Source organism: Deinococcus sp. NW-56, assembly GCF_002953415.1.
Lineage (GTDB): Bacteria > Deinococcota > Deinococci > Deinococcales > Deinococcaceae > Deinococcus.
In genome coordinates, this window is the sequence record NZ_CP026516.1 from 2420001 (window position 1) to 2474214 (window position 54214).

The following is a 54214-nucleotide window of genomic DNA, read 5'->3' on the forward strand; positions in this document are numbered from 1 at the left end:
TTCAACGGCCGTGTCCGGGACGAGTGTCTGAATCTGCACTGGTTCCAAAGCTTGGATCAGGCACGCCTGATCCTCTCTGCCTGGCGCCAGGACTACAACGCCGTCAGGCCGCATACCTCGCTCGGTGGACGGACCCCGAACGAATTCGCCCGCCTCGAACAGGCGGGCTGAGGTACGCTGACTTTTGCAAATCGGCTGGTACCGCAATTGGGGCACCCTCACCAGAATCTCCAGCAAAATCCTTCGACCTTCCGCTGTGGGCACATCCAGCCCCCAGTCATCCAGAATCAGGACGTTCACCCTGGCGATGCTCGCCAGGAGCTTCAGATACCGTCCATCCCCTTTCGCCAGGGTCAGTTCCTGCAACAGTCGCCCGGTTTGCGCATACAACGCCGTGAAGCCCTGACGGCAAGCCTGGTGCGCCAGGGCACACCCGATGAACGTCTTCCCGACGCCCGTGGGGCCGGTGATGATGACCCCCCTTTTTTCGGCGAGCCACTGACCCTGGGCCAGTGAACGCAGCAACCGGGCATCCAGCCCCCTCGGGTGTTTCACATCCACCTCTTCCAGGCTCGCATTGACCTTCAAACGCGCCGCCGTCAGGCGGCGCTGCAAGCCCCGGGTATCCCGGCAGGCCCGCTCACGGTCGACCAGCAAGGTGAGTCGTTCCTCGAAGCTCAGCTCGCGGAGACCAGGTTGTTCCTGTTGTTCTTGCAAAGCGAGCGCCATGCCATCGAGCTTCAGGGCGCGCAACTGTTGAATCACCGGATGGGGCAACATGTCAACCTCAATTCAGGGTGCGCTCGGCACCCGGTTCGTCGATCTCTGCGAAGTACCCAGGACCACGCAGATTGCTGTGGTCGGCTACAGGGAGTGCGGTGGGGGCATCGGGGAGTGGCGCTTCGTCCAGACGGTGCTTCAGGATGGATTTCACGCTCTGCAAGCTGTGCGCTTGCAGAGCCAACGCCCGCCGACAGGCCGCTTCCAGCCGCTCCCCGTACTCGCGGTGCAGGCGAAGCAGACCCGTCACGACGCGCTTTCTCTGTTCAGGATGTTGATCTCCGTCGAAGATGGCGCGCACCAGGGTCGTCGTGGCCTCCCCAATCTGCTGAGCCTGACCCAGGAGTTGGTCCGGACCCACCTCTCGGTAGTACCGGTGGTGGGCGGGCATGTGGTCCGGCACCGTGGTCTGTTGCCGGGCCGACGTCAGCGCGTCGGGGACCCGGTGATGAACCGCGATCCGTACGCCTGAACGGTAGATCTCGATCAACCGCGCGGTGAGTCGCAGATCCACCCGGGTCTTGACGTGGTGATGGGGCACGCTGTACGCGTGCCCCTGGACGACGACGTGGTAGTCCAGACCGACCGTGGCGTGCTTCCACTCGGCCACCTCGAAGGGCTGGGCGGGCAAGGGGCGCAGCAGGGGTTGATCCAGGGTTTCGAACTCACTGCGGCGACTGCCTGGCCTCTTCTGAAAGGGTTGCCCATTGAGGGTGTTCAGCAGTTCCCAGACCGCTTCGTTCGCCTCGGACAGGCTGAAGAACACCCGGTCGCGCAGCGGGGCGAGAATGCGGCGTTCCACGATCTGCACGTGCACTTCCACCAGGGCCTTGTCTTTGGGTTTGCGGACCCGGGCAGGGATGACGGCGACGTCGTAGTGCTGTGCGAATTCCTGATAGGTGCGGTTCAGCTCGGGTTCGTAGCGGCTGGCGTGGGTCACGCCAGCCTTGAGGTTGTCCGGGACGATGATCTCGGGCACTCCACCGAAGAAGTCCAGCGCCCGGACATGCGACGCGATCCAATCGTGAATGCCCTGGGTTCGGGTCACTTCGGCGTAGGTGTAGTCGCTGGCACCCAGGGTGGCCACGAACACCTGGCCAGCCTGGACGACCCCATTCCTCGGGTCGGTCAAGGGCAACGTCAGTCCGGCGTAGTCGACGAAGAGCTTCTCACCTGCCCGGTGGGTCTGGCGCATGGTCAGGCCCGTTGTGGCCTTCCACTTCCGGTAATTCTCGTTGAAGGTTGCGTATTGCCAGCCGTCCGGATGGTGCCGACGGTACTCTTCCCACAGCAGTTGACGAGTGACGCCTTTGCGCCGCAGTTCCCGGTCAATGGCGGCCCAGTCGGGCTGGTGGGTGACACTGACGGCAGCCTGCTCACGGGTACGAAAGAGCAGCACTTCGAGCTGGACATCGTCCAGCTCTGGGGGGAGAGGCCAGCTCAGCCCCGCTTGCTGAGCGCGTGCGACGTAATCCTGCACGGTGCTGCGGGCGAGTTGGACGCTTTGTCCAATGAGGCGGTCACTGAGCTTCAGTTCCAGTTTCAACCGCAAGACTTCCCTGATTTTTCGCATGGACGCTCGCTTTCTGGTCATCCTGCAAGGATGACCAGGGGAGTCTCGTCCGCGACCGGAGGGTGCCGGAATCAACCAGCGCAGGGTGCCGGATTAGACCAGCGGAAGGTGCCGGATAACTCCAGCGACCCCCGCCGGATTACGCCAGCGTACGCAAAGCCTCAGAAAAGAGCGTGCTAGCCTCGGTTCATGCGGGTACATGTGGTGTTTCTGGCACGCCTGAAGCGGGAGGCTGGACTGGAGACCGCCAGCTTGGAGGTGCCCGACGGGTCGACCGTGCGTGACCTCGCGGCGTTGGTCGAGCAGAGCCACGGCCTGAGCCTGCGCGGCTGCATGGTGGCCGTCAATGAGACCTATGCCCGGCCCGAGCAGTCCCTGTCCGCTGGAGACGAGGTGGCCTTCTTGCCTCCCGTGGCCGGAGGCGCGGCACCTGAAGCCGAGACGCGCTGCGAGGTTCGGGACGCGCCCCTGCTGCTGGCGGAGGCCGAGCCGTTCCTGATCCGGCCCCAGTACGGAGCGCAGGCCTACTTCGTGGGGACGGTCCGCTCGCCCAACCGGGGTAAGGCTGTCGACTTCATCGACTACGAGGCGTATGCCCCAATGGCTGTGCGGGTCATGGAGGAAGCGGCACACCGGGCACGCGAGCAGCATGGAGAGTTGCGTGTGCTGATTCAGCACCGGACGGGGCGTCTGCGGCCGGGCGAGGCCAGCATCCTGATCGGGGTCGCCAGCGCTCACCGCCGCGCGGCGCTCGAAGCCTGCGATTTCCTGATCGAGTTCCTCAAGGCCCACCTGCCCGTCTGGAAGCACGAGGCGGACGAGCAGGGTGCCCACTGGGTCGACGGCCAGAGCGAGCATCCCACCCTGTAGGGGTCAAGGAACCTGGGGATTGTCGCGGGCATGGGCCTCGAAGTGCCGGTAGTAGCGGCCCGCGAGCAGAGCCATCAGGCACAGGGCGGCGGCCAGGGCCAGCAACTGCGGCCAGCCCGCCGCGCCGGTCAGCAGACCGTTGAACACGAAGTGCAGCGCGACGCTCAGGAGCAACCCCCGCGAACGCCACCAGCGTCCCCCCCGCAGGTGCCGTCCCCCCAGCGCGTAGCCCTGCGGCGCACTGAAGAGGGCATGCACCAGGGTGGTCAGTGGCGCGTGCCAGGCGAGGGCGGAGGTTCCGAAGCCCAGGGAATAGGTCACGTTCTCCACGAAAGCGAAGCCCAGGGCAGCGGTGACCGCATAGACCAGACCGTCCATCGGTTCGTCGAACTCGTGTTCGGTGGTGGCCGTGATGGCGGCCAGGAACTTGCTGCCTTCCTCGACCGTGGCGGTGAGAAGCAGAGCGAGCAACGGCGTCAGAATGCCCAGGCCCGTGGGCAGATGCTCGAAGGTGCCACCGAACGCCGCCGAGACCCCCCAGGCCACCATGCCCCAGCCGAAGGTCCGGGCCAGCAGCCACGCGGGTTCCGGATGACGGTCGCGCCGCACGAAAAACCACAACCAGCCCGCCGACAGAACCAGCGAGATCAGGAGGGGCCAGAACAGGGGCATGGGGCACTCGGCCGGGAGCCAGGCCTGACCCTAGGCCCGCGCCAGCCGCTGGGCCGCCGCCTGCAGGGGTTGATGGGCCAGGTGGGTCAGGGCGAGGGCCAGGGCGTCCGCCGCGTGGTTGTTGAACAGCTCGCGCACCCCCAGGGTCGCCTTGACCATGTAGATGACCTGGTCCTTGTCGGCGCGGCCCGTACCCACGACCGAGCGCTTGACCTGCATGGGGCCATAGGCGTGGATGGGCACTCCCGCCTGGGCGCAGGCGAGTTGCACCACCCCGAAGGCCTGCCCCACCTTGAAGGCCACGTCCGCCTGACGGCGCAGAATCTGGTCTTCGATGGCGACGGCGTCGGGCTGGTATTCGGCCAGCAGGCGAGACACCTCGCCGTGCAGGTACTGCAACCGGCGGGGCATCAGCCAGGCGCTCTCGGTGGTCAAGCAGACATGGTAGAGGTGACGGGCCTTACGCACGTCCCCCTCCACCAGCCCCAGCCCCAGATTCGCCAGTCCAGGGTCCACCCCAAGCACGATCATGGCCGCAGGATAGGACAAAAGGAAACCGCAGCGCGTCCGGACTCGCCCCACAACGGCGCAGGCCACCCAGGGAGGTCCGGGTGGCCCGCTGAGAGAACCTGCGTTACCGGGTGCCGCAGCCCCCGCTGCCCTCGCCGTCGGGCGACTGGGCGCCGTCGGTGCGGAAGGAATGGCCGCAGCCGCAGTTGCTGGTGGCATTGGGGTTATGCACGGTGAAGCCGCCGCCCATCATGTTCTCGACGAAGTCCACCTCGCTGCCCCGCAGCAACGGAAGGCTCATGCGGTCCACGAGCAGCTTGACGCCCCGGTCGACCACGATGGTGTCGCCATCAAGCTCACGGTCGTCAATCGCCATGCCGTACTGATAACCGCTGCACCCACCGCTCTTGATAAAGACCCGGACGCCCGCGTTGTCCTTGCCGCTCTGGGCCAGGATGGCCAGGGCCTTTTGGGCACCGAACTCGCTGATGCGAATGTCCTGGGTCGGCAGGAGGCTGCCGGATTCGGGAAAAGAGGTCGCCGTCATGGGTGAAGCGTAACACCATTGGAACAAGAAAAAGGTGTCGCGTCGGCAAATTAGCCGGGCCTCCCCACGCCCGTGCGCCCCCATCAGCGCTTACATTCCTTGAGCGCCCTTCTGTTAAGCTGATTCCATGACGAACCCTTACGCCGAGTGGTTCGAGCAACTGCGGGCGGAGTACGGCGACCAGCTTCAGGCCATGCCGCTGCCCGACGGGTTGCCCGAGCATCTGCACACCCTGATCCAGAGCGGGGACGAGGAAGCCATCCAGTTCATGATCAAGCTGGCCTGGCAGTTCGGCGCTCAGGTGGGCTACGCGGCGGGCGCCCGCCAGCAGGGCGGCGAGACGCCCCCCACCCGGCCTCCCCGCGTTCAGGCCTGAACATCTCCTGCATACCCCGAGACGCCGAAGGCCCGGCGTCTTTTTTTATAGCCTCGCTGGCGACAAATCAGTTTGCTCGCGAGCGCGGACGGCTCCAGCACCCGATCTCCGGCTCAGCGGGAATCAGGCCACGGGCCGCGAGTTCCTCCAACACGACTAAAGCGAAGGACTGAAGTGCCTCGGCATCGGCCCGCTCTAGGCTGGCTCTTTCTAGCCCGAGCTGCCGGGCTTGCCGGGCCAGCCAGCGGTCCAGGGGGTCGTCGACGGGGGGCATCCTGGCGCACGATAAAGCAAACCGCCCCGGCGCGGGGCCAGGGCGGGGGCGAGAAGAGTCAGACTCAGTCGTCGGCGTGGGCCGCGTGGACGGTGCGGTCGCGCTCGTCGGCCTCGCGCAGGGCACGGATACCGCGCACAACGGCCTGCACGAAGAAGTACGAGAGCGCCGGAACGAGGAAGGTGGCGATCCACAGCACCGTGTTGGCGTTCTCGGTGGTCAGGATGCCGGAGCTGATCAGCTCGGGCTTGTACCCCGCCACCGACCACACGGCCAGCAGCATCATGAAGGCCACGCCGATCCCCAGCCGCACCGGATGGTTGGTGGGGTTTTCCGCGTAGTAGAGGTTTTCCTTGCTGCGGTCGAGCATGGGCACCGCGAACATCGCGCCCAGGGTCAGGGTCGGCAGCAGGATCGCGCCCACGAACTCGGAGTTGATGTTGCCGCCCAGGAGATTGAACTCGAAGCCGGGGATGATCGCCAGCACGCCGAAGACCCACAGCAGGTACCAGTCAGGCTTGATGTTGTCGATCGGCGTGGTGCTGGGCGGGCCGAAGTGCTCGACCGGGTGCACCGGGATAAAGGCGCTGAACAGCACGATGATGCCCGCGAACAGCAGCGTCAGCATCAGCATGATGGGGGTCTGCTGGGTCATCAGCGGCACGCCCACGATCTTCTTGTAGGCGATGCGCTTGGCGTACTGCGGCTGCGTGTGCTTCTGCTTGATCATGATCAGCATGTGCGCGGCGGTCAGCGCCAGCAGGATGCCGGGCAGCAGCATGATGTGGTAGCCGTACACACGCGGAATCACGCCGTCGCCGGGGAACTTGCCCGCGAACGCCGCCTGCGCGACCCACTCGCCCACCCAGGGGATAGAGGCGGCGATGGAGTAGATCACCTTGAGGGTGTTGTAGGCGTAGTTGTCGTAGGGCAGCACGTAGCCGGTCACGGCGGTGAGCGCCGCGAAGATCAGCAGCAGCATGCCGATCCACCAGTTGATCTCGCGGGGCTTCTTGAAGGCCCCCGTGAAGTAGATGCGCATCATGTGGATGACCGACGCCGCCACCATGATGTTCGCCGTCCAGTGGTGGATGCGCCGCAGCATGTCCCCGAAGGGCGCGGCGTTGATCTTGAGGGCCGAGTGATAGGCCGCCGGAACGAGGTTGGGCGCGTCGACGGTGCCGGGGTCAAAGGAGTTGACCACCATACTGTTGCTGGGCTCGTAGGAGAGCGCCAGCAGGATGCCGGTCAGGATCAGGATGATCAGGCTGAAGAGCGTGATCTCGCCCAGAAAAAAGGAGTGATGGACGGGAAAGGCCTTGCGCAGGAACTTGTCGTTCAGGCGCGAGATATGCAGGCGGTCGTCGAGCCACTGGTTCATGTCAGCGCCTCCTCCACTTCCTCTTTGACGTTGTTCCACTCGGCCTCGTTGTTGTGGTAGGGGTAGGGCGGCGACAGGAAGAAGCCAGCCACCACCAGCCGCTCACCGTCCTGCCGGATGGGGAGTTGCGCGAGCGGCTTGGGGGGCGGCCCGCCGGTCACGATGGCCCCGCGCTTGGGATCGTACTCGCCCGAATGGCAGGGGCAACGCATCTGCCCGGCGTTGATGTCGCTGTCACTGACCGAGCAGCCCGCGTGGGTGCAGATGTCGCTGTACACGACGATCTGCCCGTCCACCGTCGCGTCCAGGTTGGTGGGGGCCACGAGCTGCCCCTGCGGAAAGCGGTACACCGCGAGGATGTTGTTGGGATCCCCCTTGCGGATCACCGGCTGACCGTTCTCGTCCTGGCCCTGTGCCCAGGCCCGCACGAGCTGCGTGCTCAGGTCCGCGACGGTGATGGGGCGGCCTTCCTTGCTCTCCTCGGCGTGCACGAGGATGTCGCCTTCGAGGGGCGGCATCTTGTCGGCGGTGAGGCGGAAGACGGGGTTGGCGGCGCCCAGCGTGCTGAGCAGGCTCACGCCGCCCACAGCGGCCGTGGTGCCCATCGCCACGTTGATGAACTTGCGGCGGGTGATCTCGGGGTCTTGTCTCTTGTAACGGGTCATGGGGTCACTCCTGCGGGTCAGAGGTGGGGCGGTCGAGGGTCAGGAACCTACCAGGGGAATTCGCCGCTGGCGTCCTCGACGAGCACCTCGCCGTCCATGAAGAACTTCTTGTACAGGCCGGTCGCCAGCGCCAGGGTCAGCAGGATCATCGCGGCGTAGAAGCCTTCCATCGCCACGTTGGGCATCACCCGGTCGGCCCAGGCCGCGTAGTCAGCGGCCATCTGGCGCACGAACAGCACGCTGAACAGCAGGGTCAGGCCCAGGGTCACCACCATCGCCAGCGTAGCGACGGGCGTGGCGCGAACCTTATGGACGCCGGGATGCAGTTCCTGGCCCTCGGTCCACACGCTGTACAGGCCGATCAGCCCGTAGGTCAGCAGGACCATCACGAAGGTCGCCAGGAAGATTTCGGGCAACTTGATGTCCTCGGGGACAAAGCGGCTGCGGTTTTTCAGGACGGCGGGGTCAATCTTGGTCTGACCCTCGGCCACCTGGGCGGGCGTCAGCGGCTCCTCGATGCGGTTGCCCCACGAGTTCAGCACGTAGTTGGCGACCGCGTAGACTTCCTCGTCCTTGAGCTGGTTAAAGGCAGGCATCTGCCCCTTGCCCTCGACAATGACGGTATGCACGTACACCGGGTCCTGCGTGATGCGCTCGTTGCCCGCGAGCACCGGTCCCGCGCCGCCCTGGCCCTTGTCGCCGTGGCAACCCACGCACCCGGCCGAGGTGTACACCTGCGCCCCCAGGGTGGGCCACGTCTGGTTGATGGTGGCGACCACCTCGGGGTCCACCACGACCGGCTCGGGCGCTGTCTCCTTGTTAAAGAGGAACAGCAGGATGATCCACATGATGGCCGCACTGACGATGGCGACCCAGGGCATGACAGCGTCGTTTCTCTCCACGTTCCTTCTCCTCGCGCTCCCCAGGGGTGTCCCCCCCAGGGTGCCTCCCCGGACTCGCCTTCATTTCTAAAGGCAATCGGCTGGCGGCCAGCATAGCACGCACGATTGGCGCCTCCCGCCGTGCCATACGGCGAAAAACGCCCCTTCCTGGAGCCATCAGGGTACTGCCTGACCGAGCGGTTAAATGTCCCCCGCGTGAGGCCCGTGAACCCCGCCCAGGGCGGCCAGCAGGGGCCACAGTGCCCCGGCGAGTACGCCCACATCCCGGTTGTCGGGATGCTCGCGGGGGTCCGTGCCGCCCTGGGAGAGCAGGGCCACCACCAGCGGGCGCGGGGTGAAGAGCACCCCCACGTCGTGGTGAACGCCGCGCAACTCGCCGCTCTTGCTCGCCACCCGGTAGAGGGGTTCACTCTCGGCATCCCGTGGCACGTACCGCCCCAGCAGGTCCCGGAACTGCTGCCGGGCCAGGATGGACAGGGCCAGCTCGGTGTGCGGGGGGTCAAGCAGCTCCGCACGGGCCAACTGACCCAGCAGGGCAACCTGATCGCGGGCGGCTGTGCGGTTGCGCTCGCCCCGGCGCTGGGCCTCGGTCTGGCGCTCGGGGGGCAGTTGCAGGGGACCGACCAGCCGGGTCGAGGTCAGCCCCCGCTTGTCCAGCCACGCGTTCACCCGCTCCACCCCCAGCTGCCCGATCAGCAGGTTGGTGGCGGTGTTGTCGCTCACCACGGTCATCAGGGTGAGCACGTCGCGCCAGGTCAGGCGCAGGCCCTCGTCCAACTCGTGCAGCACCCCCGAGCCGGGCACCCGGTCCTGGGCGGTCATCGCCACACGCGCCGAGAGGTCGAGTCGGCCCGCCTGCGCTTCTTCCAGGGCCTGAACGAGCAGCGGCACCTTGATCGTGCTCGCGGCTGGGAAGGCCCGGTCGGCATTCAGGGAGAACAGTTCACGCCCGGCGAGGTCATGGATCAGCAGCCCCACCTCGCCCCCGTAGCCACGCGAGCGCAGGTCGGCCAGCCAGAGGTCAGGTGGGGTCATTCGGGCAGTTGTAACCCGGCGAGGGCCGCGAAGGGGTGGGCCGCCCCGACCGGACGCAGGGTACAGAAGGGCAGCGTGCCCTCCGGCTCCACCCGGTGCGGGCAGGTCGGGCACTCGGGAAAGGCCTGCTCGGTGTAGGCGAGGTCGGCCTCGGCGGAGGGCAGGGTCCACTCGCGCGAGCACCCCGCCCGGAACGTCACGGGAGGGGCAGGAGCACCTCGGGCGGGTCGGACCGCCGACTTGGGCCGGGCCACGTCTCCCCTAGTCCAGGTTGGCGATGCCCTCGCGAATCGCGTAGAGGGCCGCCTGGGTGCGGTTGTTGAGCTGCAGCTTGGTGAAGATCTCGGAGAGGCGGTTGCGCACGGTCTTTTCCGAGATGTCGAGCCGCAGGGCGATGTCCTGATTGGAAAAGCCCTGGGCCAGCAGCTTGAGGATCATCGTCTCGCGCTCGTTGAGGTCGGCGTGCTTCTCCGAGGGCAGCTCCTCGCGCTTGTCGCGGAAGTCGTCGAGGACGTTCTGGGCCATGTCGGCGTCGAGCAGCGCCTCCCCGGCGGCCACCCGGCGAATCGCGTCGATCAGGGTGGCCGCGTCGGCGTCCTTGAGGACATAGCCGCGTGCCCCGGCCTTGACCGCCTCGAAGACGTAGCGGTCCTGACGGTACATGGTGATCATGATGACCCTGGACTTGGGGTCAATCTCGAGGATGCTCTGGGTGGCCTTGACCCCGTCGAGTTCGGGCATCTGGATGTCCATCAGGATGACGTCGGGGTGGGTCTCGGCGGCGTAGCGGATCGCCTCGCGGCCGTTGGCGGCTTCCCCGATCACCCGCATCCCCTCGCTTTCGAGCAGGCTGCGCAGCCCCTGGCGGAACAGCGCGTGGTCGTCGACGAGCAGGACACGGATCATGCTCCCCAGTGTAGACGCCCCCCCGGTACAGACGGCAGCCGACCCCACCATCCCCCGGCCGGCCCGCTAAACTGGCACGCGTGATCACCTGGTTTGACGCCCTGCTCGTGACCGTCTGGGCCGTGCTGACCGCGCTGGGCGCCCGGCGCGGGCTGGCGGGGCTGGCCTGGGGCGCAGGCGGCGTGCTGGCCTGCTGGCTCGCCAACCGGGCCGGGCAGACGGGGGGCGGGTGGGCGCTTGCCCTGGGCGCCGCGCTGGGGCTGGGGCTGGTCCTGAGCCTGGGACTGCGGCGCCTCGTGCTGACGCAGGCGGGACCGGCGCCGCGCTGGCAGGCGGGGGCCGGGGCACTGGGCGGGTGGCTGCTGGGGGGCGTGCTGGTGGCGGCCCTCACGCTGGGCTTTCCGCTGGGAGTGCGGGTGGGTGCCCAGGGGCGCAGCGCGGTCTACCCGTCGGCCGACCTGCCCACCCCGCTCCAGACCGCCGTGCGCCGGTCGGTTTTCCGCGAGGGGCTGATGGGCGTGTGGAGCGCGTCCCCGGCGCTGCGGACCCTGCTGATCCCGGATCGGCGCTGAGGCTTCAGGACGCCTCGGCCTGCGGGGTGGGCGTCTCGGGATGGGCCTCCCCCGCCCGCTGGCCCAGCAGGGTGGCGACCACGACGAGCAGCCCGCCGAGTGCCCCGCGCAGGCCGATGCGCTCCCCGATCAGCAGGAAGCTGAAGAGGGCGGCGGCCACGGGTTCGAGCGCGTAAATCAGGCTGGCCTCGGCGGCGCTGACCCGGCGCTGGCCCACCGTCTGGAGGAGGGTGGTCACGGCAGTCGCTGCCACCCCCAGGTACACCAGCGGCCCCCAGGCGGCGGCGGGCGGCCAGAGCTTTTCCGGCTCGGCGAGCAGTGCCCACACCCACGCGAGGGCGGTCACGGCCAGCAGTTGCGCGAAGGTGAAGCGCAGCGCCCCGTGCCGACTCGCGGTGCGTTCCAGCGCGATGATGAATCCCGCGTACGTGACGGCGCAAGCGAGCGCCCAAGCGTCCCCCACAACGAGGGCACCCCCCTCCCATGACAGCAGGGCCAGCCCGCCGACCGCCAGCGGCAGCGCCAGCCACAGCCCCCAGGGCAGCGGGCGGCGCTGCGCCACCGTGAGCCACAGCGGGACGAGCACCACGCTGAGCGCCGTGAAAAAGGCGGCCCGGTTCGCCCCAGTGGTCTGAAGGGCGATGGTCTGGGTGCCGTACCCGGCGATCAGCCACGCCCCCAGGATCAGCCCGTCGCGCCAGAGGGGGCGGGCGGGGCCAGTCGGGACAGCGGCCCCCCGCTCCCGCGAGAGCAGCAGCGCAGGCAGCAGCGCCAGTGACGCGATCAGGAAGCGCCACGCGATCAGGACGGCGGGCGGCAGCAGCTCCCCGAGTTCCTTGACCACCGCGAAGGTGCTGCCCCACAGCAGGGTGACGAGCACGAGCAGCAGCAGACCGAGCGAGCGGGAGGACACGGGAAGGATTGTAGGGGAGGCTCGGGCGGGAAACGCAGCGGACAGGCTGCCTCCACGCAGCCTGTCCAGAGGAGGGCGTCAGGCGATCAGCGAATGATCGCGCGGAAGCAGAGGGTGGTCTGGGCACCCGGCGCGAGCGTCAGCGCACTCGTCTGAAGCCGCTCGGTGTTGCCTGTCGGCGCACTGGTCACCGTCACGCCCGTGACCGATGCGCCCGGCGCGTTCATGCCGCCCTGACGCAGGCTGGCTGTCCCGGCCACAAGCCGGGTGTTGGCGGGCACCACGTCACTGATCTGGTAATTGGCCAGGGCGACGCTGCCCAGGTTGGTCACGTCGATGCAGTACTCCAGCACGTCACCGGGAAGGCCATTGGCGGTGCTCGCCCAGGCTGGGGTCAGGGTCCCCTGGGGACCGAGGTTGCGCACCTGCTTGAACAGGCGGGTGTACAGCGTGTTCACCGCAACCGACCCGGAAGCGGCGGGGGCATTGGTCGCCTGCACGCTGGCCGTGTTCACGATGGTGGTCTGGGCCTGCCCCGCCGCCGCCTCCAGGCTGCTCGCGGTGGGCACGTCGACAAACACCACCACCGAGCTGCTGGCGTTCGGGGCCAGGGTGCCCAGATTCCAGGTCAGGGTCTGGCCGTTGCGGGTGGTGGGCGGCGTGTTGCCACTCTCGCTGGCCGCGTAGGGAAGGCTGGCGGGCAGGGTGTCGGTAAGCTGCACGCCGGTCGCCGTCAGCCCGCTGGTGTTCGTCACCGTGATGGTGTAACGCACCCTGCCCGCGCCGGAGGTGAGTGGGTAGCGGATCAGGGCCTGATCGGCCACCTTGCTCACGCTCAGGGCCGCGCCGGGGGTAAGGCTGGAGGCGACGGTGTTAGAGGTCGCGGTGAGGCTGCCGGTGTACAGCGAGGCCGTGGCCGTCGCCTGATTGTTCACCGTCTGGGCCGTGGTGGCCGTGTTTTTCAGTTTGACGTTGGCGGTGAAGCCCACGTCGAAGCGCCCACCGGGATCCACCCGCCCGTCGGTATTCGCCAGCAGCAGGTCACGGTTCGCCGCCGTGCCCGTAAAGGCTGGGGCGAGGTCAGTCGCGTCGAGGTTGACGGTATTCGTCGCCCCGGAGAGGGTCGGCGTGCCGCGCAGGGTCGCCGCCGCGACATTGGTATTGGCCTGGATCTGGTCGAGGACGGCGTCGGTGAGCTGGGGCCGTTGCCGCGCCCAGGGATCGGCCCCGGTCGGCGTGGGAATGGACGGCGAGAAGGTCGCGTCCCGCACCGTCGCGTCGGGATGGTAGCCGACGTTCGGGGAAGTGTTGCGGTAGGTCAGGATGTAGGGGATGTCGTAGGAATAGTCGGCCTGCCGAACGGGGCTTCCCGCCGCCTTGTCCACGGCCACGCTGGGGGGGCAGAAGTCGATGTTGCTGAAGGCGATGCCCTGTCCTGCTCCGCCCTTGAGGGACCCGGTGGTGATGGTGAGGCTGGTCAGCGGCCCCTTGAAGTAGGCGACGCCCTGTCCCTGGCGGTTGACCGCCGTGCCGCCGCCCTGAGGGGTCACCTGGGTTCCGTAAGCCGCGTCCACACCCATCAGAGTGTTGTAGGCAGAGGACGCGCTCGCGGCCTTCATCTGTGAGTTGCCCAGGCCCGGCACTGTGACGGTCATGGCCGCGCCCGCTCCACTGGGAGCGCCTGTATAAGCTTGGACAGCCAGCGCGTGCCCACCACCGACGAGCACATCTGGATTGAAGGTCTGCCCACCGTAGCCCGCCTGCACCCCGGCCCAGTCGCCGCTCCCGGCCACGCCGCCCACCGCGTCGAGGTCGGTCAGGCCCAGCCGCACGTTGACCACGGGCGTGGGGAAGGTGATCACGATGATGTTGTTGCTGTTCCCGGTTCCACCCGCCCGCGTCAGGAAGGATTGGCCGATGTTGGGCTGGATGCTCTCGCTGACTGCCCGCACCTCGTACCAGGAGCCGTAGTTGGTAAAGGAGCTGGAGTACCCCATGATGCCGTTGCCCGTACCGGAAGCCGAGGTCAGACGCACGTCGATGCTCCGGCTCCCCCTGGAATTGAAGGTCCGGGTGGCATTGCTCAGGGAGGTCTGGTTGCTCCCGCTGCTCACGCCCGAGGTGGACCAGTCGATCACGTCGCAGGTCGGGGGATAGGCGGTGGGGTTGGAAGCGGGCGGCGGAGCCACAGTCACAGTGGTACTCGCCGCCGCGCTGTCGTTGGCCGCGTTGGGGTCGAAGCTGCCGCTGCTCACGCTGACGGTGTTCTGGTAGGTCGCCGCCGTGTTGGGCACGGTCACGGTTACGGTGTAGGTCTGGGAGGTGTTCGCCAGGAACTTCCTGGTATTCCAGGTGACCCGGCGGGTGGCCGCGTCGTAGCTGCCGCCCCCACTCGCGCTCACGAAGGTCACTCCGGCGGGTAGCGGGTCGCTCACGACGACGTTGTAGGCCTCGTCTGGGCCGGCGTTGCTCGCGGTGATGGTGTAGGTCAGGGTCCCCGCGCCCTGCTGGGTAGCCGGGGCCGTCTTCGTGACGCCGAGGTCGGCGGTGGTCGTCGTCGCCATCAGCACCGCGTTGTAAAGCATCAGCAGCTCACCGGAGGCCGAGTCCACCGTCGCGGTAAGCGAGGTGGTCCCACTCGAAACCCGGCTGGACAGATCGAAGGTGTCGAAGTCCAGCCCACCCACCACACCGGGGCTGTCGGTCGCCGTGAAGCCGGTCGCCGCGCTGCCGTCGGTCGGTCCCTCCGTGAGACTGCCGTTGAAGATGTCGTTGGCTGGGTTCAGCGAGTTGCTGACTGCGAACGCCGCGTCAAGGTTGGTGCTCAGGGAGAGCGAATCGTTGGACGCCCCCGTACTTGCGTCGCCGTCCGAGACGAGCAGCGTGGTCTTGGCGATCTTCTCGGTGCCGGGCGCGGCGTTGGGGACGCGCAGACCCGAGAGGGTCACGCTGGTGTTGGTCGCTGAAGTGGGGTATGTACCCGTTCCACCGACATACTGGAGACCGTCAAAGAAGGCCAGCGTCTTGTTGCTCTCGGTCGGGAGGCTATAGACGATGTACAGCCCCCAGTTGCCATACATCGTGGACGTGTTACAGGTTCGTGAACCGCTCGCATTGAAAACCGTTAGGTCGTCCATGCGGAACTGGGCGTTGGGACTGCTCCGCACGATGCTGGTGACATCAGCAAATGCTCCCATGCCGTAGATCGTGACGTTGTTTCCTGTCAAGCTTCCTGTCCAGGTGCGGCTTGCTGTCACATTGTTAGTCGTTGGTGCCGTCGTCCCGTTGACGTAGAACTTCACTGCATTATCTACTAGGGCGCCGCCATTGTTGAAGCCCGTTTCCCCCGCTGCCGCAGTCCAGTAGAGGTAGGCCTTGGTAACGGTCGCCCCGGTCGGCACGGTCTGGGCAGCGGTACGTGCCGGCGAGACGGCCCCGTTCGCCACCCTGAATCCCGTGACGCTCGCTGCCGTGCTGGATGTGAGCAGGCAGGAGGCCCCATTCGTACTGCTGTTGGCATTGTTCGCGCGAAACGACGCCCCGGTCGTGACGTAGTTGATGGTGCCCGTCTCGGTGACCCGCTGGGCCAATGAGACGCTCTGAGCGCCCGCCCCTCCGGTTCCCAACAGGGCGAGCGTGGGCAGGAACTTCCGAATAAACCGCTTCACTTCTTGCCTCCCAACGTTTCATCCACCGTCAAGTCCAGCCGCAGGTACAGCCCCTGCTTCGTGTATGTCCCGGCCGAGGGCAGCCCCTCGAAGCCCTTGAAGTTGTATCCGGCCGTCAGCCAAGTGCCCGGCAGGGCGCGGACACTGCCCTCCAGCCCGTAGCCGAGCTGGGTGGTGTTCGTCGCGGGCTGGGTCAGCATCCGGCCCCAGGCGCCGACGCCGAAGCGGTCATTCAGGTAGTAGGTGCCCCCCAGGTAGCCCTGCGCGGTGAAGCTGCCCGCGTCGTTCAGCAGGGCGCGGGTATCCACGCCGCCGCGCACGGCCCACGTTGGCTGGCGGTACTCGGCGCTCACGCCCGTGTTCAATTGGGGATTGCCGCCCGCCAGGGTGCCCTGCACGTACCGGACATACCCCAGGCTGTTCAGCGTGCGGTTCCGGTAGGCGTACCCCAGCGAGAAGCGCTGGCCGTTCTTCCCGAGGCCAAATTCCGCGAGGCCGTCGGTGGTCAGGGTCAGGTGGTCGGTCACGCTCCCGGTGATGCCCGCCCGCACGACGGTCCCGAAGGCCCCGTCCCGGTAAATCAGGTCGGTCCCTGCCGTCACGCTAAAGCCGTCGGCACGGTGGGCGAGGTCGGCGCTGGCGGTGACTTCCATCTCGGCCCCGCGCACGTCGTACAGGGCGCTGCCACGCAGGCCCAGGGAGGTGCGCTCGCCCAGAGGCAGGGTGGTCGAGACGCCGAAGCGGGCGCGGTTGCCCTCGCCGCTCGCGGTGGGCAGCTCGTAGCCCACCCCGTAATTGGTGTTGCCGATGCGGGTGTCGAGCGTCAGGGCCGCCACGTGCCCCTTGCCCCAGGTCACGTCGTCGCGCAGGCCCAGGGTGACCTGGTCGGTCAGGCGGTAACGGACCGAGAAGGAAGTGGTGGGGTCAAGGTTGCCCGACAAGGGCTGGGTGTGGGTCACGTCCACGTCCAGCGGCCGCCGGTGGTAGCCCGCGCTGACCACGGCGCCCAGGCCATAAGTGTCCCCGAAGGCGTATTTCAGGCCCGCTCCCACGCTGAAGGGCGCGAGGCGGTAGTCGGCGCGGGCGGTCACGCTGCCGCCCTGAGCAGTCGGGGTGCTGTGGTACTCGCCGTCCACCCCGGCACTGAGGTTCGGCCCCAGCCGCGCCACGTAGCTGCCACCCACGTTCAGGCCGACCGCGAAGGGCGCGAGGCCCGCGTATCCGGCGTCCTGATAGCGAATGCGGAAGGAGGCCACGTCGTCCCCGAAGCGGGTCGCGAGGTCCGCGCTCGCCTGCACGCCGCCCGAGTAGGCGACGCGGGCCTCGGCGCGGGTGGGACCGCTCTCGAAGGTGCCGCGCACGCCGAAGGTGGTCTTCCCGTCGAGGTGGACCACCGCCGCGCCGACGGTGGAGTTCTCACCTTCCCCCTTGACCTGCACCCCGTAGGCCAGGGTGCGCCCAGCCGTCGCCGTGGTCAGGCGGTAGCTCGCCAGGACCAACACGTCGTTGAACCCTGCGTCCACCCGGTCCAGGGGCCGCACCAGGGTCACGATGCCGGTGGGGTAGTCCACGAGGTAATCCACGTTCCGCACGAGGCGGCGGCGTTCCAGCTCCTTGCCGCTTGGCCGCTCGCGGGTCAAGACCTCCAGCGTCTCGCTGTCCGGCGCGAGGCGGGCGTCAGGCAAGCGCAGGAGGCGGGTGCCGTCGGGGGTCACCTCGGCCTCCGACACGCGGTCGCCGGGCACGCCCGCCACGAAGCCGGATACGGTGGGATTGCCCCGCGTCACGGCGGTCAGCCCGGTGAACTGCTCGCCCACGGGCAGCACGTCGATGGGGACTGCGGCGCGGCGGTAGGCCACCCGGAAGCTGGGGTGGTCGTACACGGCGGCCACCGGGTCCGTGCCTTGCAAGGGAATCTGTTCGGTGCTCGCGTCCCCATACACGGGCGAGCGCACGGTGGGGTCGGTCGTGACGGGCAGGCCGTCCTTGTCGGCGGCGGCGTAGAGCTTGCCCGCGCCGACCGGCGTTTCCACGTAGCCCCTGGCTTGCCAGGTGAGGTCGTCCGCGAGGTTGAGGCTGCCATCCAGCCCCAGGGTCGCGCTGAGCACGCCCACCCCCACGCGGGAGCGGTCGGGCGTGACCTCGAAACGGCGGGTGAGCACCTGATCCCCCAGCAGCAGGTCGAGGCGCAGGGGCGTGGGAGCGGACTGGGGTTGCAGCTCCAGCACACCCTCACCGTCCGTCAGGCGGACCTGATACCCGGCCTCGCCGGGATTGGCGTCCGGCAGGCGGGGTTCCAGGCTGGGGCGCACCGTGAGGGTGGCCTGGCCCGAGGGCGTCCCGAACGCGTCCAGGGTCCGCACCCGCAGGCGCAGCGGCGTGCTGCCGTCGGCAATCAGGCTCAGCGGAGTGACCTCAACCTGGGCCGTTGCTCCGGCGAGGGTCACCCGCACCTCCTCTCCCCCCACGCGCAGCAGGTTGGGGCCGGGACGCAGCGGCACGCCCACGTAGGTCAGGCGCTGCACCCCGCGCACGCCGTCTTGCGTGTCGGTGCCCAGGCGGTCTTCCCCCACCGGGGTACCGTTGACGGTCAGCACGGGGCGCTCACCCTGCGGCACCTCGACGACCACGTTGATGCGGTCGCGGATGCGGACCACGCTGCCCGCGAGCGGGAGCTTGATGGCGCCCGCGTTCTCGGCCGCCTCGTCGGTCGGCGCGGAGAGGCGCACCGCGCTCCCGAGATCGGCGGCGTCGATGCGTCCCATCAGCACTTCGGTGCGGTCGCCGGAGAGCCGCACTTGCAGGGCGGGGGCCGGGAGGGTGCCGAGCGGGGCCGCGTGCGTCAGCTCGTAGGTCAGCACGCCGCGCTCCCGGGCGGGCAGGACCCAGTACAGGGTGCCGCTCGTCCCGCGCCGGGGGTCGGGAACAGGCTGGCCGTCCAGACGGCTGCTGCCGGGAAGGTAAGCGGCGCCCGCCGGGGGCAGGTGCGCGATCACGATCTCGCGGGCCTGGGCCGGGGCATCGAAGGGCAGCAGGACGCTGCTGGTGCGCTGCTCGGTGCCCGCCTCCGCCTGGGGCGGGGTCGGTGCGGACTCGCCCGTCATCTGGGCATGGGCCGGGCCGACGAGCAGCAGGGCCGTCAGCAGGGCGAGGGTTCGGGGCAGGGGGGCAGGCACGGTCAGTTCCTCCAGCGGACGGCGGGGTCGGTCAGGGCCGCGCCCGGCTCGCCCGTGAATGCGAAGCGGTAGGTCAGGAGCGTCTCTCCGGCCTTCAGGGTGCCCGACAGGGTATTGCGGCCGTCTTTCAGCGCCGCGCCCGGGGGCAGCGCGTCTTGCAGCTCGAACTCCGCGAGGTCCGAGGCCGAGACCAGCCGCAGGGTGACCACATACCCTTCGGGGGTGCGCTGCAGGCTCTTCTCGACCCGCAGCCCGCCGACCGTCAGGGTGGTCCGGCGCAGGGCCGCGACCTCGCCGCCGAGGGGCGCGAGCGGAAAGTCCACCCCGGTCAGGCCCCGGACATGCACGGTGCGGGTGCCCGGCAGGCCGCCGTCTCCCGGCACGTTCAGCGGCAGGTAGGGCACCGAGCCGGGGTCGAGGCGCAGCGCGTGCGTCCCCAGCGGCACCCCCGCGAAGTGGTAGCGGCCCGCCGCGTCGGTCAGCACCAGGCGGCCCCCGGCCAGCAGCACCCGCGCCCGCTCGACCGGGGTGTCGACCCCCTCGTCGAAGACGCCGTTGCGGTTGCGGTCCACGAAGACCGTGCCCAGCAGGTCGGCCAGCGGCGCGAAAGCGCCGAGGTTCAGCCGGGTCACGGCGGTCGCCACGTTGCTGGCGATGGCGCGTGCGTTGCCGCCCGCCCCGTTGCCCTCGACCGTCACCCGGTTGATGAGTTCACCTGTCGCCTGCGCCGTCACGCGGGTCTGGTAGGTGACCTGGACCGTGCCGCCCGCCGGAATCACGCCGATCTTCCAGCGCAGCACGCCGCTGGTGTTCGTGGGGTCGGACAGGGGCTGACCCGCCAGCGTGCTCGTGCCCGCGAGGTACTCCAGCCCACGGGCCGGGGTGTCGGTCACCACGGCGTCGACGATGGCGGTGGTTGGGGAGAGGTTCTGGATCCTCAGGGTGTAGGTCAGGCGGTCGCCGGGGGCGGCCTGGGCGCTGCTGACCACCTTGGTGATGCGCAGCGCCGCGCTCCAGACCGGGCTGCGGACCTCGTTGCTGGGCAGCGGCGTGGGGAACTCGGTCGAAACCATGTTGAAGACGTTTTTCAGCGCCTCGCCGTCCACCGCCCGCGTGCTCACCCGCGCCCGCACGGTGAAGCTGCGCGTCTCGCCGGGCTGAAGCGTTCCCACCGACCAGCTCACGGTCTGGGCGCCCGCCTCGCCGCTCACGCGGCCGCCCGCCGACGCTTCCACGAAGTCCACGTGCCCAGGCAGGGGATCGCTCACCGTGACGCCGGTCAGGGGGCGGGTGTAGGGGTTGCGGACGCGCAGGGTGTAGGTCAGCTCCTCGCCCTGGGCCACCGTCCGCTCGGGGGCGGGCGAGACGGTCTTGAGCAGCTCGGGCAATCCGGCCTCGACCGCTTGAACGACGTCGCGGGTGGTGTTGCTCGTGCCGCGCGTGCCCGAGGCGGTGAGCAGGGCCTCCAGCCCGCCCGCCTGGGTGGCGTCGTAGCACACCCGCACCAGCGCGGTCCCGCCGGGGTCGAGCGGCAGGGGCTGCACCAGGGGCGCCCCGTCCGCGCCGGTCAAGCGGGCCGTCGCCGCGCCCTGGGGGTAGGTCACCGTGACCGTGAACAGGTCGCGCACGTCGCCGGTATTCTTCAGCGTGTGGTCGAAGCAGACCTCCTGCCCGACCACGGCGAAGGGCTTGGTCTGGAGGTCGGCCGGGGTGTTTTCGGGGGCCTCGGGCTCGCCCACCGGGCCGAGGGCGACGCCGGGCTGGTAGCGCACGTCGGCGCTGGCGCGGCCCTGGGCCTGCTGACGGCCCGTGACGGCGGTGGCGACGTTGGGAATCACCCGGTTCTCGGCGGCCTCGGTCGCCCGCATCCGGAAGGTGAGGGTGAGGTCCGCCCCCGCCGCGAGACTGGCCGCCCGCACCCGCACCCCGCGCACCCCGGCGGGCTCGGTGGCCCCCCAGGTCACGCCGTCGGCGGTGTATTCGAGCACCCCGGCGCTCGCATTCGCGCTGCCGGGGACATAGACCAGGCCCTGCGCGATCTGCTCGGCCAGGGGATCGGTCAGCACGACCTCGCGGCTGTCACTGCCCCCCGCGTTGCGGGTGGTGACGGTCACGGTGGTCTCGGTGCCGGGCCGGACCAGCGCGGGCGTGAAACTCTTGTCCACCGCCAGCACGGGCGGCGGGCCGACGCGCACGCGGCTGACGTTGTTGTCGTCCTGCTGCCCCCCGCCGCAGCTCGCCACCAGGTTGACAAAGGCGTCGCCCCCGGCGCTCCCGGCCGTCTCCACGGCGAGCAGCACCCTGGCCGCGTCCCCGGCGGCCAGGGTCAGGGACCCGGCCTCTTCCTCGCCCGCGTCGGCCACCCCGTTGCCGTTGGTGTCCAGCACCAGACGCATCGCGGGGGCGTGGGCGCTGCCGGGCTCGGTGCGGACCGAGAGCGGCAGGGTGAAGCGGTCGTTGCCGCTGTTGACGACCGTGTAGCTGAAGGTCGTGCCCTCGCCGGGGAGCAGGGCCGCGCTCTGGCCGGGGGCCTGCACGGTGCCGTCGGGGGACACGCTGACCGCGCACACCCCCTGCACGACCGTGCGAACGAGGTTGGACTCGGCGCTCGCCACGCCGCCGGGCGTGAGGGGCTCGAAGGTGGCGGTCGCCTGGTTGGTGATTTCGGTTCCGGCGGGGATCTGTCTGGTCGCCGTCTGGGCCTGGGCACCTGCCGCGAAAGCCCCCGCCAGCAGGCCGGGGATCAGCAGCGCAAGGGGGGGATGTTTCACAGCGGGTCAACTCCTCGGGCGGAAACTCTGGAGAGAGGGAAAGCGGGGCGCTTGGTGCGCGGGTGGAGCGGCAAAAGAAATCTGATGTTGGAGGTGCTCGGGGGAAGGGGGCGCACCCCACGGGGGGAGGTGGGATGCGCCGCAGGAGGGGACTTATACGGTTGCCGCCTAATCCGTTGCCGAATTGGGAAAGCGCCGATTCGGCAATTCCTTTCCCGGCAACCGTTTTTTCCTGCTCGCTCTGCTCGGACTGAACAGTTCCGAAAACTGTTCAATCCGAATCTGTATTACTTAATGGTGACGTTGAAGGTGATGTTGAGCTGGCCCTGGGCGGGGAACAGGTCGTTGCCGTCCACCGTGCCGTTGCTGTTGGTATCCACACCCACGTCCACGCTGGTGACGGTGGTTCCTGTCGCCGGGATAGTGCTCGACTGCCAGCTTCCGCCGTTGAAGCGGTAGAGCACCGTGCCGTCTGTGAACGTCTTGGTGGCGCTCACTGACGCGAAGGTCGTGAAGGTGAAGACATTGGTGCTGGGGTTGGCGTTGGACTCGGTGACGTAGAAGTTCTTCAGGGCCGCGTTGAAGTTGTTCTTGGCGGTGATCGTGTAGCTCAGCGTCTCGCCGGGACGGGCCGAGGCGGGTTCGGACTTGGTGAGGGCCACACCGCCAGCGTTGGAAGTCACCGCGATCTGGTCGTTGTTGTCCGGGCGGGTGATGCCGCTGTAGGTGGCCGTGACGCTCTGGTTGACCGTGAGCAGCGTGGTAACACCGTTCAGGGTCGTCGCCTGCGCGTTGGCGGGCACGTCCACCACCGCGAAGACCTTGAGTTCGGTGCCTGCGGTCACGACCGGGGTGGTGTAGACCACGGTGCTTCCCGCTCCGGGGGCCGAGGGGAGTGCGGTGTCGGGCTGACCGTCGCTGTTCGTGTCGATGAAGTAACGGACATTGACCGTCTGGTTGGTCACGGTGCCGTTGGCGTTGGCGACGGGCACGGACACGGTGCCGGTCAGGGTGTAGGTGTCCGCGTAGGCACCGGTGTTGGCGACGTCCATCGGGAACACGGCGCTGCTGTCGGTATTGGCGCCCGTACCGGTGCCCGCCGGGGCGCCGGGGACGACCGTCTGAACGGGCGCCGGAGTGGGGGTGGACCCCAGGGCAGGCGTCGCGTCCCCGAACTGGAGCTGGGGGGGGTAGACGGTGTTGGTGCTGGTGTCGTTCGTCTCCAGCCCGCCGTCGTTCCCGGAGTCTGCCCCGATGATGATGGAGATGGGCGCGGGATCGGAGGCCGGGTCACTGTCGTAGTCGGGATAGGTGACCACCGTGCGGTAGTTGACCGTCTTGCCCGCGTCCACCGTCAGCGTGGGGTAGCCGCCCTCGCCCAGCGGCAGAGAGTTGCCCGCCGCGTCGGTGAAGCGCACCGTCACGCCGCCGGGCAGCGTGAAGGAGCCGTCGGGGTTCAGCGTGCCGATGGGGCTGCGGCCCTGACCGGTCTGGTCGGTGGGGAACAGCCGCACGGCGTCCGGCCGGGTGCCGCCGTTGGTCAGGCTGTTCACGAAGACGACGGTATCGTCGATGTTGTCACCGTCGGCCTTGGGATAGGCGACTTGCAGGTCGCCGGAAATGGCCACGATGTTGGTGGTGGGGCGGGTGGGGTCCGTGTAACCGGGCACCGGGGTGGTGCCTCCGGGGGGCGTGACCGTGGTGGGGGGGTTTTGCTGGCCCGGCGTGGTGCCGTCACCGTCGATCACGTTGTTGGTGAGCTGCGGCGTGTACAGCTTCGCCCGGCTGTACTGGAGGTCACCCGCCGCCTCGGTCCTGGGGGCGACGGTGCCCGCAGCGAACACGTCAGCGGTGCCCTGGGGACTGGCGGCGTACTCGCTGCCCGCCGCTGCGTTGCCAGGCACCTGAATCACCTGGATGATGCTGACCACGCCCTCGTCCTGCGTGGTGCTGGGATCATCGACCGGAACGGTGACCTGGGTCACTGGCCCGGCAGTGCGCTCATTTGGCCCCAAGATGCCGTCCTTGTTGGTGTCCAAGAAGTACAGCACGCCCGCAGGCGCGTTCGGGGTTCCAGTGGTGTTGGCGGCAAGCCCCACCACGTAGTTGTTCACGTTGCCGTTGTTCTGCACGTAGTAGGCCGTAGTGATCTCGCCGCCGGGCAGGACTTCCACCTCATAGCCCGCAGGCAGAGGGGTCGTCGTGGCCACCGTGCCGTCCGTCAGGTCGCGGTACACGATGTCGAAATCCGGCTTGGGCAGCACGGTCGTGCTGACCGTGTTGGACTGCACCGGCGTCGCTGGCTGGTTCGTCGCGGGATCAGTAAAGGTCGCCGTGGCCGTGTTGGTAATCGCCGTGCCGGAAGGCGTGCCTTCAGCGAGGGCGCTCCCGGCAGCCAGCGCCGCCATCAGGGCCAGAATCTTGGTGTTCGCGTTCATGTGTGCTCCTTTTGCTTGGGGCGTCCGGCCCTGAGCGGCGTGGGAATAAAGCTTCACTTCACCTGCACGCGGAACCCGAGGGTCTTCTCGGTTCCGGCGGGCAGCGCAGCGATGGTCCAGCGGACCGCCTGGTACTCACCCGGTTTGACCTCGACCTCTTTGATCACGGTCTTGCCGTTTTCGGTCACAGTGACTTTTCTCTTCAGGGGCGCGGGGGCAAAGGTCTTGCCCCCATCGATGGAGTACTCGGTGCGCACGCCCGCGGGAGCGGTTCCGTCGGGCGCGACGTACACGTGCCCGGCGGGAACCGGCAGCCGCACGGCCACGTTCGCCAGAGCTTTGGCGCTGACGTTGCGGGCAGTGACGGTCTGCGCGAGCAGGTCGCCGGGGCGAACTTTGGTGTAGTTCGGCGTGCGCTTCTCGGTCGCCTTGCCGCCTTCCTGAACAGTCTGGATCAGCGACTGGGTCAGGTTCAGCATCAGGGGCGAGGTGCCCTGGGCCAGGGCCGTACCCAGGAGGACCAGCAGCAATGTGGGCGTGGACTTCATCAGACTCCTTCAGGGGGGTGGGACAGGATCGGGGGCCAGAGGTCCCAGGTGTGAGTGACCCGTGACTGAAGCGAGGGTAGGAAAAGAGCTCTTACACTCCGCTTACGAATATGAGTGAAATATTAGAGTGGGCGGACTGGTGTCTCCGGACCGTGGTGGCGAATGAAATGTTTACCCTCCCGCCCCGACGGTGGAAACGATTCCTTAAGCTGCCTTAAAGCGGCCTGGTGGTCCGGTTGACGGGTGCCCGGCGGGGTGGTCGCGTGGGCCGCGCCGGGCCGGGCATTACAAACAGGGCTTTGCATCCGCGCCATGCTGTTCCCCACGGAGGTCACCGGTATGGCGCGTGTCACGCGGTACAGCAAGTTCGAGGGCGAACTCGACCAGCTCGACTCCAGCGAGCTGATGCAGATGATTCAGGAAGCGCTGCTGGGGCAGGGCATGAACGACCCCTACGACCCCGACCCCAATGCGCGGCCCAGCATGGACGACCTCTTCGACGCGATTCTGGAGGCGCTGGCCGACCGGGGCATGATCCCCGAAGAGCAGTTGCTGGAGGCCCTGCAAGCCGACGACGTGCGCGAGACGCCGCTGGGTCAGCAGATCGAGCGCCTGATGGACAAGCTCCAGCAGGACGGCTTTATTCGCAAGGAATTCGACGAGGAGCCGGGGCAGGGCGGCCAGGGGCAGAGCGGGGAGTCGCGCTTTCAGCTCACCGACAAGAGCATCGATTTCCTGGGCTACAAGAGCCTGCGCGACCTGATGGGGGGGCTGGGCCGCTCCAGCGCGGGCGCCCACGACACCCGTGAGTACGCTTCCGGCGTGGAGATGACCGGCGAACTCAAGAACTACGAGTTCGGGGACACCCTCAATCTCGATACGACCGCCACGCTGGGGAACGTGATTTCCAAGGGCTTCGACCAGCTTGAGGAATCCGACCTGGTGATCCGGCAGGCCGAGTACAACTCGTCGGCGGCGACGGTCGTGCTGCTGGACTGCTCGCACTCCATGATCCTGTACGGCGAGGACCGCTTCACGCCCGCCAAGCAGGTGGCGCTGGCGCTCGCGCACCTGATCCGCACCCAGTACCCCGGCGACACGGTCAAGTTCGTGCTGTTCCACGACTCGGCCGAGGAAGTGCCGGTCGCCAAGCTCGCGCAGGCACAGATCGGGCCGTACCACACCAACACGGCGGGAGGGCTGCGGCTCGCCCAGCAACTGCTGAAGCGCGAGAACAAGGACATGAAGCAGATCGTGATGATCACCGACGGCAAGCCCTCGGCCCTCACGCTGCCCGACGGCCGCATCTACAAGAACGCGTATGGCCTCGACCCCTACGTGCTAGGTGCGACCCTGCGCGAGGTCGCCAACTGCCGAAGAAGTGGCATTCAGGTCAACACCTTCATGCTGGCCCGCGACCCCGAACTCGTGGGCTTCGTGCGCCGGGTCTCTGAGATGACGCGCGGCAAGGCCTACTTCACGACCCCGCAGAACATCGGCCAGTACGTGCTGATGGACTTCGTGACGAATAAGACGAAGCTGGTGAATTAGCGACCAGCGAGAGAAGAGGCGGAACGCTCATGCCCGAGCGTTCCGCCTCTCTGATTTCCTGGCGACAGGCGACCTTCCCCTCCGCTCCCGACCTCCCGAAAAAGCGCCGCCAGGTCGTCCGCTGCGGGGAACGCCGCCCTTTTCCTGCTCGCTTCGCTCGGGGCTGTGCCCGGAATTACCCCATCTTCACGAACATCGGCGGCTTGACCCCCACCTGCCGGGCCATCACCCAGACCTGGCCCTTGTGGTGGGCCTCGTGGCCGATCAGCATGTCGAGCAGCGCGGCGACGGGGAGGGGGCGGCCCCCGAAGGCGGGCACGCTGCGGGCGAGGTCCTCCTCGGTCAGGGCGGCGACGGCCGAGGCCACCTGCTCGGTGGTCTGGCGCAGCCGCTCGCGCACCTCGGCGACGCTGGCGCTGCCGCCGCCGGGAGCGGGGCGCTGGGGGGCCTGCCCGGCGATCATGCCCAACATCATCACGCTGCTGTCCGCGAGGTGGTCGGCCTGCCCGATAAAGCTCATGCCGCCTTCCCACGCGGCGGAGGAGCCGTGCTCCTCAGATAGCTCGGCGTAGAGGTCCATCAGGGCCTCGCGGTGCATCCGGAAGGTGCGGGCGTGCAGCTCGGCGGGGTTTAGGGTCATGGGCAGAGGATAGGGCAGCGGACGCGGCTCAAGTCCGTCGGCGCAGTTCGTCCCGAATCTCGGCGAGGAGCTTTTCCTCGTTGCTGGGTTCGGCCACGGCGGGCTTGTCCTCGCGCTTGAAGCGTTCGTTGATGCGGTTGACCGGGGTGACCACCAGGAAATACAGGATGGCCGCCACGATCAGGAAGTTCAGCAGCGCCGTGATAAAGGCGCCGTAGTCGAACACCGCTCCGTTCAGCGTGAAGGTGCCGCCCACCTGCGCCCCACCCCCAGTGACCGCCTTGATCAGCGGATTGATGAAGCTGTTCGAAAAGGCCGTCACGATGCCGGTGAAGGCGGCCCCGATCACCACACCGACCGCGAGGTCCACGACGTTGCCGCGCAGCACGAAATCCCGGAACCCTCTGAGCATGGGACAGTTTGCCTGTGTGTCACCGCAAGCACAAGAGTGGGTCTTGGGGAGTGACGGGCTAGGCCTGCCCCCGGCTCTCCTTGACCGCGTGGGCGCTCATGCCCCACTGGTGGCCGCTGCTCTGCACGCCGTCGAGGATGACGCGGGCGAGCTCGCCCAGGGTCGCCCCACCGGGACGCACGTCCATTCGGAACTCGGTCCGCAGCTCGGAGAGGCTGGTGTCGTCCAGCATCAGCTCAGTGCCGTAACGCAGGGTGGTCGGCGGCACGATCAGCAGGTCGGCCTCGCCAGGCTTGACCGCATGCCGGAAGCAGCGGCCCGTCAGCAGACCCGCCACGGTGGTCACGCGCCCGAAGGTCTTGTTCTCCACCGCCCGGACCTCGATCTCCAGGCCCCCAATCTGGCGCAGCGGTTCCACGGCCCGGTCCAGCGACTCGGCGAACAGCAGCCCCGTCCCCAGGATCACCTTGCGGGGCGCGGGCAGGGCGGCGGGCAGCTCCGGCAGCCCCTCGGTCAGAAAGTCGCGGATCATGCCCACGCCGTTTTCCAGCATGGGGAAGCCCTCGTATTCCTCCTCGGTGGGGAGCGGCTCTCCGGCGAGCAGGTACAGCTCGTCGGAGGGGAAGACGAAACGGGTGCCGCGCTCGGCCAGGAACTGCTTGCGCCAGCGGTTCAGGCGGGCGAGGGTATCCTGCGCCTCCTCCCGCGTGAAGGTCCGCACGTCAGGCAGGTTCTTGCGGTGCCCGGTCAGGCCGATGGGCACCACCGCCGCCGAGATCACGTTGGGGCGGCTGCTGAGGTACTCCACCGTGTCGTCGAGGTGCTCGCGGTCGTTGCGGCCCGGCACGAGGACGATCTGGGTGTACAGGTCGATGGATTCCAGCCGCTCGATCATGGACCTGATCTGCACGGCTTGGGGGTCCTTGACCTTGAGCTTCCACCACTTCATCAGGTCCTGCCGCAGGTCCTGATTGGCGGTGTGGACCGAGACGTACAGCGGCGAGAGGTTCTCGTCGAGGATGCGGTTGATGTCACCTTCGGTGAGGTTGGTCAGGGTGACGAAAGAGCCGTACAGAAAGGACAGGCGGTAATCGTCGTCCATGATGTAGAGGCTCTTGCGAAAGCCGCGCGGCATCTGGTGGACGTAGCAGAAGTCGCACTTGTTGGCGCACTTCTTGATGCCGTCGAACAGCACTTCCTCGAAGTCGAGGCCGGGGTCTTCCCACTCCACGTCGAAGGTGAAGGTGGGTGCGGCCGGGTCATATTCCAGGCGGTGGTGGTCCTGCGCCACGCCCAGCACGCCGCTAAGCACCGAGGGGCGCTCCACCGGGCGGCTGATTTCCAGCGTCGCCCGTCCCTGCGAGAGGCGCCAGCGGTAAGCCAGCACGTCGGTCACGCTCTCCCCGTTCACCCGGATCAGCAGGTCGCCGGGCCGGACGCCCGCGCGGTCGGCGGGGCTGCCCGGTTCCACGGTCTTGATCGGTGCGGGAAACACCTCGGTCGGTTGCGGCATTGCTTCGGCTGCGGTCACGTCTCACCCCTTGCGGGACACGTCATGGCCCCGGTCAAACGGGGAAGTTTAACAGGTGGGCCGGGGCGGCGGGTGTGACAGGCGTCCCGGTTGGGGTGGTCAGCCCTCCCCCATCAGCGCCGCCAGCCCCCGTGAGGCCACGTCCCGCACGCTGCAATTCATATACGGCGTGAGTTCGGTCTCGTCGGGGTTGACCTCGATCACCATTCCCCCCGCCCGCCGCGTCTCCAGCGCGAGGCCCGCCGCCGGATAGACCTGGCCGCTGGTGCCGACGATCAGGGCGACCTCTGCCTCCTCGAAGGCGCGGGCGGCGGCCTCCAACGCGAGCTCGGGTAAGAATTCCCCGAACCAGACGATGTTGGGGCGCATCCGGGAGCCGCACACCGGGCAACTCGGCGGCGGCGTGAAGGCTTCTGGGTCGGGCAGAGGCGCGACCGTCCCGCACGCCTCGCAGCGGGCGGTGCTCAGGTTGCCGTGCAGCTCCACGAGGCGCTCGCTGCCCGCCCGCGCGTGCAGGCCGTCCACATTCTGGGTGGCGAGGAAAAAGCCCTCGCCCTTCCCCCGCTCCAGCCGGGCGAGGAGGTGGTGCGCCTCGTTCGGCTGCGCCCGGCTCACGTCCCGGTAACGGCCCGCGTACCACTGCCACACCGTCTCCGGGTCACGGCGGTACGCCTCCGGGCTGGCGAGGTCCTCCGGGCGAAAGCGGGACCAGTGCCCCGTCTGCGCGTCGCGGAAGGTGGGGATGCCACTTTCGGCGCTCACACCCGCGCCGGTCAGGACGGCCACTCGGCGAGCGGAACGCAGGGCGGCGCGGGCCTGTTCCAGGGTCATGGGGCCAGCCTACTCCCCCGCCGGAAACTCCAGAAACTCGGGCGGCACGGCCTCTGCCAGCCACACGCCGTTCTCGCTGCGGTAGAAGGGGTGCCCGGCTCCGTACATCCGCCCCGCCTGCACCCTCAGCACGACCGACCTTCCCCGCCGTGCCCCCACCTGCCGCGCCGCCCCCTCGTCGCGCGAGAGGTGGACGTGGTGGCGGCCCATCGGCCTGAGGCCCTCCGCGCGAATGGCGTTCAGCACGCCCGCGTGGGTGCCGTGGTACAGCAGGGGCGGCGGCACGGTGAGCGGCAGCCGCAAGTCCACCTCCACGCTGTGGCCCTGGTTGGCGCGGATACGCTCACCCTGAAGCGTGTAGCGCCCCTTGCGGTCGGCGGCGACCACCCGCTCCAGCCGGGACCGGGGCACCCGCAAGGTCCGCAGCACGGCGTCCACGGGTGCCCAGCCGCCCGGCTCCAACGTCACATTCATCTTGTCGGGCGCATGCCGCAGCAGGTAGGAGAGGCGGCGGGAGAGTTGCTCGTCGGTCATGCCCTATTGTCCAGGCCAGAAGGCCGAGGCCCGCCGAGGCGGGACGCGGTAGGCTGACGGGCGTGACCACAACCCATACCGACACGGCCTGGGCCGAACTCCAGACCCGGTTTCAGGAACTTGCCGACCTGGGCGGCATCGGCTCCCTGCTGGGCTGGGACCAGAGCACCTACCTGCCCGCCGGGGCCGCCGCCGGGCGCTCGCGGCAACGGGCGCTGCTCTCGCGGCTGCGGCATGAGCGGGCGACCGACCCGGCCTACGGGCGGCTGCTGGAAGAACTTGGCGGGCGCAGCGACCTCTCCCCCGTTCAATCGCGCATGGTGGCGGTGGCCCGCAAGGACTTCGAGGAAGCGACGCGCTTTCCCGCCGCCTTCGTGGCCGAGTGGAGCCAGCACGGCGGCGAGAGCTACTCGGCGTGGACCGGGGCGCGGCCGGAGAACGACTTCACGCGGATGGTGCCTTACCTCGAGAAGTCGCTGGACCTGAGCCTCCAAGCGGCGAGCTACTTTCCCGAATTCGCAGACCCGATGGACTATTTCATTGACCAGTCCGACGAGGGCATGACCGCCGCGCAGGTGGGCGAGGTCTTCGCGGCGCTCAGGGAGGCGCTGGTCCCGATGGTGGACGCTGTGACCGGGGCCGAGGCGCCCCGCACCGACTTCCTGGCGCGGCACTACCCCGGCGCCGATCAGCTCGCGTTCGGGGAGAGCGTGATCCGGGATTACGGGTACGATTTCGCGCGCGGGCGACAGGACCTCACCCACCACCCCTTCATGACCCGGCTGGGCGGGCAGGACGTGCGCATCACGACGCGGGTGAAGGACAACGACCCCACGGAAGCGCTGTACTCCACCCTGCACGAGTCCGGCCACGCGATGTACGAGCAGGGCGTGGCGGAGGACCTGCTGGGCACCCCGCTGGGCGGCGGCGTCAGCGCGGGCGTCCACGAGAGCCAGTCGCGGCTGTGGGAGAACCTCGTGGGCCGCAGCCGGGCTTTCTGGGCGGCGTACTTCGGCAAGTTCCGCGACGCCTTCCCGGAGCAACTGGGAGACGTGACCGAGGAGGAGATGCACCGCGCCTCCAACGTGGTCGCCCGCTCGTTGATCCGCACCGACGCCGATGAGCTGACCTACAACCTGCACGTCATCACCCGCTTCGAGCTGGAGCGCGAGCTGCTGTCCGGGCGGCTGGCGGTGCGTGACCTCGCCGACGCGTGGCACGCCGCCTACGAGACGAACCTGGGCCTGCGGGCCGAGAGCGACGTGAACGGCGTCTTGCAGGACGTGCACTGGTACTTCGGGAGCATCGGCGGAGCCTTCCAGGGCTACACGCTGGGCAACGTGCTCAGCGCCCAGTTCTACGCCGCCGCCGAACGGGCCAACCCCGGTCTGGAAAGCGACATCGCCCGCGCCGACTTCGGGCGGCTGCACGGCTGGCTGCGCGAGAACGTATACGCCCATGGCCGCCGCTACACACCCAATGAGTTGCTGGAGCGGGCGACCGGGCAGGGCATGACGGTGGAGCCGTACCTGAAGTACCTGCGCGAGAAATATGGGGTGCTGTACGGCGTGACGCTGTAAGGCGCAGCAGGGAGGGCAGCGGACACGAAGCTCCGCCGCCCTCTCCCCTGCCGGCCTACCGCAGATGTCCCAACTTCGCTCCCTTCGTCGCCAGATACCCCGCGTTGTGCGCGTTCTGGCCGACGTGCAGCGGCACCCGCTCCACGACCTCCAGTCCGAAGCCCCCCAGCGAGTGCAGCTTGCGGGGGTTGTTGGTCAGGACGCGCAGGCGCCGGGCCCCCAGCAGGTGCAGCATCTGGGCGCCGATCCCGAAGTCGCGGGCGTCGGCGGGAAAGCCGAGTTGCAGGTTGGCGTCCACCGTGTCGGCCCCGCCGTCTTGCAGGGCGTAGGCGCGAATCTTGTTCAGCAGGCCGATGCCCCGGCCCTCCTGCCGCAGGTAGACGAGGACGCCCCGGCCTTCTTCCGCAATCGCCCGCAGCGCCGCGTCCCGCTGCGGCCCGCAGTCGCAGCGCAGCGAGTGGAAGGCGTCCCCGGTCAGGCACTCGGAGTGGACCCGCACCAACAATGGCTTTTCATCCACCTCGCCCATCACGAGGGCGACGTGCTCGGCCCCGGAGAGGCTGTCCTCAAACCCGACCAGCCGGAACTCGCCGTACTCGGTGGGCAATTTCGCCTCGGCCGCCACCCGCAGGAAGGGGTCGTGTTCCATCCGGTAGGCGATCAGCGCCTCGATAGAGCCGACCTTTAGGCCATGCCTCCCCCCGCAAGCGAGGAGGTCGGGCAGGCGCAGCATCTCGCCGCTGTCGCCCATGATCTCGCAGATCACGCCCACGGGCGCGAAGCCCGCGAGCCGGGCGAGGTCGCAGCCCGCCTCGGTGTGCCCAGCGCGGCGCAGAACCCCACCGGGCCGCGCGACGAGCGGGAAGATGTGCCCTGGACGGCGGAAGTCGGCGGGGGTCGCGGCGGGGTCGGCCAGCGCCCCGATCGTCGCTGCTCGGTCGTAGGCGCTGATCCCGGTGGAGTTGCTGACGTGGTCCACGCTGACCGTGAAGGCCGTGCCGTTGGGATCGGTGCCCCCTCCAAAAGTTCCGGTGCCCACCATCGGCGTGAGGTCCAGCTCGGCGGCCCGCTCGGGAGGCAGGGTCACGCAGATCAGGCCCCGGCCCTCCCGCGCCATGAAGTTGACCCATTCCGGCGTGGCGGTCTCGGCGGGCATGAGGAGGTCGCCCTCGTTCTCGCGGCCCTCGTCGTCCACCAGGATGACCGGACGCCCGGCCCGCAGTTCGGCCAGCAGGTCGGGGATGGGGGCGAGGGTCATCGCGCCACCTCCGGCTGCCCGAAGTCGCGCATGAGCAGCAGCCGCTCGACATACTTCGCCATCTGGTCGGCCTCCAGATTGACCACCGTGCCGGGCCGCCAGTCGCCCAGGGTGGTGACCTCCAGCGTGTGGGGCACCAGCCAGAGGGTGAACTCGTCGGGCGCGAGGTCCGCGCGGCTGCCGCCGGGACCGCCCGTATCCACGACGGTGAGGCTTACACCGTCCACCGTGATGCTGCCCTTCGGTACGAGGTAACGGGCCAGGTGAGGCGCGGCGCGGACGCGCAGGGTGTAGGCGCCGGGTTCCTTGCGCATCTCCAGAACCTCGCCCGTGCCGTCCACATGCCCGCTCACCACATGCCCGCCGAAGCGGCCCGAGGCGGTCATCGCCCGCTCAAGGTTGAGCCGGGCACCGACCCCCCAGTGCGGGGCGGTCTTGGCGAGCGTCTGGCGGCTGAGGTCCACGGTGAACCCCGTCTCGTCCCACCCTGTCACGGTGAGGCAGGTGCCCGAGCAGGCGATGGACTCGCCCAACGCGAGGTCGGACCACATTCGCTCCGGCGTGACGGTCAGGGTGAGGTTGCCGTTTTGCTCGGCGGCGTGCGTGACGCGGCCGACCTGTTCCACGATTCCGGTGAACATCAGTTGTCTCCTCCCGCGCTCAGGCGGGGAATGTCATTCAGCAGGCCCGAGATCAGGACATCCGGGCCGAGGGATTCGATGTGGGGGTCGCGCAGGGCGGCGGCGTGGGCCATACTCCGCGCGGGGCCACTCAGCGGCGACAGGCCCGCGCCCAGCAGCTTGGGAGCCACGAGCGCCCGCACCTCGTCAATGAGTCCGGCCGCGAACAGGGCGCTCGCCAGGGTGGGGCCGCCCTCCAGCAGCAGGCTGGAGAGGTTCAGGCGGCCCAACTGGTGCAGGGCGTCGGGCAGGCCGGTGACCCGCAGTACGTGGGCACCCCGGTCTTCCAGGGCGCGAGTGTCGGCTTCCGGAGCGGTCACGAGGATGGTGCCGGGACGCAACGCACGGGCGGCCAGCGGCGTGCGGGCGCGGGGGTCAAAGATCACCGGGCGGGGGTCGCGTCCGCCCTCCACCCCGCGTGTGGTGAGGCGGGGATCGTCGGCCAGGACGGTGCCGATGCCCACCGCGATGGCGTCCGCCTCGTTACGCCAGCGCATCACCCGCGCCCGCGCTGGGGCAGAGGTGACGGCCCCGTTCGCCTCTCCCGCCGCCGCGACCTTGCCGTCCAGCGTCATCGCGTACTTGTAGGTCACCCAGGGCCGCCCCCGCGTGACCAGCGAGCGGAAGCCTGATTGCTGCCGCAGGGCCTCGGCCTCGCCCACGCCGACGGTCACAGGGATTCTGGCCCCGCGCAGCCTCGCCACGCCACGTCCGGCCACCTGGGGATTGGGATCCAGGGCGGCGACGACCACCCGCCCCACGCCCGCTGCGATCAGGGCGTCGGCGCAGGGGGGGGTGCGCCCAAAATGGCTGCACGGTTCGAGGGTGACGTAGGCGGTCGCGCCCGTAGCCCGCTCGCCCGCTTCCCGCAGGGCGAAGACCTCGGCGTGGGGGTCCCCGGCGCGGGGGTGGAAGCCACGGCCCACCACCTCCCCTGCCTGCACGAGCACGCAGCCCACCGCTGGGTTGGGGGCGGTGCGGCCCAGGCCCCGCGCGGCCTCGGCCAGTGCGAGGGCCATGTGCTCTGCGTCTTCCGGACGTAACACCTCTCCAACGGGCGAGGCGCCAGTCCCAGGACTGTTCATTCCAGACATACGGTGTCGCCGCCCACCGGGGTGGTGGGCAAGGCGGCCTCCTTCTTCCCTCCGGACTTCGGGAGTGACGGCCGCTTGGCGTGTCACGTCCCTCTTACCGTCGGCCCCGGACTCGCACCGGATCGGGCCTCGCGCGTGGTGCAGTTTGCGCGGGCTTCGCGGGCTGACCAGCCAGGAACTGGATCACCGCCGGTGGGGAGTCTCACCCCGCCCCGAAAGAGGTCGGCCCCGGTCCCGCGTGGAACGGGAGCCAGGGCCGATGCTAGCGCGGGCGTGGGGGGCGCACTGTGTGGGGGGAAGCAGGCGGCACGGCGCGGCAAGGGTCTGCCCCGGAAGCTGTTGCCATCCGGGGCAGACCCAATCGCTGGATTTGAGGCCGAGTTTTAGTTCAGGACCCGCCGGGTCGCCGTGCCCGCCGAGTTGGTACAGGTGGCCTCAATCACGAGGTTGCCGCTGATGGTGGAGGGGATAGGGCCGCTGTGCTTATAAGGGAATCCAGCAAAGTCACGGCTGCCCTCCGTGCGGGTCGCCACGATGGTCTGGTTGATGCTGCCCGTGTACTTGAAGGTGCACTTGGCGATGACATCCGTGTAGGTGCTGATCGTGCCCTGGCCGCCGCCGGACTCAATGCTCGTGCCCCGAATCTCGGGGGCCTTGGACGCCACCGGAATGTCACCTCCGGTATTGCCACCGCCCGTGCCGCCCCCCGGAGGCTTCGTGCCGCCGCACGCGCTCAGCAGCACGGTCGTGAGGGCCACACCCGTCATCCATGCGATCTTTATTCATACCCCCGGAGTCTAAACAGCGGGGGCATCGCCACCTGAAAACGGCATTCACCCGGCGTTGACATGCGCCAGCATCAGCCGGGCGGTGGCCTCCAGTGCGTCCGTGTGGGTGCGCTCGTAGGCGTGGCTGGCGTCCACGCCGGGGCCGATCAGCGCGACCGGGTAGTCGCCGCCCGCCCGCCACGCCGCCGTGCCGTCCGAAGCGTAGTAGGGGTAGAGGTCCACCCGCAGCTCCAGCCCCGCCCGCCGCGCCGACTCGCGCAGGCGGTTCCCGAGCGCGTGGTCATACGGCCCGCCACTGTCGGCCACGCAGAGGGTGACGTGGTGCTCGCTGCTCGTCTGCCCCTCGCCCACGGCGGCCATATCCACCGCGATCAGCTCGCCCGTGTGCGGCGGGATGCCGGTCGCGGCCCCGTGTCCGACCTCCTCGTAGGTGGTGATGTGAAAGGCGACCGTGCGAGCGGGCGGCGTCTCCCGCAGGGCGCGGGTCACGCCCACGAACACGGCGACGGCCGCCTTGTCGTCGAGGTGGCGACCCTTGATGTACCCAGCCTCGGTGAGCAGGGCGCGGGGTTCAAAGCTCACGAAGTCACCCACTTCAATCCCGAGCGCCCGCGTCTCCTCCGGGGAGGCGGTGCGGGCATCCAGCCGGACCTCCATCACGCTCTGCTCGCGCCTCAGCTCGCGCAGGGCGGGGCCGTGAACGTGGGTGCTCTGGAGGGTGTTCACGACGGTGCCCGTGACCACCTCGCCGCCCTGGGTATGCACCTGCACGTATGCGCCCTCCACCGTCGCCCAGTCGTAGCCCCCCAGCATGGCGAGGCGCAGACGGCCACCCTCCTTGATCTCCTTGACCATCGCTCCCAGCGTGTCCACGTGGCCGCTGAAGGTGGTGTGGCCCGCGCCCGTCCCGGCGATCTCCCAGGTCAGCGCCCCCTTCTTCGTGCGGGCGTGCGGGACGCCGAGGGTGTCCAGCTCGGCCTCCAGCAACTGAATCGCCCCCTCGGTGAATCCGGTCGGGCTGGGGGTGTTGAGCAAGCGCAGCAGCAGGTCCACGGTGGCGGGGAGGTCGAAGCTCATGGGGGGCAGCATAGCGGCGGGGGGCGCTTGACCTTCCCCCAGGGGCAGGCCGCATGCTGCCCTCACCTCCGGAGGGCCGCATGACCGACACGCAGGACACCCTTTCTATCGGCGCCTTTGCCTGCGCCTCGCGCCTGAGCCTGAAGGCGCTGCGGCTCTACGACGACCTCGGCCTGCTGCCTCCCGACCGGGTGGACCCGGACACGGGCTACCGCTTCTACGCGCCCGCCCAAATCGGGACGGCCCGCCTGATCGGCCTGCTGCGCACGGTCGAGATGCCCCTAGCCGACATTCGCGCCCTGCTGGACGCCCCCGCGCATGAGCAGGCCGGGCGGGTCGAGGCGCACTGGCGGGAGGCGCAGGCCCTTCACCTTCAGCGGGCCGCCGTCGCGCGGCACCTGATCCACACCCTGAGGGGAGATCCCATGCCCACGAGTTACGAAGTCCAGTCCCGCGACGTGCCCGCCCAGACGGTCCTGACCACCCAGCGCCGGGTGTTCCTGCCGGACCTCAGTGCCTACATCGGTGCCTCAATGGACCGCCTGCACGCCGAGGTGCAGGCGCAGGGGGCGGAGGTCGCTGGACCGCCCGTCGTGATCTACCACGGCGAGGTCAACGCCGACTCCGACGGCCCGGTGGAGGTCTGCGTGCCCTACCGGGGGCCGGTGCAGCCGGGTGGCGACTTCACGGCCCGCGAGGAACCTGCCCACACCGAGGCTTTCGTGACCGTCCGCAAGGCCGACTTTGAGTACCACGAGCTGATGGCCGCTTACGACGCGGTGGACCGCCACGCCCGCGCCCACGGCACTCGCACCGGCCTCTCCTGCCGCGAGGTCTATCCCTACGACTGGGACGCGGCGGGACCAGACGACCCGGCGGGCGAGGTGGCCTGCCCGTACCAGCCGCGCGGCTAACCTGTCCTTTTCTACGGCCCCCGGTCCCACCCGCCGGGGGCGGTACGCTGCCTCCCATGAGCTACGCCGACACGCTGGGGATGCGGGTGCTGGAGGCCACGCCGGGCCTGACCCGCGTCACGCTGACCGTCACGGAGGGGGGATTGAACCTGCACGGCACCGCGCACGGCGGCCTGCTGTTCTCCCTCGCGGACGAGGCCTTCGCGGTCATCAGCAATCTGGAGGCGCAGGCGGTGGCGGTCGAGACGCACCTGAGCTTTTTCCGGGCGGCGCGGCCGGGCGACCAACTCATCGCTGTCGCCACGCCCGAGCGGGTGGGCCGCACCTTGGCGACCTACCGGGTGGAGGTCCGGCGGGGCGAGCAGGGGCCAGTGCTGGCGCTGTTTCTGGGGACGGTATCGCGGCGGGAGCGGGGTCAGTCGGAGTGATTCTTATTCTTGGGCCGGTGAAATTGTGCTGGACGTGCAAGGTCGTCAATCCAGACATCCCAGCCGTTTTTTGAAGCGCCGGACACCGCTCCTGCGGCGGCACTCGGAGACGGGTAAACCACGTCTACCGCGTACTTGATCTGGTCGCCTTGTCGAACCAGTTGCCCTGTGCCCAGCAGTTGTTCCCGGTGAAGTTGTACGCCCGTCGCGTAGGCTTTGACCTCGGGGACGAGCGTACTACCTGCTTTCACAGTCCACGTCCCGTCGGCAGGACAGTAAATGGCGTGAGCCACCGCTTCCAGAATCCGGTAGGTGAAGTGAATTTCTTCGGTGGGTTGGGGAGGCTGCTCTGCTTTGCCGGTGGTCTGATGAGGCTGGAGCATGGGCGTGGGCGGCTGACGTCGCTGTTTTGTAGGTGAATTTTGTGCGGCGACCTCCTGCTTCACAGGCTTGCCCAACAGCACGTCCCGTTCTGCCTCGGTGATCTTGCCCGCTTCCACCGCGTTCTCGGCGGCGAGTTCGAAGGTCGGAATCTGGTACCTGGCCTGAATCGCCTCCACGATGGGGCGCTTTTCCCGCTGAATCCGGGCCTCGTCGCGGCGTTGGTGCTGGCGCTGCCGGACCGTCTCCACAGCTCCGGCAAAGGCGTCCGCCCGCCACGTTTCCGCGTCCAGCAGCGTGGCAAGGTCGTGGGCGAAGGTGTCCCCCTCCTGCGCGAGTTCCACCCGCAGGGCGACCCGTTCCTCCCATTTGCCGGGCAGATGCTCGTCGATGGCGATCCACACGCGGCCATTGGTGACGATGGCCCAGCGCGTGCCCTCGTTGACGGCATAGGTGGCCGCCTGCTGGAAGTGGACCGCGCCCAGCGTCACGCCCATGCCCTTGATCTCCAGCGCGAACTTGCCCGCCCCGGCCCGGATCAGGAAGTCGGCGCGGTTCCCGGTCGCGTTCGTTTCCTCCGGCACGACTTCCGCCGGATTCCAGATGTCGAAACCCGCTGCCTGCAAGAGCCGCAGCACGATGGCCTGCCGCACCACCGCTTCGCCGGGACTGGGAGAGGTCGCCAGCCACTGCTGAATGTCATGGACCGCGTCACGGACGGGGAGAATCGGGCCGGGCATGTGCGGCGAGTGTAGCAGCGCCTCTACTGGAACTGCCCCTCATTCGGGCGACTGCTTCACGGAAGACAGGAGGTTTCACCGGTAAAATATTTCCTTGTAAACTAGCTACTGAGGAGGCTGTATGGATCAACGTTCGTTCTGGCCCGCCCTCGTCCTGACGGTGCTGGCCGGGGGGCTGCTCCCGCTACAATTCGCGGTGAATGGGGCGCTGGCCGATGAGCTGGGGTCGGTGACGCTGACGGGCACGCTCTCCTATGCGGCGGGAGCCCTGGGGCTGCTGGTCTTGCTGGGGCTGACGCGGCAGCGGCCCGACTGGGAGGGCGCCCGGCAGGCCCCGCCCTGGAGTTGGCTGGGCGGGGTCGTCGGCAGCGCCTATGTGGTGGGCAGTGTGGTACTCACGCAGGCGCTGGGCACCGCCGTGGCGACCACGCTGGTGATCGCCGCGCAGGTCGTCACGGCGATTCTGCTCGACCACCTGGGGGTACTGGGGCTGGAGCGGCGGCGGGTCAACCCGGTGCGGGCGGGAGCGCTGGCACTCGTCCTCGCCGCGCTGGGATTGCGGCTGTGGGGAGCGGCATGAACGCCGGGCTGCTGCTGGGCACGCTGGGGGCGGGCATCGGCCTCGCGGCGGGGCTGGTCTTCAACGTGCGGCTGGCGCGGGCGCTGGGGACTCCGCTGGCGGCCACCCTGGTGAACTTTCTGGTGGGCGGGGTGCTGCTGGCGGCCTTGTGGCTGGTCGGCGTCGGTCGGGCGGGTCCGGCGCACCTGCCGCCCCTCTGGATGCTGACGGGTGGGTTGCTGGGAGCCAGTTACGTCACCCTCAACCTGATCGGGGCGGCCCGGCTGGGGGTGGGCGTGGGGACGGTGGCCGCGACGCTGGGGCAGTTGCTCGTGGCGCTGGCGCTCCCCGCGCTGGGCTGGCTGGGGCAGACGCAGCGGCTCCCCTCGGCGGCCGAGGGCCTCAGCGCCCTGCTGCTGCTGGCCGCCGTCGCCCTGCTCGCCGGGGACCGTCAGCGGGCGGGCGGGGGGCGGGGATGAAGACCGCCGACCTGCTGGCCCGCATCGAGGAGGACTGGCAGCGGGAGAGGCCGGACCTTGACCCCGACCCCATGCTGACCGTAATCGCGGTGCAGCGGACGAGCCAGACCTTACAAGCCGCCCTAGAGGCCTTCTTTGCCCGGCACGACCTGACCCCCTCCGCCTTCGATGTGCTGGCGACCCTGCGCCGCTCGGCCCCGCCGGAGGGCCTGACGCTGGGCGACCTCGGCACGCTGATGGCCGTGACCCCGCCCGCCGTCACCAAGCGGGTGGATGGGCTGGAGCGCCGGGGGTGGGTCGCCCGCCTGCCTGACCCACGCGACCGCCGCACCGTCCGCGCCGCCCTGACGCCGGAGGGCCGCGCCGCCGTGGGCAGGTTGCTGGAAGCCCACGTCGCCCACGAGGAAGCCCTGCTGCGGGACCTGACACCGCAGGAGCGGGCCACCTTGCGGGAGCTCTTGCTGCGGATCGCGCCCCAGGACGAGTGACGATGCTGCAAAACCGTTCCGCCTATGTTATGTTATTTACGTAAGGAGGCAGCATGCTGCACATCGAATTCATCACCGATCTGGGCGCCCGAGTCACAGTGGACGTGGAGAGCGCCGACAAGCTGCTCGACGTTCAGCGGCAGTATGGCCGCCTGGGCTGGACGACCGGCGATATCCCGTCCGGGGGCTACCAGTTCCCCTTCGACAACGAACCCGACTTCGACTGGAACCTGATCGGCGCCCGCAAGTGGACCAGCCCCGACGGCGAGGAACTGATCATCCACCGGGGGCACGCCTACCGCCGCCGCGAGCTGGAGGCCGTGGACAGCCGCAAGATGAAGCTGCCCGCCGCCGTGAAGTACAGCCGGGGCGCCAAGAACACCGACCCCGAGCACGTCCGCGAAAAGGCCGACGGCGAGTTCGAATACGTCACTCTGGCGATTTTCCGGGGGGGCAAGCGGCAGGAGCGTTACGCGGTTCCCGGTAGCCGCCCCGCCCCCGCCGGACCCCGCCCCGCTCCGGCCCCCGCGAGCCGCGCCCAGCCGCAGGCCCGCCCGGCCCCGGCAGCGGTGGCCGACGAGGAAACGCCGTTCTGACCGCTTGAGGGGAGGGAGCGCCTCGCCCTAGCCCCTCCCCTGTCCCTCAATCACCCCCCGCACGTCGGCAGGCTGCCAGCCCTCGGGCTTGAGCAGCTTGCCGTCTTCACGTCTCGGGCCGCCGAGTTTCGCCATGTTGGCGCGGTGAACCTCCGCGAACACGGCGTCGGCGTCAATGCCGAGGGTCATGAGCGCCCCGTAGGTCACGTAGAGCAGGTCGGTGAGCTCATGGGCCAGCGGGGCGAGGTCGCCGGGAGGCACCGGCTCGCCCGCCTGGAGACGGGTCAGCAGGGCCGTGAACTCGGCCTCCAGCTCGCTGGTTTCCTCCCGGATAAAGGTCCGCCGCAGCTTCAGGAGATCGTGGCTGGGGACCGTGGCCTGTTCGGGGACGGTGAAGCCAGAAGCGCGGTGAAGTTGGACGACGCGCTGGGCGTTGGTGAGGGGTGATTCAGGCACCCGCCGATGCTAGGCCAAAGGAACAGGGAGAGGGAGAGCCCGTGTGGACTCTCCCTGCTTGTCTGGTGCGGGTGACTGGACTCGAACCAATCGGGGACCGGCCTCCGGCCCGCTCGCGCGCCCGTTTGATGGGAGGTGGGCGTCTCCCTCCGGCCCCTCTCGGAGCCAGGGGGAAGTATGCCGCAGCCTCCCCCACCCCCACATGTGCCGAATGGTCACCTGGCCTTAAGACAAATGGCGTGCCAGCGCGGAAAATCGCAGGCGTTCTCACAGTCTGGCGTCACACGTCCAGCACCCGGTAGCCGTAGGCGTTCACCACGCAGGCGCCGCTGGCCTCGTCCACGTAATCCGCTTTGCGGCCCTCGTACTCGTGGACGTGGCCGTGGACCACGAGGCGGGGGCGGCGGCGGGCCATGAAGCGGGTGATTTCGGGGCAGCCCCGGTGGGCGTAGTCGCTGCCGGTGTGCGGCCCCAGCGGCGGCGCGTGGGTGAGCAGCACGTCCACCCCCCGGCGGGCCTGCCACGCGAGCCACCCCAGGCCGCGCCGGGCCTGCGACGGCGAATACTGCCCCTCGCCGCCGGGCCGGTAGCGCGGCACCCCGCCCCAGCCCGCCACCCGCAGCCCCGCCGCCGTCACCACCCGGCCATGCACCGGGATCACCCCGCGTGGAGGAATCGGGCCGTCCCCCTCGTCCACCGACTCGTCGCCGTGGTTGCCGTGGACATACAGGATGGGCACGGTGAGTACGCTCGCCAGGAATTCGAGGTAATAGCCCGGCAGGTCGCCCGCCGCGAGCACCAGGTCCACCGCCGGGGCCGAGCGGGCAAAGCCCTCGCGGTACACGAAGGGATGCACCATGTCGGCCAGCACCAGCACGCGGCGCGGCGGGGTGGGGGGCGGGGCGGCGGAGGGGAACACGGGGACCGGCCGAGTGTAGCGTGCCGGGCACGGGCGGCTGTGGCCGGGGGCATAATCTTGCAGCCCTGAGGCATACCCCGGCCCGGCCCTTAGCCTGGAAAGTATGGACCTGAGCATTCTGGGTATTCCGATGGACCTCGGCGCGGGCCGCCGGGGGGTCGACATGGGGCCGTCGGCGCTGAGAAACGCGCATCTCGCCCGCACGCTGCGGGGGCTGGGGCACACGGTGACGGACCTCGGGGACGTGGAAGTGCCCATCCCCGAGACGCTGGACAAGCACGCGGAGAGCGGGCTGATTTTCCTCGACCCCATCATCGCCGCCTGCCGCAGCGCCGCCGGGCGGGTGGCCGCGCTGCCGGAGGGCACCTTCCCAGTTACCCTGGGCGGCGACCACTCGGTGAGCATGGGCACCGTCACGGGCAACGCCCTGCGCGGCGGCTCCCCCCGGCGCACCGGGCTGATCTGGGTGGACGCCCACACCGACTACAACACCCCGGAGAGTAGCCCCAGCGGCAACATCCACGGGATGCCCGTCGCGCACCTGACCGGGCTGGGCGACCCGCAGCTCTCCGGCCTGGGCGGGGGCTGGCACCTCCAGCCCGAGGACATCGTGATGATCGGCATCCGCAGCGTGGACGCGAACGAGCGCGAATTGCTGCGGGAGGCTGGAATCAAGGCCTACACCATGAAAGACGTGGACCAGCTCGGGATCACCCGCATCACCGAGGAGACGCTGGAGCGCCTCTCTGACACCGAGCGCCTGCACGTCTCCTTCGACGCCGACGCCCTCGACCCCTCGGTCGCCCCCGGCGTGGGCACCCCGGTCCCCGGGGGCCTGACCTACCGCGAGGGGCACCTGCTGATGGAACTGCTCTCGGAGTCGGGCCGGGTGACCAGCCTGGACATCGTGGAGGTCAACCCGGTCCTCGACACCCGCAACCAGACCGCCGAGGTGATGGTGGGGATGGCCGCCAGCCTGCTGGGGCAGCGGATTCTGTAGCCTGACCCCGATGCCCTACGCCGTTCGCCTGCAATATGTCCACAAGGACGCCCACGGGGACGATGCCCTGCTGGACGAACCCCACTGGCTGGAGAGCGACGCGGGCGAGCGCCGGGTCTTCCCCAGCGCCGACGAAGCCGGGGCCGCCGCGCAGGAATGGATCACCGAAGGCTGGCGGGCCGAGGTGGTGGAGGTCGCGCCGGGTCAGGCCCCTTCCAGCGGGTCGGGCGACAGGTAGGGCTGCGCCGCGTCAAAGCCCGCCAGCGCCCCCGGCGAGAGTCGCCAGTCGTCCCCGTCGCGGGTGGCCTCGCCGGACTGCACCAGCCGGTTGAGTTCGGCCTCGACCCGCTGCTGTGCGCGGCGCAGGGGCATCCCGGCAGCCCCCTCTACCCCGCGCCAGGTCAGGAAGGCACGGTGAAAGTCGGGCAGGGCATCGAGGCCGATGCGGGTTTCCAGGGCGCGCCACGAGAGGGATGGAGAGGCCATGTCCCCGTTCTACCGCGCCGCGTACAATGCCCGCATGACCGGCGGCTCCCCTCCTGACCCCTCCCCGGCGCCCCTGCCCCCGGACTTGGTCCGGCAGCTTGAGGCCCTGGGCGGGCAACTCGTGTGGCGCGTCGGCAAGGACGAGGTCAGCGACGAGGTGGTGGTACGGCTGGGGTACGCCTCGGCCACGCCGCGCTTCGCGCACCTGCCCCGGCTCCGCAGCGCGAACGACGCCGAGCTTCAGGCCGCGCTGAGCGAGAACCGGGTGGTGATCGAGTGGGTGGATTGAGGCAGGAGTCGGCTCTGGAAGTGATTTCGGAAAGTCACCTTAACTTGATAAACACGGCTTCTCTACTCCTCCCCCCTTGCGGGGGAGGTTGGGACTGGTACAGCTCCGCAGGAGAGGGGGGTGGACGGCGCAGCCGTTCCAGACGACAGAGACGACATCTAGACTTTGCTGCCAAGCCCCTCTGCAAACAAACTCCGAGCTTCCCCCCGCCAGCTTCCAACCGCCGGAGGCCCTGTGCTCCTTGAAGCCCGGCAGGCCTTCACGCTGACCCATCCCGGCGGACAGGAAGCCGCGCTCTCCTTCGTGCGCGACGCAGGCGTGTCCTTGTCGCGGGTGCGCTTCCTGCGGGATTTGCGGGCGGACGTGTCAGGGGTGCGCGGCGAACTCGTGGTGCCCGTGCCGCTGCTGGGGGAGGTGGACCTGCCCTTTTTCAGCACCCTGCACCCCACCCCGGACGGCGCGGAGTTGCAGCCCCAGCCCGTCACGGGCGAGCGGGCCTGGGTGGAGGTCGCGGGGCAGGCGCGGGTGAGCGCGGCGGGCGAGATGGCCTTTGATTTCCAGTTCCGCGCCCACCTGCGGCTCCCGGAGGCCGAGGGGTGGGGCGGTGCCGCTTTCGAGAAGATGGTGCGCTCGGCGGCGGAGCGCACGCTCACGCGGCTGGCGGGGGAATTGCCGCAGGGAATTGGGGCGGCGTTGCCGGACGCTGCCCGGTAGCCGGATGCCCTTTTCGCTCTCGGCACCGCTGGAGTAGGCTGCCCCGGTGCCGCCCCCGCACCGGAAGGCGGCCACCGTGCGGGGACCGCAGCGACATCCCTCTCCAGGTGGTTCTGTGAGACGCCCCCCCGCACGAAGGAGCATTCATGCGGAAGTACTACACGTCGGAATCGGTATCGGAAGGCCACCCGGACAAGCTCGCGGACTTCATCTCGGACAGCATCCTGGACGAGTTTCTGCGTCAGGAACCCGCCAGCCGGGTCGCGGTCGAAACGCTGCTGACCACCGGCATGGCGGTCGTGGCGGGCGAGGTCACCGCGCAAAACGCCCGGGTGGACGTGCAGAAGACGGTGCGCGACGCCGTGATGAAGGTGGGCTACACCCGCGCCAACTACGGCTTTGACGCCGAGTACAGCGCCGTGCTGGTCGCCCTGCACGAGCAGTCGCCCGAGATCGCGGGGGGGGTCAACTTCTCGGAAGAGTGGCGCGAGATGTCAGAAGATGAACGCGCCCGCCCTGAAAACGAGTACTCGCGCATCGGCGCGGGCGACCAGGGCCTGATGTTCGGCTACGCGACCGACGAGACGCCCGAGCTGATGCCGCTGCCCATCAGCCTCGCGCACCGGCTGACGCGCAAGCTGGCCGAACTGCGCAAGAACGGGACGCTGCCCTACCTGCGCCCCGACGCCAAGGCGCAGGTCACGGTGGTCCGCGACGGCGAGCCGCACGAGGCGCGGGAAACCTTCGTGGACACGGTCGTCATCAGCGCCCAGCACAGCGAGTCGGTGACCCAGGAGCAGATTCGGGAAGACCTGCTGGAACACGTGGTCCGGGCGGTGATCCCGGCGGAACTGCTGACCGCCAACACCAAGTACTTCATCAACCCCAGCGGGCGCTTCGTGATCGGCGGGCCGCACGGCGACACCGGCCTGACCGGGCGCAAGATCATCGTGGACACCTACGGGGGCGCGGTGCCGCACGGGGGCGGGGCTTTCTCGGGCAAGGACCCCACCAAGGTGGACCGCTCGGCGGCGTACTACGCGCGGTACATCGCCAAGAACCTCGTCGCGGCGGGGCTGGCGCGGCGGGCGCTGGTGGAGGTCGCCTACGCGATCGGGCGGGCTAATCCCGTCTCCCTTCGGGTGGACACCTACGGCACGGGGACTGTGAGCGACGAGCGGCTGGCCGAACTCGTCCGCGAGCACTTCGACGCCCGCCCCCAGGCGATCATCGCGGAGCTGGACCTGCTGCGGCCCATCTACGCGCAGACCGCCGCTTACGGGCACTTCGGCCGCCCCGAGTTCCCCTGGGAGCAGACGCGGAAGGCGGAGGCGCTGCGGGAAGCGGCTCAGGGCGTGACGACCGCCTGAGCGGACCTGCGCCCCCCTCTCCCCCACGGCCCCGGCGGGTGCGTGGGGGCTTTTGCTATTCGGTCCCGGCCGCTCGCCCAGCTTCCCGCGCCGCGTACACGTCGGCGAACTTGCGGCGCAGGGCGGCGGCGCTGGCGCGGGGCACCATCTCGGAGATGTCGCCGCCGTAGGAGGCGATCTCGCGGACCATCGTGGAGCTGACGAAGCTCCAGCGGGTCGCCGCCATGATGAACACCGTCTCGACCTCCCCGATCTGGCGGTTGAGGTGTGCGATCTGGAGTTCGTACTCGTAGTCGGACACGGCCCGCAGCCCGCGCAGGATCAGTCCCTGCTGCTGCTGGGCCATGTAGTCCACCAGCAGGCCGCCGAAGGTGTCCACGCTGACGTTGGGCAGGTGCGCGGTCGCCTCGTGCAGGATCGCCAGCCGCTCCTCCAGGGTAAAGAGGTGCTTGCCCTGCTTGCGGGCGTTGTGCATCACGGTGACGGTCACGTGGTCGAAGATGCGCGAGGCCCGCGTCAGCACGTCCATGTGGCCGCTGGTGATGGGGTCAAAGGAACCGGGAAAGACCGCGTTCATGTGGTCCCGATCTTATCCGCCCCGGTGCTCCCCTCCCGCCGGTACAGGGTCAGGATGTTGCTCCCATAGGCCCGTTCCTCGCGCTCCCAGCCGGGCGCGTCCTCCAGGCGCACCTGCACGGGATGCTGGCAGACGAGCAGGCCGCCGGGCGCCACCACCCCCGAGGCCAGCAGGCGGCGGGTCAGCGCGGGGATGTCCTGCGTGTAGGGCGGGTCGCTGAACACCACCTCGAACTCGCCGACGCGCCCCAGCAGCGCGGAGGCGTCGCCGCGCACCACCCGCACGGGGAGGTCCAGCAGCCGGGCGTTGCCCTCGATGGCCCGCACCGCCGCCGCGTCCCGTTCGATCAGGGTGGCCGCATAGCCCCGGCTGGCCGCCTCCAGCCCCACCGCGCCGCTGCCGCCGTGCAGGTCGAGAAAGCGCCCCGAGGGAACGCGGGTGGCGAGCAGATCAAAGAGGCTTTTGCGCACCCGCGCCCCGCTGGGCCGGGCACTCGCGGGCACCTTGAGGGCGCGGCCCTTGGCACTGCCAGCCAGAATGCGGACACTCATCGCCCGGCAGGGTAACGCACGCGCCCCCCGGACCGCCGCGTCCGGGGGGCAGGTTGAGGTGAGGGCCGGGGCTTTACATCCCCATCATGCGGACGGCAGTGCAGGCCACGCCGGGATCGGCCGGGGTGCCCGTAGCGTCAGCCGCCGTGTGGACGTTGTAGTAGGTCGCGTTCATCACGTCGGCGCGGGGCACGCTCTTGGAGAGCGTCAGCATGCCGCTCGCGTCGGTCCGGCCGACCATCGCGGTGCTGAGAATGGGCGCTCCGTTGCTGGCGCAGGGAGTGGTGCTCGCCGTGCCCTGGAGGTGATAGTGCGCCACGTAGTACTGGTTGGGCGCGAGGCCCATCACCCGCGCCTCGGTCATCACCATGTCGCCCGAGACGCTGGCCCGGACGGTTCCGCTGGGGTTGAGGCCCTTGGCGTCGGCGGCAGGCTGCTTGCCCAGCGTGTAGGGACTGCCGGGCAGCATCGTCGTGGTGCAGGAGGCGAGGGCGAACGGCAGGGACAGGGCCAGCAGGAGACGCGTCTTCATGGCAAACCTCCGGAATCTAGGGGGGAATTGGGACGAACGGGCTCTACTGTGAGGCCGCCTGCGCAGGCTGGAGTGTCTGATGCGCTTCACTCTGAAGCTGGAGTGAAGAGTGGACCAACCGGGTAATCCTGGTCCGCCGAATGCCCTAGTCTGAACTCAGTCCAAACCCGTCACTCCGCTTCACTTCTCGCGCTCCGGGAGGAGTTTTTCATGACACAGCCCACGTCCGCCGACCTTCAGGCCCTGTTCGAGACGCAGCGTCGGCACCGCTGGCGAGCCGGGCAGACGACTGCCCCCGAGCGGCAGGCCCTCCTGAGGCGGCTGGGGGCCGCCATTCAGCGCCACCGGGTCGCGCTGGCCGGGGCGCTCGCGCTGGACCTCGGCAAGAGCCGCGCTGAGTCGGAGATTACCGAGCTGCACGCCACGGTGGAGGAGCTGCGGCACGCCGTGCGGCACCTTCCGCGCTGGATGGCGCCGCGCCGGGTCCGCACGCCCACCACCCTGCTGGGCACCCGCAGCGAGATCGAGTTCCAGCCGCGCGGGGTCACCCTGATCCTGAGCGCCTGGAACTACCCGGTGAACCTCGCGCTCGTGCCGCTGATCGCCAGCCTTGCGGCGGGCAACACGGCGGTCCTCAAGCCCAGCGAGAAGGCCCCCGCCACCGCCCGCGCCCTGCGGAGGCTGCTGGAGGAAGTCTTCGAGCCCCGGCTGGTCGCGGTCGTGGAGGGAGACGCGGGGGTCGCAGGGGCGCTGACCGAGCTGCCCTTTGACCACATCTTCTTCACCGGGAGCGGGGCCATTGGGAAAAAGGTGCTCGCCGCCGCCGCGCCCAACCTGACGGGTGTGACGCTGGAACTGGGGGGCAAGAGCCCCGCCATCGTCCACGAGAGCGCCGACCTGGGCCTCACCGCCGAGCGGCTGGCCTGGGGCAAGTTCCTGAATGCCGGGCAGACCTGCGTGGCGCCCGACTACGTGCTGGTGCCGGAGGTGCTGCAAGGGAGTCTGATGGCGCGGCTCCGCGAGGTGATCCCCCACCGCTTCGGGGAAGCCGAGCGGCTGCGAAAGGGCACCGACTACGGGCGAATGGTAGACGGCCGCAGCGTGGAGCGGCTCTCGCGCCTGACGCGGGACAGCGTGGCGATGGGGGCACGGGTGGAACTGGGCGGCGACTTCGACCCCCCCTCGCGCTTCATCTCGCCCACGGTGGTGACGGGCGTGACCCCCGAGATGCCGCTGATGGCGGAGGAACTGTTCGGCCCGGTGCTGCCGGTGCTGACCTACCGCGACTTCGGGGAGGCGCTGGCCCTGGTGCGGCGGCTCGACCCCCCGCTCGCGCTGTACACCTTCGCCGAGGACGAGGGGGCGGTGGAACAGGTCCGTCGGGAAACGACGAGCGGCGGCCTCGTCGTCAACGGCACGGTGGTTCACCTCAGCAATCCGCACCTGCCCTTCGGGGGCGTCGGCCCCAGCGGGATGGGGCGGTATCACGGCGAGTACGGCTTCCGGACCTTCAGCCACGAGCGAGCCGTGCTGCACGAGGGCCGGGGCAGCGGCGTGCGCTTCCTGTATCCGCCCTACGGCCGCCCGCTGCCCCGCTTCGTGGCCTGGGCGATGCGGAAGCTGGAGGGATGACCCCAGGGACGACCCGGAGGCTGGACCTCGTCGGGGCGCTCACCGCCGGGGGCCGCTCCAGCCGCTTCGGAACGGACAAGGCGCTCGCCCGACTGGAGGGGCGAACCCTGCTGGAGCATGTTGCCGCGAGTCTGGAGGGGTGCCCGGTGCGCCTGCTGATCGCGCCGCCCGGACGGTACGCCCTCCGCAGTTGGCTCCCGGTGTCCGACACCCGGCCTGGCGAGGGGCCGCTGGGAGCGCTGGAGGCGGCCCTTTCCGCCGCCGAACAGCACACGGGGCCGGGCTGGGTTGCCTTCGCGGGCGTGGACCTACCCCGCCTGACCCCGGCGTACTGGGCGCTGCTGGCCGGGGCGCGGACGCCGGACGCACGCTCGGTCCTCTGCCTGGACGCGGCGGGGCGAGCGCAACCGCTGGGGGCGCTGTATCACACGAGCCTGCGCTCCCACGTGACCACGCTGCTGGACGCGGGCGAAGGCCGATTGCGCCTTGCCGCGCGGGACGTGGTGACGGTGCCCCACGAAGCCGTCACGCGGGTCAGTCCGCACGCCCTCCACAACGTGAACACGCCCGCCGACCTCGCGACGCTGGAGGCGGGAACAGGGCAATAAAAAAGCCGCCTCTTCGGGGGGTGATAAAACCAAGATAGCGCGGTATGCAATATGCGTCAACCGTAGCGCTCCCGATGCTCGCGCTTCAGACGGACATATTCCTCGTTGGCCTCGGCCTCGTCCCACTTCGCCTTGAAGATGCGGGCGGATTCGGCCTTGACGGGGTCCTCGGGCTGACGGGGCAACTCGGCGCGGCCGTGCGCTCCGGACTGGCCTTTCTTATCGTCGGGCACGGGGCCGTCGTACTTCTTGCCGCCCTTGTGGTTGGCATATCGGCGGGAGCGGGTAAAGCCCATCTGGAGGAACTTGCGGGCCATGTCCGCCCCCACGAAGTCCCCGGCCCGCAGGTAGTCCAGAAACATCGCGTAGATCGCCTCGCTGCTCTCGCGGGCGACCTCCGGCGTGGCGAAGCGCCAGTGCGGAAGAAGTTCGGACTTGTACGGCTGCACCAGCAGCACGCCCTGCTCGCCTATCCCGACCCGGTACAGCTCAGGGTGCGCCCGCAGGTCGAGTTCGGCGTAGTTCAGCGAGTAGTCGAATTTGGGGCGGGGCATCGGGGCTCCTTTCGGGGTCTGGAGAAGACCACCGGGGCGGCCCGGTGGTCTCTTCGGCTTCTCGCTTCGCTCGGCCCTTCGGGCGGCCGTCAGTTCATCCGGTCGTCGTCCATCATCGCCTGGAGCATCCAGCGAATCTTGTCGATGGTGGCGGCGTAGCCGGTGTAGAGGTCGGCGGTGACGGGGTCGTTGGCCTCGTCCACCGTCTGCGAGTCGTCGCGGTAGCCCCGCGCCACGCGGGTCAGGTCGTTCACGAGGTCGGCGACCTGGGTGCGGGCGTCGCGCACCGTCTCCTGGGGCACCTGCACGAGGCTGAAGCGGGCGATGTCCTCAGGCGCGGCGATGGGGCTGCCCCCCAGCGCGACGAGGCGCTCGGCCTGCTCGTCGATGCCCCCGAAGATTTCCTCGATGAACTCATCATAGGCGAGGTGCAGGTCGCGGAAGAAGCGGCCCCGGATGTCCCAGTGGTACTTCTTGAACTTGAGGTACAGGCTGATGGTGGTCGCGAGGTTGCGCTGCAGGGTCTCGCCCACGGTGCCGAACTCCTCTTCGGAGAGGTAGCCGTGGTCCACGAGCTGGTTGTGCGCGGTGTTCAGGTGCGCGGCGTCGGCCTTGGCCTCGCCCCCCGGCATGGCTCCGGCGGCCTCGCGGCCCTGGGCCGTCTCCGGAGTCTCCACCGGCATCTGCACCGCGTCGTCGGTCGCCTTGCGGCGGCTCCCGCCCTTGCTGCCCGCTGCGGCCTTGGAGGTTGCGGCACTCTTTCTGGTCATGCGGTCACGCTACGCCCGCAGCCCCAGAGCCGCCCATACGGGCTTTCTTCACGCTTGACCCCCGGCCTATGCTGAGGCTCCGATGACTGGCCCCCCGGAAGCCGACCAGCTCTCCGACCTGCTGGCCGAGCTGCGCATCCTGCTGCAGGGCGCCCAGGTGCTCAACAGTTTCCTGATTATCCTGCCCTTCAATGTCGATTTCGGGGAGGTAGCGGCCACCGAACGCTGGGTCTACACGGCGACCTTCCTGTGCTCGGTGGTCAGTCTGGTGCTGCTCAGCGCCCCGGCGATGCACCACTACCTGCGCCGCCCGATGCGCCACCCCCAGGAGTTCAAGCGCACGGCCACCCGGCTGGTGCGGGTGGGGTCGGTGTTCATGTCGCTGGCGCTGGTGCTGGCGACCCGGATGGTGGCGGGGGCAGTCGGCCTTCCCGCCGCCCTGACGTGGCTGCTTCGGGGGGGGCTGGCGCTGCTGCTCGGCGGGGTGTGGTGGGCCTTGCCGCTGAGCCACGAGCGGCGCGAGTACGGCGGCCCGAAACGCGACTAGGGGACGCCTGGGCGACCCGGAGCTCAGGCCCGCGCCCGCAGCACCCCGCCCCCCAGCTCCAGGGTGGCCGCCCCCGCCGCGAGCAGCTCAGTGAGGTGGGCACTGACGACCGCCCGGTTGAGGACCCACGCGCCGGGGGTCGTGGCGGTGACCCCCAACACGGCGCCGACCCGTGCCAGCAGCTCGTCTACCGTGGCCGGACCCCCGGCCAGCGCTGCCGTCACCCCGGCCGTCGTGCGGGCATAGGCGGTGAGGTTGGCCGCCACCAGCCCGGCGAGGTCGGGGGTGGGGTCGCCGTGGCCGGGGAGAACCACGCGCACGCGCTCCAGTTCGCTCAGTGCCGCCGCCGAGGCCTTCTGCTGTGCCGAATCCGCACAGAAGGTCAGCGGATGCTTGCCCAGCGCCTCCGGCCCGAACAGGGCGTCGGCGGCGTACAGCACCTCGCCCACCCGCACCGCGTACATCTCGGCGGCGTGGCCGGGAACGGGCAGCAGTTCGACCTCTACCCCGCCCAGGATCTGCACGCCGGGGCCGACGGCTCGTGCGGGACTCGCGGGGGCCAGCAGGAACTTCGTCCGCAGCTCGGCGGGCGGCGCGGCTCCCCACAGCGAGAGCGGCTCCAGCACCGGGTAGCGGATGATCGCCGCCTCCAGCGGCGGGGCATAGACGGGCAATTCCGGAAAACGGCTCAGGAGAAACGCGTTGCCCCCGTGGTGGTCGGCGTGGCTGTGGGTGTTGAGGATCGCACCCGGCGTCAGCCCCACCCCCTCCACCGCCCGCAGCAGCTTCCGCGCGTGGGTGTCGTCCAGGCCGGTGTCCACGAGTAGGGCGCGGCCGCCTTCCCCCTCCACGACCACGCTGTTTACCGCGCCGGGAAGAAAGGAGACGCCGGGGCCGAGGGGCTGAAGCTGCGGGGGCATGGGGACAGGGTAAGGCGGGGCACCCCCACCCGCCGGGGCGTACACTCGCCCGCGTGACCCTGCCCGCCGCCGCCCTCCCCTTCCGGCCCTCGGGGGCACAGCTCGGGCTGATCGCCGCCAACTTCCTGATGTGGGGCGGCTTTTTCGCGGTGATTCCGCTGGTGACCGTGCACTTCGTGGAGGGGCTGGGGTGGGCGGCGGCGAGCGTGGGGCTGGTGCTGGGGCTGCGGCAGCTTACCCAGCAGGGGCTGACGGTGTTCGGCGGGGCGTGGGCGGACCGGGTCGGGCCGAAGCCGCTGATCCTGGCGGGGTGCCTGATTCGCACGCTGGGCTTCGCGTGGATGGGGTTCGCGGACACGCTGCCCGTGCTGCTGGCGGCCTCGGTGCTCGCGGGGCTGGGGGGCGGGCTGTTCGACGCGCCCAAGAACGCCGCGATCACCGCCGTCACCCGGCCCGAGCACCGCACCCGGATGTTCAGCCTGACCAGCATCTCCGGGAACCTCGGCATGGTGACCGGGCCGCTGATCGGGGCGGCACTGCTGGGGCTGGGGTTCCGCACGGCGGCGCTCGCGGCGGGGAGCGTGTATCTCGTCGCCGCCGCCGTGCTCGCCGCCACGCTGCCCCACATGAAGCCGGAAGGGGCCGGGGCCGGGGGCCTCGCGGGGCTGAGGACGGCCGCGCGGGACCGCCGCTTCCGGCGCTTCACGCTGGTGCTGGTGGGTTATTTCCTGCTCAGCACGCAGCTCAACGTGGCGGTCACGCTCAAGGCCGTGGCCCTCGCGGGGCCGGGGGCGACCGGGCCGCTGTACGGCCTCTCGGCGGGGCTGGCGGTGGTGCTGCAATACCCCCTGCTGCGGTTCGTGGAACGGCGGGTGCGGACGCGGGTGGCGCTGGTGGCGGCGGTGCTCGCGGTGGCGACCAGCCTGGGGCTGATGGGCTTCGCGGCGACGTTTCCGCAACTGCTGGCCTGCGTCGCCCTCTACAGCCTGGGCACCATGCTGGTCTACCCCACCCAGCAGACCCTGACCGCGCGGCTGGCCCCCGCCGGGCTGACGGGAAGCTATTTCGGCTTCTCCGCGATCAGCCTGGGACTGGGGGGCGCGGTGGGCAACGTGGTGGGTGGGGCGCTCATCGACCTCGGCGCCCGGATC

General features: G+C 69.3%; 56 protein-coding genes and 2 pseudogenes (2 of these 58 only partly in view). 21 read left to right on the plus strand and 37 right to left on the minus strand.

What is annotated here, in order from left to right:
• A pseudogene (locus tag C3K08_RS12135) lies at positions 1-171 on the plus strand (IS3 family transposase) (it extends 943 nt beyond the left edge of the window).
• 108 nt (positions 172-279) lie between these two features.
• Here the strand turns inward: C3K08_RS12135 and C3K08_RS12140 are convergent.
• A pseudogene (locus C3K08_RS12140) lies at positions 280-780 on the minus strand (ATP-binding protein); the annotation flags it as partial.
• Between the two features lie 7 nt (positions 781-787).
• Positions 788-2353 carry an IS21 family transposase gene (gene istA / locus C3K08_RS12145; RefSeq protein WP_104991531.1) on the minus strand — a complete coding sequence of 522 codons (1566 nt, stop codon included), beginning with the start codon at positions 2351-2353 and terminating at the stop codon, positions 788-790.
• A 189-nt stretch (positions 2354-2542) separates the two neighbouring features.
• Between istA and moaD the strand changes: the two genes are divergently transcribed.
• Positions 2543-3223 carry a molybdopterin converting factor subunit 1 gene (gene moaD / locus C3K08_RS12150; RefSeq protein ID WP_104991532.1) on the plus strand — a complete coding sequence of 227 codons (681 nt, stop codon included), beginning with the start codon at positions 2543-2545 and terminating at the stop codon, positions 3221-3223.
• Positions 3224-3226: 3 nt separating this feature from the next.
• Here the strand turns inward: moaD and C3K08_RS12155 are convergent, their stop codons facing one another.
• From C3K08_RS12155 to C3K08_RS12165, 3 genes are all read right to left on the minus strand, one after another.
• A complete protein-coding gene (locus C3K08_RS12155) occupies positions 3227-3895 on the minus strand; it encodes a PrsW family intramembrane metalloprotease (protein WP_104991533.1) in 669 nt (222 codons plus the stop codon).
• A gap of 30 nt (positions 3896-3925) precedes the next feature.
• A complete protein-coding gene (locus C3K08_RS12160) occupies positions 3926-4426 on the minus strand; it encodes a crossover junction endodeoxyribonuclease RuvC (protein WP_104991534.1) in 501 nt (166 codons plus the stop codon).
• Positions 4427-4529: 103 nt separating this feature from the next.
• Positions 4530-4952: an iron-sulfur cluster assembly accessory protein gene (locus C3K08_RS12165; RefSeq protein WP_104991535.1), complete on the minus strand. Its 423-nt coding sequence runs from the start codon at positions 4950-4952 to the stop codon at positions 4530-4532.
• Between the two features lie 127 nt (positions 4953-5079).
• Here C3K08_RS12165 and C3K08_RS12170 point away from each other — a divergent pair, with 127 nt between their 5' ends.
• Positions 5080-5328: a DdrH gene (locus tag C3K08_RS12170; protein WP_104991536.1), complete on the plus strand. Its 249-nt coding sequence runs from the start codon at positions 5080-5082 to the stop codon at positions 5326-5328.
• 338 nt (positions 5329-5666) lie between these two features.
• Here the strand turns inward: C3K08_RS12170 and C3K08_RS12180 are convergent, their stop codons facing one another.
• The 6 genes from C3K08_RS12180 to C3K08_RS12205 form a co-directional block, all read right to left on the minus strand.
• Positions 5667-6983 carry a cytochrome bc complex cytochrome b subunit gene (locus tag C3K08_RS12180; RefSeq protein WP_104991538.1) on the minus strand — a complete coding sequence of 439 codons (1317 nt, stop codon included), beginning with the start codon at positions 6981-6983 and terminating at the stop codon, positions 5667-5669.
• Positions 6980-7648: a ubiquinol-cytochrome c reductase iron-sulfur subunit gene (locus C3K08_RS12185; RefSeq protein ID WP_104991539.1), complete on the minus strand. Its 669-nt coding sequence runs from the start codon at positions 7646-7648 to the stop codon at positions 6980-6982. Before C3K08_RS12185 ends, C3K08_RS12180 begins: the two co-directional genes overlap by 4 nt.
• 47 nt (positions 7649-7695) lie before the next feature.
• The gene (locus tag C3K08_RS12190; protein ID WP_234009074.1) at positions 7696-8550 is read right to left on the minus strand and encodes a cytochrome c; all 855 of its coding nucleotides are present in this window, start codon (positions 8548-8550) and stop codon (positions 7696-7698) included.
• 180 nt (positions 8551-8730) lie between these two features.
• Positions 8731-9585 carry a serine hydrolase gene (locus tag C3K08_RS12195; RefSeq protein ID WP_104991541.1) on the minus strand — a complete coding sequence of 285 codons (855 nt, stop codon included), beginning with the start codon at positions 9583-9585 and terminating at the stop codon, positions 8731-8733.
• The gene (locus C3K08_RS12200) at positions 9582-9839 is read right to left on the minus strand and encodes a hypothetical protein (RefSeq protein ID WP_104991542.1); all 258 of its coding nucleotides are present in this window, start codon (positions 9837-9839) and stop codon (positions 9582-9584) included. The genes C3K08_RS12195 and C3K08_RS12200 overlap by 4 nt, the downstream gene beginning before the upstream one ends.
• A 7-nt stretch (positions 9840-9846) precedes the next feature.
• Entirely contained in the window at positions 9847-10491 is a 645-nt protein-coding gene (locus C3K08_RS12205; RefSeq protein ID WP_104991543.1) for a response regulator transcription factor, read from the minus strand.
• A gap of 80 nt (positions 10492-10571) precedes the next feature.
• Here C3K08_RS12205 and C3K08_RS12210 point away from each other — a divergent pair, with 80 nt between their 5' ends.
• Positions 10572-11063, plus strand: coding sequence for a hypothetical protein (locus C3K08_RS12210; RefSeq protein ID WP_104991544.1), 492 nt, complete (start codon positions 10572-10574; stop codon positions 11061-11063).
• A gap of 4 nt (positions 11064-11067) precedes the next feature.
• Here C3K08_RS12210 and C3K08_RS12215 read toward each other — a convergent pair whose 3' ends face one another.
• From C3K08_RS12215 to C3K08_RS12240, 6 genes are all read right to left on the minus strand, one after another.
• A complete protein-coding gene (locus tag C3K08_RS12215; RefSeq protein WP_104991545.1) occupies positions 11068-11976 on the minus strand; it encodes a DMT family transporter in 909 nt (302 codons plus the stop codon).
• Between the two features lie 86 nt (positions 11977-12062).
• Positions 12063-15644 (minus strand): DUF11 domain-containing protein, encoded by a 3582-nt coding sequence (locus tag C3K08_RS12220; RefSeq protein WP_158679926.1) that lies wholly within the window; start codon positions 15642-15644, stop codon positions 12063-12065.
• Entirely contained in the window at positions 15641-18820 is a 3180-nt protein-coding gene (locus C3K08_RS12225; RefSeq protein WP_104991547.1) for a hypothetical protein, read from the minus strand. Before C3K08_RS12225 ends, C3K08_RS12220 begins: the two co-directional genes overlap by 4 nt.
• Positions 18821-18822: 2 nt before the next feature.
• Positions 18823-21591, minus strand: a complete 2769-nt coding sequence (locus tag C3K08_RS12230) for a DUF11 domain-containing protein (protein WP_104991548.1) — start codon at positions 21589-21591, stop codon at positions 18823-18825.
• Between the two features lie 287 nt (positions 21592-21878).
• Positions 21879-24029 (minus strand): hypothetical protein, encoded by a 2151-nt coding sequence (locus tag C3K08_RS12235; RefSeq protein WP_104991549.1) that lies wholly within the window; start codon positions 24027-24029, stop codon positions 21879-21881.
• A 53-nt stretch (positions 24030-24082) separates the two neighbouring features.
• Entirely contained in the window at positions 24083-24577 is a 495-nt protein-coding gene (locus C3K08_RS12240) for a DUF11 domain-containing protein (RefSeq protein ID WP_104991550.1), read from the minus strand.
• A gap of 339 nt (positions 24578-24916) precedes the next feature.
• Between C3K08_RS12240 and C3K08_RS12245 the strand changes: the two genes are divergently transcribed.
• Positions 24917-26128, plus strand: coding sequence for a VWA domain-containing protein (locus C3K08_RS12245; protein WP_104992062.1), 1212 nt, complete (start codon positions 24917-24919; stop codon positions 26126-26128).
• A gap of 175 nt (positions 26129-26303) precedes the next feature.
• Here C3K08_RS12245 and C3K08_RS12250 read toward each other — a convergent pair whose 3' ends face one another.
• The 5 genes from C3K08_RS12250 to C3K08_RS12270 all read right to left on the minus strand — a co-directional run bounded on the left by C3K08_RS12250 (position 26304) and on the right by C3K08_RS12270 (position 30076).
• A complete protein-coding gene (locus tag C3K08_RS12250; protein WP_104991551.1) occupies positions 26304-26768 on the minus strand; it encodes a DinB family protein in 465 nt (154 codons plus the stop codon).
• Between the two features lie 28 nt (positions 26769-26796).
• On the minus strand, positions 26797-27180 hold the full coding sequence (gene mscL, locus C3K08_RS12255) for a large conductance mechanosensitive channel protein MscL (RefSeq protein ID WP_104991552.1): 384 nt from the start codon (positions 27178-27180) through the stop codon (positions 26797-26799).
• A 58-nt stretch (positions 27181-27238) separates the two neighbouring features.
• Positions 27239-28693: a DUF512 domain-containing protein gene (locus C3K08_RS12260; RefSeq protein ID WP_199777048.1), complete on the minus strand. Its 1455-nt coding sequence runs from the start codon at positions 28691-28693 to the stop codon at positions 27239-27241.
• A gap of 117 nt (positions 28694-28810) precedes the next feature.
• The gene (locus C3K08_RS12265) at positions 28811-29542 is read right to left on the minus strand and encodes an NAD-dependent deacylase (RefSeq protein ID WP_104991554.1); all 732 of its coding nucleotides are present in this window, start codon (positions 29540-29542) and stop codon (positions 28811-28813) included.
• A gap of 9 nt (positions 29543-29551) precedes the next feature.
• The gene (locus tag C3K08_RS12270) at positions 29552-30076 is read right to left on the minus strand and encodes an RNA 2'-phosphotransferase (protein WP_104991555.1); all 525 of its coding nucleotides are present in this window, start codon (positions 30074-30076) and stop codon (positions 29552-29554) included.
• A 62-nt stretch (positions 30077-30138) separates the two neighbouring features.
• Between C3K08_RS12270 and C3K08_RS12275 the strand changes: the two genes are divergently transcribed.
• Complete coding sequence (locus C3K08_RS12275; protein ID WP_104991556.1) at positions 30139-31656, plus strand: carboxypeptidase M32; 1518 nt, start codon at positions 30139-30141, stop codon at positions 31654-31656.
• 55 nt (positions 31657-31711) lie between these two features.
• Here C3K08_RS12275 and ribA read toward each other — a convergent pair whose 3' ends face one another.
• The 5 genes from ribA to C3K08_RS12300 all read right to left on the minus strand — a co-directional run bounded on the left by ribA (position 31712) and on the right by C3K08_RS12300 (position 36553).
• The gene (gene ribA, locus C3K08_RS12280) at positions 31712-32914 is read right to left on the minus strand and encodes a GTP cyclohydrolase II (RefSeq protein WP_104991557.1); all 1203 of its coding nucleotides are present in this window, start codon (positions 32912-32914) and stop codon (positions 31712-31714) included.
• Positions 32911-33555: a riboflavin synthase gene (locus tag C3K08_RS12285; RefSeq protein WP_104991558.1), complete on the minus strand. Its 645-nt coding sequence runs from the start codon at positions 33553-33555 to the stop codon at positions 32911-32913. The genes ribA and C3K08_RS12285 overlap by 4 nt, the downstream gene beginning before the upstream one ends.
• Positions 33555-34613 (minus strand): bifunctional diaminohydroxyphosphoribosylaminopyrimidine deaminase/5-amino-6-(5-phosphoribosylamino)uracil reductase RibD, encoded by a 1059-nt coding sequence (gene ribD, locus C3K08_RS12290; RefSeq protein WP_104991559.1) that lies wholly within the window; start codon positions 34611-34613, stop codon positions 33555-33557. The genes C3K08_RS12285 and ribD overlap by 1 nt, the downstream gene beginning before the upstream one ends.
• A gap of 458 nt (positions 34614-35071) precedes the next feature.
• The gene (locus C3K08_RS12295) at positions 35072-35446 is read right to left on the minus strand and encodes a hypothetical protein (protein WP_234009075.1); all 375 of its coding nucleotides are present in this window, start codon (positions 35444-35446) and stop codon (positions 35072-35074) included.
• Positions 35447-35521: 75 nt separating this feature from the next.
• Positions 35522-36553 (minus strand): M42 family metallopeptidase, encoded by a 1032-nt coding sequence (locus C3K08_RS12300; RefSeq protein ID WP_104991561.1) that lies wholly within the window; start codon positions 36551-36553, stop codon positions 35522-35524.
• An 80-nt stretch (positions 36554-36633) separates the two neighbouring features.
• On the opposite strand from C3K08_RS12300, the gene C3K08_RS12305 reads away from it, so the two are divergent.
• Both C3K08_RS12305 and paaI read left to right on the plus strand, forming a co-directional pair.
• Positions 36634-37467, plus strand: a complete 834-nt coding sequence (locus tag C3K08_RS12305) for a MerR family transcriptional regulator (protein ID WP_104991562.1) — start codon at positions 36634-36636, stop codon at positions 37465-37467.
• A 56-nt stretch (positions 37468-37523) separates the two neighbouring features.
• A complete protein-coding gene (gene paaI / locus C3K08_RS12310) occupies positions 37524-37895 on the plus strand; it encodes a hydroxyphenylacetyl-CoA thioesterase PaaI (protein WP_104991563.1) in 372 nt (123 codons plus the stop codon).
• Here the strand turns inward: paaI and C3K08_RS12315 are convergent.
• Positions 37883-39016, minus strand: a complete 1134-nt coding sequence (locus C3K08_RS12315; protein WP_104991564.1) for a DUF4357 domain-containing protein — start codon at positions 39014-39016, stop codon at positions 37883-37885. The genes paaI and C3K08_RS12315 overlap by 13 nt on opposite strands.
• 121 nt (positions 39017-39137) lie before the next feature.
• Here C3K08_RS12315 and C3K08_RS12320 point away from each other — a divergent pair, with 121 nt between their 5' ends.
• Genes C3K08_RS12320 through C3K08_RS12335 form a run of 4 tightly spaced genes read left to right on the plus strand, consistent with a single transcriptional unit; the run spans position 39138 to position 41138 of the window.
• Complete coding sequence (locus C3K08_RS12320) at positions 39138-39596, plus strand: DMT family transporter (RefSeq protein WP_104991565.1); 459 nt, start codon at positions 39138-39140, stop codon at positions 39594-39596.
• Positions 39593-40054 (plus strand): DMT family transporter, encoded by a 462-nt coding sequence (locus C3K08_RS12325; RefSeq protein ID WP_104992063.1) that lies wholly within the window; start codon positions 39593-39595, stop codon positions 40052-40054. Before C3K08_RS12320 ends, C3K08_RS12325 begins: the two co-directional genes overlap by 4 nt.
• Entirely contained in the window at positions 40051-40542 is a 492-nt protein-coding gene (locus C3K08_RS12330; protein ID WP_104991566.1) for a MarR family winged helix-turn-helix transcriptional regulator, read from the plus strand. The genes C3K08_RS12325 and C3K08_RS12330 overlap by 4 nt, the downstream gene beginning before the upstream one ends.
• 53 nt (positions 40543-40595) lie before the next feature.
• Positions 40596-41138 carry a single-stranded DNA-binding protein gene (locus C3K08_RS12335; protein ID WP_104991567.1) on the plus strand — a complete coding sequence of 181 codons (543 nt, stop codon included), beginning with the start codon at positions 40596-40598 and terminating at the stop codon, positions 41136-41138.
• Positions 41139-41165: 27 nt separating this feature from the next.
• Here C3K08_RS12335 and C3K08_RS12340 read toward each other — a convergent pair whose 3' ends face one another.
• Positions 41166-41594: a hypothetical protein gene (locus tag C3K08_RS12340; protein ID WP_104991568.1), complete on the minus strand. Its 429-nt coding sequence runs from the start codon at positions 41592-41594 to the stop codon at positions 41166-41168.
• 280 nt (positions 41595-41874) lie between these two features.
• Complete coding sequence (locus C3K08_RS12345; RefSeq protein ID WP_234009231.1) at positions 41875-42453, minus strand: metallophosphoesterase; 579 nt, start codon at positions 42451-42453, stop codon at positions 41875-41877.
• A 163-nt stretch (positions 42454-42616) separates the two neighbouring features.
• On the opposite strand from C3K08_RS12345, the gene rocF reads away from it, so the two are divergent.
• Both rocF and C3K08_RS12355 read left to right on the plus strand, forming a co-directional pair.
• Positions 42617-43513, plus strand: coding sequence for an arginase (gene rocF / locus C3K08_RS12350; RefSeq protein WP_104991569.1), 897 nt, complete (start codon positions 42617-42619; stop codon positions 43511-43513).
• A 10-nt stretch (positions 43514-43523) separates the two neighbouring features.
• Positions 43524-43751, plus strand: coding sequence for a hypothetical protein (locus C3K08_RS12355; protein ID WP_104991570.1), 228 nt, complete (start codon positions 43524-43526; stop codon positions 43749-43751).
• Here the strand turns inward: C3K08_RS12355 and C3K08_RS12360 are convergent.
• On the minus strand, positions 43718-43999 hold the full coding sequence (locus C3K08_RS12360; protein WP_104991571.1) for a hypothetical protein: 282 nt from the start codon (positions 43997-43999) through the stop codon (positions 43718-43720). The two genes, C3K08_RS12355 and C3K08_RS12360, sit on opposite strands and share 34 nt — an antisense overlap.
• A gap of 34 nt (positions 44000-44033) precedes the next feature.
• On the opposite strand from C3K08_RS12360, the gene C3K08_RS12365 reads away from it, so the two are divergent.
• The 3 genes from C3K08_RS12365 to metK all read left to right on the plus strand — a co-directional run bounded on the left by C3K08_RS12365 (position 44034) and on the right by metK (position 46372).
• Positions 44034-44288 carry a DUF3248 domain-containing protein gene (locus C3K08_RS12365; protein WP_104991572.1) on the plus strand — a complete coding sequence of 85 codons (255 nt, stop codon included), beginning with the start codon at positions 44034-44036 and terminating at the stop codon, positions 44286-44288.
• Positions 44289-44522: 234 nt separating this feature from the next.
• Positions 44523-45002 (plus strand): DUF3809 domain-containing protein, encoded by a 480-nt coding sequence (locus C3K08_RS12370; protein WP_104991573.1) that lies wholly within the window; start codon positions 44523-44525, stop codon positions 45000-45002.
• Between the two features lie 146 nt (positions 45003-45148).
• Positions 45149-46372: a methionine adenosyltransferase gene (gene metK, locus C3K08_RS12375; RefSeq protein WP_104991574.1), complete on the plus strand. Its 1224-nt coding sequence runs from the start codon at positions 45149-45151 to the stop codon at positions 46370-46372.
• 55 nt (positions 46373-46427) lie between these two features.
• Here metK and coaD read toward each other — a convergent pair whose 3' ends face one another.
• From coaD to C3K08_RS12390, 3 genes are all read right to left on the minus strand, one after another.
• Positions 46428-46949 carry a pantetheine-phosphate adenylyltransferase gene (coaD, locus tag C3K08_RS12380; RefSeq protein ID WP_104991575.1) on the minus strand — a complete coding sequence of 174 codons (522 nt, stop codon included), beginning with the start codon at positions 46947-46949 and terminating at the stop codon, positions 46428-46430.
• On the minus strand, positions 46946-47500 hold the full coding sequence (locus C3K08_RS12385; protein WP_104991576.1) for an RsmD family RNA methyltransferase: 555 nt from the start codon (positions 47498-47500) through the stop codon (positions 46946-46948). Before C3K08_RS12385 ends, coaD begins: the two co-directional genes overlap by 4 nt.
• 73 nt (positions 47501-47573) lie before the next feature.
• Positions 47574-48032 carry a superoxide dismutase gene (locus tag C3K08_RS12390; RefSeq protein ID WP_104991577.1) on the minus strand — a complete coding sequence of 153 codons (459 nt, stop codon included), beginning with the start codon at positions 48030-48032 and terminating at the stop codon, positions 47574-47576.
• A 210-nt stretch (positions 48033-48242) separates the two neighbouring features.
• Between C3K08_RS12390 and C3K08_RS12395 the strand changes: the two genes are divergently transcribed.
• Together C3K08_RS12395 and C3K08_RS12400 are read left to right on the plus strand one after the other, a co-directional pair.
• On the plus strand, positions 48243-49664 hold the full coding sequence (locus C3K08_RS12395) for an aldehyde dehydrogenase family protein (protein ID WP_104991578.1): 1422 nt from the start codon (positions 48243-48245) through the stop codon (positions 49662-49664).
• The gene (locus tag C3K08_RS12400; protein ID WP_104991579.1) at positions 49661-50272 is read left to right on the plus strand and encodes a molybdenum cofactor guanylyltransferase; all 612 of its coding nucleotides are present in this window, start codon (positions 49661-49663) and stop codon (positions 50270-50272) included. The genes C3K08_RS12395 and C3K08_RS12400 overlap by 4 nt, the downstream gene beginning before the upstream one ends.
• Positions 50273-50328: 56 nt before the next feature.
• Here C3K08_RS12400 and C3K08_RS12405 read toward each other — a convergent pair whose 3' ends face one another.
• Positions 50329-50826: a DUF4385 domain-containing protein gene (locus C3K08_RS12405; RefSeq protein ID WP_199776933.1), complete on the minus strand. Its 498-nt coding sequence runs from the start codon at positions 50824-50826 to the stop codon at positions 50329-50331.
• An 89-nt stretch (positions 50827-50915) separates the two neighbouring features.
• Entirely contained in the window at positions 50916-51596 is a 681-nt protein-coding gene (locus tag C3K08_RS12410; RefSeq protein WP_234009076.1) for a DNA starvation/stationary phase protection protein, read from the minus strand.
• An 82-nt stretch (positions 51597-51678) separates the two neighbouring features.
• Here C3K08_RS12410 and C3K08_RS12415 point away from each other — a divergent pair, with 82 nt between their 5' ends.
• Positions 51679-52143 carry a DUF6328 family protein gene (locus C3K08_RS12415; RefSeq protein WP_104991580.1) on the plus strand — a complete coding sequence of 155 codons (465 nt, stop codon included), beginning with the start codon at positions 51679-51681 and terminating at the stop codon, positions 52141-52143.
• Between the two features lie 23 nt (positions 52144-52166).
• Here C3K08_RS12415 and C3K08_RS12420 read toward each other — a convergent pair whose 3' ends face one another.
• Complete coding sequence (locus tag C3K08_RS12420) at positions 52167-53063, minus strand: MBL fold metallo-hydrolase (RefSeq protein ID WP_104991581.1); 897 nt, start codon at positions 53061-53063, stop codon at positions 52167-52169.
• Positions 53064-53191: 128 nt separating this feature from the next.
• Between C3K08_RS12420 and C3K08_RS12425 the strand changes: the two genes are divergently transcribed.
• On the plus strand, positions 53192-54214 hold the 5' portion of the coding sequence (locus C3K08_RS12425) for an MFS transporter (RefSeq protein WP_234009232.1). The gene runs 111 nt beyond the window's last position; 1023 of the gene's 1134 nt are visible here — the first part of the coding sequence; the start codon lies at positions 53192-53194; its stop codon lies off the right edge, out of view.

Coding starts and splice junctions, on each gene's coding strand:
- C3K08_RS12195 (WP_104991541.1), bottom strand. CDS start 9,585: ATGACCCCACCTGACCTCTGGCTGGCCGACCTGCGCTCGCGTGGCTAC.
- C3K08_RS12320 (WP_104991565.1), top strand. CDS start 39,138: ATGGATCAACGTTCGTTCTGGCCCGCCCTCGTCCTGACGGTGCTGGCC.
- C3K08_RS12205 (WP_104991543.1), bottom strand. CDS start 10,491: ATGATCCGTGTCCTGCTCGTCGACGACCACGCGCTGTTCCGCCAGGGG.
- paaI (WP_104991563.1), top strand. CDS start 37,524: ATGAGCTACGCCGACACGCTGGGGATGCGGGTGCTGGAGGCCACGCCG.
- rocF (WP_104991569.1), top strand. CDS start 42,617: ATGGACCTGAGCATTCTGGGTATTCCGATGGACCTCGGCGCGGGCCGC.
- moaD (WP_104991532.1), top strand. CDS start 2,543: ATGCGGGTACATGTGGTGTTTCTGGCACGCCTGAAGCGGGAGGCTGGA.
- C3K08_RS12385 (WP_104991576.1), bottom strand. CDS start 47,500: ATGAGTGTCCGCATTCTGGCTGGCAGTGCCAAGGGCCGCGCCCTCAAG.
- C3K08_RS12180 (WP_104991538.1), bottom strand. CDS start 6,983: ATGAACCAGTGGCTCGACGACCGCCTGCATATCTCGCGCCTGAACGAC.
- istA (WP_104991531.1), bottom strand. CDS start 2,353: ATGCGAAAAATCAGGGAAGTCTTGCGGTTGAAACTGGAACTGAAGCTC.
- C3K08_RS12410 (WP_234009076.1), bottom strand. CDS start 51,596: ATGACCAGAAAGAGTGCCGCAACCTCCAAGGCCGCAGCGGGCAGCAAG.
- C3K08_RS12265 (WP_104991554.1), bottom strand. CDS start 29,542: ATGACCCTGGAACAGGCCCGCGCCGCCCTGCGTTCCGCTCGCCGAGTG.
- C3K08_RS12300 (WP_104991561.1), bottom strand. CDS start 36,553: ATGAGCTTCGACCTCCCCGCCACCGTGGACCTGCTGCTGCGCTTGCTC.
- C3K08_RS12245 (WP_104992062.1), top strand. CDS start 24,917: ATGGCGCGTGTCACGCGGTACAGCAAGTTCGAGGGCGAACTCGACCAG.
- C3K08_RS12155 (WP_104991533.1), bottom strand. CDS start 3,895: ATGCCCCTGTTCTGGCCCCTCCTGATCTCGCTGGTTCTGTCGGCGGGC.
- C3K08_RS12160 (WP_104991534.1), bottom strand. CDS start 4,426: ATGATCGTGCTTGGGGTGGACCCTGGACTGGCGAATCTGGGGCTGGGG.
- C3K08_RS12325 (WP_104992063.1), top strand. CDS start 39,593: ATGAACGCCGGGCTGCTGCTGGGCACGCTGGGGGCGGGCATCGGCCTC.
- C3K08_RS12165 (WP_104991535.1), bottom strand. CDS start 4,952: ATGACGGCGACCTCTTTTCCCGAATCCGGCAGCCTCCTGCCGACCCAG.
- C3K08_RS12235 (WP_104991549.1), bottom strand. CDS start 24,029: ATGAACGCGAACACCAAGATTCTGGCCCTGATGGCGGCGCTGGCTGCC.
- mscL (WP_104991552.1), bottom strand. CDS start 27,180: ATGCTCAGAGGGTTCCGGGATTTCGTGCTGCGCGGCAACGTCGTGGAC.
- C3K08_RS12335 (WP_104991567.1), top strand. CDS start 40,596: ATGCTGCACATCGAATTCATCACCGATCTGGGCGCCCGAGTCACAGTG.
- C3K08_RS12185 (WP_104991539.1), bottom strand. CDS start 7,648: ATGACCCGTTACAAGAGACAAGACCCCGAGATCACCCGCCGCAAGTTC.
- C3K08_RS12355 (WP_104991570.1), top strand. CDS start 43,524: ATGCCCTACGCCGTTCGCCTGCAATATGTCCACAAGGACGCCCACGGG.
- C3K08_RS12420 (WP_104991581.1), bottom strand. CDS start 53,063: ATGCCCCCGCAGCTTCAGCCCCTCGGCCCCGGCGTCTCCTTTCTTCCC.
- C3K08_RS12400 (WP_104991579.1), top strand. CDS start 49,661: ATGACCCCAGGGACGACCCGGAGGCTGGACCTCGTCGGGGCGCTCACC.
- C3K08_RS12270 (WP_104991555.1), bottom strand. CDS start 30,076: ATGACCGACGAGCAACTCTCCCGCCGCCTCTCCTACCTGCTGCGGCAT.
- C3K08_RS12395 (WP_104991578.1), top strand. CDS start 48,243: ATGACACAGCCCACGTCCGCCGACCTTCAGGCCCTGTTCGAGACGCAG.
- ribD (WP_104991559.1), bottom strand. CDS start 34,613: ATGGCCCTCGCACTGGCCGAGGCCGCGCGGGGCCTGGGCCGCACCGCC.
- C3K08_RS12240 (WP_104991550.1), bottom strand. CDS start 24,577: ATGAAGTCCACGCCCACATTGCTGCTGGTCCTCCTGGGTACGGCCCTG.
- coaD (WP_104991575.1), bottom strand. CDS start 46,949: ATGAACGCGGTCTTTCCCGGTTCCTTTGACCCCATCACCAGCGGCCAC.
- C3K08_RS12390 (WP_104991577.1), bottom strand. CDS start 48,032: ATGAAGACGCGTCTCCTGCTGGCCCTGTCCCTGCCGTTCGCCCTCGCC.
- C3K08_RS12360 (WP_104991571.1), bottom strand. CDS start 43,999: ATGGCCTCTCCATCCCTCTCGTGGCGCGCCCTGGAAACCCGCATCGGC.
- ribA (WP_104991557.1), bottom strand. CDS start 32,914: ATGACCCTCGCCCCCATCCCCGACCTGCTGGCCGAACTGCGGGCCGGG.
- C3K08_RS12260 (WP_199777048.1), bottom strand. CDS start 28,693: ATGCCGCAACCGACCGAGGTGTTTCCCGCACCGATCAAGACCGTGGAA.
- C3K08_RS12315 (WP_104991564.1), bottom strand. CDS start 39,016: ATGCCCGGCCCGATTCTCCCCGTCCGTGACGCGGTCCATGACATTCAG.
- C3K08_RS12305 (WP_104991562.1), top strand. CDS start 36,634: ATGACCGACACGCAGGACACCCTTTCTATCGGCGCCTTTGCCTGCGCC.
- metK (WP_104991574.1), top strand. CDS start 45,149: ATGCGGAAGTACTACACGTCGGAATCGGTATCGGAAGGCCACCCGGAC.
- C3K08_RS12365 (WP_104991572.1), top strand. CDS start 44,034: ATGACCGGCGGCTCCCCTCCTGACCCCTCCCCGGCGCCCCTGCCCCCG.
- C3K08_RS12250 (WP_104991551.1), bottom strand. CDS start 26,768: ATGACCCTAAACCCCGCCGAGCTGCACGCCCGCACCTTCCGGATGCAC.
- C3K08_RS12415 (WP_104991580.1), top strand. CDS start 51,679: ATGACTGGCCCCCCGGAAGCCGACCAGCTCTCCGACCTGCTGGCCGAG.
- C3K08_RS12330 (WP_104991566.1), top strand. CDS start 40,051: ATGAAGACCGCCGACCTGCTGGCCCGCATCGAGGAGGACTGGCAGCGG.
- C3K08_RS12170 (WP_104991536.1), top strand. CDS start 5,080: ATGACGAACCCTTACGCCGAGTGGTTCGAGCAACTGCGGGCGGAGTAC.
- C3K08_RS12285 (WP_104991558.1), bottom strand. CDS start 33,555: ATGTTCACCGGAATCGTGGAACAGGTCGGCCGCGTCACGCACGCCGCC.
- C3K08_RS12405 (WP_199776933.1), bottom strand. CDS start 50,826: ATGCCCCGCCCCAAATTCGACTACTCGCTGAACTACGCCGAACTCGAC.
- C3K08_RS12345 (WP_234009231.1), bottom strand. CDS start 42,453: ATGGTGCATCCCTTCGTGTACCGCGAGGGCTTTGCCCGCTCGGCCCCG.